The sequence below is a fragment of the Streptomyces sp. NPDC001904 genome, from assembly GCF_040297005.1.
Lineage (GTDB): Bacteria > Actinomycetota > Actinomycetes > Streptomycetales > Streptomycetaceae > Streptomyces.
Genome location: NZ_JBEOYI010000028.1, coordinates 16866 through 73540, shown reverse-complemented (window position 1 = coordinate 73540; position 56675 = coordinate 16866). Strand labels below are relative to the sequence as shown.

General features: G+C 73.5%; 48 protein-coding genes and 1 pseudogene (1 of these 49 only partly in view). 20 read left to right on the top strand and 29 right to left on the bottom strand.

The window, feature by feature from the left end; translation table 11 throughout:
* The 4 genes in view from ABT127_RS32720 to ABT127_RS32705 are tightly spaced (at most 49 nt apart) and all read left to right on the top strand, a layout consistent with a single transcriptional unit that may run on beyond the window.
* Positions 1-1489, top strand: the 3' portion of a protein-coding gene (locus tag ABT127_RS32720) for a glutamine synthetase family protein (protein WP_351458051.1). It extends 17 nt beyond the left edge of the window; 1489 of the gene's 1506 nt are visible here — the last part of the coding sequence; the start codon falls outside the window, past its left edge; its stop codon occupies positions 1487-1489.
* A 49-nt stretch (positions 1490-1538) separates the two neighbouring features.
* Positions 1539-2333, top strand: a complete 795-nt coding sequence (locus ABT127_RS32715) for a DUF3050 domain-containing protein (protein WP_351458048.1) — start codon at positions 1539-1541, stop codon at positions 2331-2333.
* Positions 2334-2366: 33 nt separating this feature from the next.
* Positions 2367-2702, top strand: a complete 336-nt coding sequence (locus tag ABT127_RS32710) for a 4Fe-4S dicluster-binding protein (protein ID WP_351458045.1) — start codon at positions 2367-2369, stop codon at positions 2700-2702.
* Positions 2699-4597 carry a hypothetical protein gene (locus ABT127_RS32705; RefSeq protein WP_351458043.1) on the top strand — a complete coding sequence of 633 codons (1899 nt, stop codon included), beginning with the start codon at positions 2699-2701 and terminating at the stop codon, positions 4595-4597. The genes ABT127_RS32710 and ABT127_RS32705 overlap by 4 nt, the downstream gene beginning before the upstream one ends.
* Positions 4598-4670: 73 nt before the next feature.
* Here ABT127_RS32705 and ABT127_RS32700 read toward each other — a convergent pair whose 3' ends face one another.
* The 6 genes from ABT127_RS32700 to ABT127_RS32675 are packed head-to-tail and all read right to left on the bottom strand — an operon-like array spanning position 4671 to position 11689.
* Positions 4671-5414 (bottom strand): antibiotic biosynthesis monooxygenase family protein, encoded by a 744-nt coding sequence (locus ABT127_RS32700; RefSeq protein ID WP_351458041.1) that lies wholly within the window; start codon positions 5412-5414, stop codon positions 4671-4673.
* A 55-nt stretch (positions 5415-5469) separates the two neighbouring features.
* Positions 5470-6909 carry an FAD-dependent monooxygenase gene (locus tag ABT127_RS32695; protein ID WP_351458111.1) on the bottom strand — a complete coding sequence of 480 codons (1440 nt, stop codon included), beginning with the start codon at positions 6907-6909 and terminating at the stop codon, positions 5470-5472.
* Between the two features lie 34 nt (positions 6910-6943).
* Entirely contained in the window at positions 6944-8140 is a 1197-nt protein-coding gene (locus ABT127_RS32690; RefSeq protein ID WP_351458039.1) for an FAD-dependent monooxygenase, read from the bottom strand.
* Positions 8137-9096: an aromatase/cyclase gene (locus ABT127_RS32685; protein ID WP_351458036.1), complete on the bottom strand. Its 960-nt coding sequence runs from the start codon at positions 9094-9096 to the stop codon at positions 8137-8139. The genes ABT127_RS32690 and ABT127_RS32685 overlap by 4 nt, the downstream gene beginning before the upstream one ends.
* A gap of 17 nt (positions 9097-9113) precedes the next feature.
* Positions 9114-10601: an FAD-dependent monooxygenase gene (locus ABT127_RS32680; protein WP_351458033.1), complete on the bottom strand. Its 1488-nt coding sequence runs from the start codon at positions 10599-10601 to the stop codon at positions 9114-9116.
* Positions 10602-10660: 59 nt separating this feature from the next.
* Positions 10661-11689 carry a methyltransferase gene (locus ABT127_RS32675; RefSeq protein ID WP_351458031.1) on the bottom strand — a complete coding sequence of 343 codons (1029 nt, stop codon included), beginning with the start codon at positions 11687-11689 and terminating at the stop codon, positions 10661-10663.
* A gap of 234 nt (positions 11690-11923) precedes the next feature.
* On the opposite strand from ABT127_RS32675, the gene ABT127_RS32670 reads away from it, so the two are divergent.
* A complete protein-coding gene (locus ABT127_RS32670; RefSeq protein ID WP_351458028.1) occupies positions 11924-12541 on the top strand; it encodes a mycothiol-dependent nitroreductase Rv2466c family protein in 618 nt (205 codons plus the stop codon).
* 10 nt (positions 12542-12551) lie between these two features.
* Here ABT127_RS32670 and ABT127_RS32665 read toward each other — a convergent pair whose 3' ends face one another.
* The 3 genes from ABT127_RS32665 to ABT127_RS32655 all read right to left on the bottom strand — a co-directional run bounded on the left by ABT127_RS32665 (position 12552) and on the right by ABT127_RS32655 (position 14519).
* Positions 12552-13427, bottom strand: a complete 876-nt coding sequence (locus ABT127_RS32665; protein ID WP_351458025.1) for an NmrA/HSCARG family protein — start codon at positions 13425-13427, stop codon at positions 12552-12554.
* Positions 13428-13491: 64 nt separating this feature from the next.
* On the bottom strand, positions 13492-13755 hold the full coding sequence (locus ABT127_RS32660; protein WP_351458023.1) for an acyl carrier protein: 264 nt from the start codon (positions 13753-13755) through the stop codon (positions 13492-13494).
* Positions 13756-13790: 35 nt separating this feature from the next.
* Positions 13791-14519 (bottom strand): SDR family oxidoreductase, encoded by a 729-nt coding sequence (locus ABT127_RS32655; RefSeq protein ID WP_351458020.1) that lies wholly within the window; start codon positions 14517-14519, stop codon positions 13791-13793.
* On the opposite strand from ABT127_RS32655, the gene ABT127_RS32650 reads away from it, so the two are divergent.
* The 4 genes from ABT127_RS32650 (at position 14494) to hemG (ending at position 19383) form a co-directional block, all read left to right on the top strand.
* Positions 14494-14757, top strand: coding sequence for a hypothetical protein (locus ABT127_RS32650; RefSeq protein WP_351458018.1), 264 nt, complete (start codon positions 14494-14496; stop codon positions 14755-14757). The genes ABT127_RS32655 and ABT127_RS32650 overlap by 26 nt on opposite strands.
* A 45-nt stretch (positions 14758-14802) precedes the next feature.
* Positions 14803-16305, top strand: a complete 1503-nt coding sequence (locus ABT127_RS32645; RefSeq protein WP_351458016.1) for an FAD-dependent monooxygenase — start codon at positions 14803-14805, stop codon at positions 16303-16305.
* A gap of 8 nt (positions 16306-16313) precedes the next feature.
* A complete protein-coding gene (locus tag ABT127_RS32640; protein ID WP_502971818.1) occupies positions 16314-17792 on the top strand; it encodes an FAD-dependent monooxygenase in 1479 nt (492 codons plus the stop codon).
* A 112-nt stretch (positions 17793-17904) separates the two neighbouring features.
* Complete coding sequence (hemG, locus tag ABT127_RS32635; protein ID WP_351458012.1) at positions 17905-19383, top strand: protoporphyrinogen oxidase; 1479 nt, start codon at positions 17905-17907, stop codon at positions 19381-19383.
* Positions 19384-19474: 91 nt separating this feature from the next.
* Here the strand turns inward: hemG and ABT127_RS32630 are convergent, their stop codons facing one another.
* The 8 genes from ABT127_RS32630 to ABT127_RS32595 all read right to left on the bottom strand — a co-directional run bounded on the left by ABT127_RS32630 (position 19475) and on the right by ABT127_RS32595 (position 29522).
* Positions 19475-21223, bottom strand: coding sequence for an FAD-dependent monooxygenase (locus tag ABT127_RS32630; protein WP_351458009.1), 1749 nt, complete (start codon positions 21221-21223; stop codon positions 19475-19477).
* Positions 21224-21316: 93 nt separating this feature from the next.
* Positions 21317-21775: a pyridoxamine 5'-phosphate oxidase family protein gene (locus ABT127_RS32625; protein ID WP_351458007.1), complete on the bottom strand. Its 459-nt coding sequence runs from the start codon at positions 21773-21775 to the stop codon at positions 21317-21319.
* Positions 21772-22866, bottom strand: coding sequence for a threonine aldolase family protein (locus tag ABT127_RS32620; protein WP_351458004.1), 1095 nt, complete (start codon positions 22864-22866; stop codon positions 21772-21774). Before ABT127_RS32620 ends, ABT127_RS32625 begins: the two co-directional genes overlap by 4 nt.
* A 31-nt stretch (positions 22867-22897) precedes the next feature.
* Entirely contained in the window at positions 22898-23998 is a 1101-nt protein-coding gene (locus ABT127_RS32615) for a hypothetical protein (protein WP_351458002.1), read from the bottom strand.
* The gene (locus tag ABT127_RS32610) at positions 23937-25781 is read right to left on the bottom strand and encodes an asparagine synthetase B family protein (RefSeq protein ID WP_351457999.1); all 1845 of its coding nucleotides are present in this window, start codon (positions 25779-25781) and stop codon (positions 23937-23939) included. Before ABT127_RS32610 ends, ABT127_RS32615 begins: the two co-directional genes overlap by 62 nt.
* Positions 25769-26770, bottom strand: coding sequence for an alpha/beta hydrolase-fold protein (locus ABT127_RS32605; RefSeq protein ID WP_351457997.1), 1002 nt, complete (start codon positions 26768-26770; stop codon positions 25769-25771). Before ABT127_RS32605 ends, ABT127_RS32610 begins: the two co-directional genes overlap by 13 nt.
* Positions 26767-28170: an MBL fold metallo-hydrolase gene (locus tag ABT127_RS32600; protein ID WP_351457994.1), complete on the bottom strand. Its 1404-nt coding sequence runs from the start codon at positions 28168-28170 to the stop codon at positions 26767-26769. Before ABT127_RS32600 ends, ABT127_RS32605 begins: the two co-directional genes overlap by 4 nt.
* A complete protein-coding gene (locus ABT127_RS32595; RefSeq protein WP_351457991.1) occupies positions 28170-29522 on the bottom strand; it encodes a formylglycine-generating enzyme family protein in 1353 nt (450 codons plus the stop codon). The genes ABT127_RS32600 and ABT127_RS32595 overlap by 1 nt, the downstream gene beginning before the upstream one ends.
* A 335-nt stretch (positions 29523-29857) precedes the next feature.
* Here ABT127_RS32595 and ABT127_RS32590 point away from each other — a divergent pair, with 335 nt between their 5' ends.
* Positions 29858-30649: a phytanoyl-CoA dioxygenase family protein gene (locus ABT127_RS32590; protein WP_351457988.1), complete on the top strand. Its 792-nt coding sequence runs from the start codon at positions 29858-29860 to the stop codon at positions 30647-30649.
* Positions 30650-30686: 37 nt separating this feature from the next.
* Here the strand turns inward: ABT127_RS32590 and ABT127_RS32585 are convergent, their stop codons facing one another.
* The gene (locus ABT127_RS32585; protein WP_351457985.1) at positions 30687-31955 is read right to left on the bottom strand and encodes an ATP-grasp domain-containing protein; all 1269 of its coding nucleotides are present in this window, start codon (positions 31953-31955) and stop codon (positions 30687-30689) included.
* A 124-nt stretch (positions 31956-32079) separates the two neighbouring features.
* On the opposite strand from ABT127_RS32585, the gene ABT127_RS32580 reads away from it, so the two are divergent.
* Both ABT127_RS32580 and ABT127_RS32575 read left to right on the top strand, forming a co-directional pair.
* Positions 32080-33225, top strand: coding sequence for an MFS transporter (locus ABT127_RS32580; protein ID WP_351457983.1), 1146 nt, complete (start codon positions 32080-32082; stop codon positions 33223-33225).
* 127 nt (positions 33226-33352) lie between these two features.
* Positions 33353-34522: pseudogene (locus ABT127_RS32575) on the top strand (nucleotide disphospho-sugar-binding domain-containing protein); the annotation flags it as partial.
* Here the strand turns inward: ABT127_RS32575 and ABT127_RS32570 are convergent.
* Positions 34437-36182 (bottom strand): alpha/beta fold hydrolase, encoded by a 1746-nt coding sequence (locus tag ABT127_RS32570; RefSeq protein ID WP_351457980.1) that lies wholly within the window; start codon positions 36180-36182, stop codon positions 34437-34439. The pseudogene ABT127_RS32575 and the gene ABT127_RS32570 overlap by 86 nt on opposite strands.
* Positions 36183-36349: 167 nt before the next feature.
* On the opposite strand from ABT127_RS32570, the gene ABT127_RS32565 reads away from it, so the two are divergent.
* From ABT127_RS32565 to ABT127_RS32555, 3 genes are all read left to right on the top strand, one after another.
* A complete protein-coding gene (locus ABT127_RS32565; protein WP_351457977.1) occupies positions 36350-36703 on the top strand; it encodes a VOC family protein in 354 nt (117 codons plus the stop codon).
* 164 nt (positions 36704-36867) lie between these two features.
* Positions 36868-37848 carry a dTDP-glucose 4,6-dehydratase gene (rfbB, locus tag ABT127_RS32560; protein ID WP_351457975.1) on the top strand — a complete coding sequence of 327 codons (981 nt, stop codon included), beginning with the start codon at positions 36868-36870 and terminating at the stop codon, positions 37846-37848.
* Positions 37845-39230 (top strand): NDP-hexose 2,3-dehydratase family protein, encoded by a 1386-nt coding sequence (locus ABT127_RS32555; RefSeq protein WP_351457972.1) that lies wholly within the window; start codon positions 37845-37847, stop codon positions 39228-39230. Before rfbB ends, ABT127_RS32555 begins: the two co-directional genes overlap by 4 nt.
* 90 nt (positions 39231-39320) lie before the next feature.
* On the opposite strand, the gene ABT127_RS32550 is transcribed toward ABT127_RS32555, so the two are convergent.
* Entirely contained in the window at positions 39321-39827 is a 507-nt protein-coding gene (locus ABT127_RS32550; RefSeq protein ID WP_351457970.1) for a carboxymuconolactone decarboxylase family protein, read from the bottom strand.
* A gap of 100 nt (positions 39828-39927) precedes the next feature.
* Positions 39928-40671, bottom strand: a complete 744-nt coding sequence (locus ABT127_RS32545; RefSeq protein ID WP_351457967.1) for a gamma-glutamyl-gamma-aminobutyrate hydrolase family protein — start codon at positions 40669-40671, stop codon at positions 39928-39930.
* Positions 40672-40898: 227 nt separating this feature from the next.
* Between ABT127_RS32545 and ABT127_RS32540 the strand changes: the two genes are divergently transcribed.
* From ABT127_RS32540 to ABT127_RS32530, 3 genes are all read left to right on the top strand, one after another.
* The gene (locus ABT127_RS32540; RefSeq protein ID WP_351458108.1) at positions 40899-41825 is read left to right on the top strand and encodes an ABC transporter ATP-binding protein; all 927 of its coding nucleotides are present in this window, start codon (positions 40899-40901) and stop codon (positions 41823-41825) included.
* Positions 41822-42649, top strand: a complete 828-nt coding sequence (locus ABT127_RS32535) for an ABC transporter permease (protein ID WP_351457965.1) — start codon at positions 41822-41824, stop codon at positions 42647-42649. Before ABT127_RS32540 ends, ABT127_RS32535 begins: the two co-directional genes overlap by 4 nt.
* 144 nt (positions 42650-42793) lie before the next feature.
* A complete protein-coding gene (locus tag ABT127_RS32530) occupies positions 42794-43984 on the top strand; it encodes a ParB/RepB/Spo0J family partition protein (protein ID WP_351457962.1) in 1191 nt (396 codons plus the stop codon).
* On the opposite strand, the gene ABT127_RS32525 is transcribed toward ABT127_RS32530, so the two are convergent.
* Positions 43973-44794 (bottom strand): helix-turn-helix domain-containing protein, encoded by an 822-nt coding sequence (locus tag ABT127_RS32525; RefSeq protein ID WP_351457959.1) that lies wholly within the window; start codon positions 44792-44794, stop codon positions 43973-43975. The genes ABT127_RS32530 and ABT127_RS32525 overlap by 12 nt on opposite strands.
* A 161-nt stretch (positions 44795-44955) precedes the next feature.
* Here ABT127_RS32525 and ABT127_RS32520 point away from each other — a divergent pair, with 161 nt between their 5' ends.
* Both ABT127_RS32520 and ABT127_RS32515 read left to right on the top strand, forming a co-directional pair.
* Positions 44956-45573: a glyoxalase gene (locus ABT127_RS32520; protein ID WP_351457958.1), complete on the top strand. Its 618-nt coding sequence runs from the start codon at positions 44956-44958 to the stop codon at positions 45571-45573.
* A gap of 79 nt (positions 45574-45652) precedes the next feature.
* Entirely contained in the window at positions 45653-46096 is a 444-nt protein-coding gene (locus ABT127_RS32515) for an iron chaperone (protein WP_351457955.1), read from the top strand.
* A 10-nt stretch (positions 46097-46106) separates the two neighbouring features.
* Here ABT127_RS32515 and ABT127_RS32510 read toward each other — a convergent pair whose 3' ends face one another.
* The 7 genes from ABT127_RS32510 to ABT127_RS32480 all read right to left on the bottom strand — a co-directional run bounded on the left by ABT127_RS32510 (position 46107) and on the right by ABT127_RS32480 (position 56395).
* A complete protein-coding gene (locus ABT127_RS32510) occupies positions 46107-48347 on the bottom strand; it encodes a condensation domain-containing protein (protein WP_351457952.1) in 2241 nt (746 codons plus the stop codon).
* Positions 48348-48521: 174 nt separating this feature from the next.
* The gene (locus ABT127_RS32505) at positions 48522-49337 is read right to left on the bottom strand and encodes a 4'-phosphopantetheinyl transferase family protein (protein WP_351457949.1); all 816 of its coding nucleotides are present in this window, start codon (positions 49335-49337) and stop codon (positions 48522-48524) included.
* 17 nt (positions 49338-49354) lie between these two features.
* Positions 49355-51109: an acyl-CoA dehydrogenase family protein gene (locus tag ABT127_RS32500; protein ID WP_351457947.1), complete on the bottom strand. Its 1755-nt coding sequence runs from the start codon at positions 51107-51109 to the stop codon at positions 49355-49357.
* Positions 51106-52062, bottom strand: a complete 957-nt coding sequence (locus ABT127_RS32495; protein ID WP_351457945.1) for an aromatase/cyclase — start codon at positions 52060-52062, stop codon at positions 51106-51108. The genes ABT127_RS32500 and ABT127_RS32495 overlap by 4 nt, the downstream gene beginning before the upstream one ends.
* 54 nt (positions 52063-52116) lie before the next feature.
* Positions 52117-52920 carry a 3-oxoacyl-ACP reductase FabG gene (gene fabG / locus ABT127_RS32490; protein ID WP_351457942.1) on the bottom strand — a complete coding sequence of 268 codons (804 nt, stop codon included), beginning with the start codon at positions 52918-52920 and terminating at the stop codon, positions 52117-52119.
* On the bottom strand, positions 52917-54752 hold the full coding sequence (locus tag ABT127_RS32485; protein ID WP_351457939.1) for an FAD-dependent oxidoreductase: 1836 nt from the start codon (positions 54750-54752) through the stop codon (positions 52917-52919). The genes fabG and ABT127_RS32485 overlap by 4 nt, the downstream gene beginning before the upstream one ends.
* Positions 54752-56395, bottom strand: coding sequence for a class I adenylate-forming enzyme family protein (locus tag ABT127_RS32480; RefSeq protein ID WP_351457936.1), 1644 nt, complete (start codon positions 56393-56395; stop codon positions 54752-54754). The genes ABT127_RS32485 and ABT127_RS32480 overlap by 1 nt, the downstream gene beginning before the upstream one ends.
* Between the last annotated feature and the right edge of the window lie 280 nt (positions 56396-56675).

Genomic DNA, 56675 nt, shown 5'->3' with positions numbered 1-56675 from the left:
GTCCCTGCACGGCGGCGACAGCGGCGTCGGCCGCCCCTCCTTCGTCGCCGAGTTCGGTCTGTGGGACGACCGCCAGAGCGAGGCGGCCGAGCAGGTCGAGCTCCATCTCGACGAGGTCGATCTCGTGCGGGTCGTCTTCTGCGACCCGCACGGGCTCGCCCGCTCCAAGACGGTGCCCGCGCACGTGTTCCGCACCGTGCTGCGCAACGGCATGGACTTCAGTGCCGGGCCGTTCCTGTTCGACACCGGGCACGCGGTCGCCGTCGACTTCCTGGAGGACGCCGGTCTCGGGATCGGCGAACTGCGCGGCGCCGGCGACTTCGTGCTCGTCCCCGACCCGCGCACCTTCCAGATCCTGCCGCGCTCCGAGCCACGCACCGCGTGGGTACTGGGCAACGAGTACCTGCGCGACGGCACCGCGCACCCGCTGTCCTCCCGCGGCGTGCTGCGCCGGGTGTGCGAGAGCTACGCGCGGGCGGACCTGGCGCCCGTGATCGGCCTGGAGGTCGAGTGGTACCTCACCCGGCTGACCGACGGCCCGGTGGGCAACGAGGGCAACGGCTTCGGCCGGCAGGGGCCCGCCCCGTCGGTGCAGGCCGTCGATCCCGGCTACCAGTTCAACCTCGACAGCCACTACGACGCGGTGTCCCACATCGCCGACCCGCTGGCCGCCATGCTGATGCAACTGGGGCTGCCGCTGCGCTCGTTCGAGCACGAGTCGGGGCCCGGGCAGCTGGAGACGACCTTCGACCCGATGCTGGCCCTGGACGCCGCCGACGCCATGCTGCTGCTGCGCACCCAGCTCAAGCAGGAGTGCCGGCGCCGCGGCCACCACGCCTCGTTCATGACGCTGCCGCGGCTGCCCGGCTTCGACCCCAGTGGCTGGCACGTGCACCAGTCGGTGACCAGCACCAAGGACGGGAGCAACCTCTTCGTCGGCGAGAGCGCGGTGCTGGACAGCATCTCCCCCGCCGGCACGGACTACATCGACGGCCTGCTGTCCCGCGCCCGCGAGCTGTGCCTGCTGTCGGTGCCCACGGTCAACGGCTACCGCCGCCTGTCCCCCGAGTTCACGCTCGCGCCGACGAGCGTGGACTGGCGCTTCGAGGACCGCAGCGCGCTGGTCCGGGTGCTCAGCGGCGGCAGTTCCACCCACGTCGAGAACCGTCTCGGCGAGCCGTGCGCCAACCCCTACTTCGCCATCGCCTCCCAGCTGCACGCCGGCCTCGAAGGCCTGCAGACGGCCGCGGGCGCCCGCACCGCCCGTCCGCCGCTGCCGACGTCGCTGCACGAGGCCATCGACGCCTTCCGCGCCAGCGACAGCGCCGAACGGCTGCTCGGCAGCCCGCTGAAGAACTGCCTGATCAAGCTGAAGGAGAGCGAGGCCGCCCGCTTCGACGCGTGGCGCTCCTCGCGCCCGGACACCGACGAGGACATCGCGGGCGCCGTCACGCCCTGGGAGCACCGCGAGTACTTCGCCGCCTACTGACCCGACCCGCCCCTGCCCCGCACCTCATCCAGTTAGGGAGAACCCCGCCATGTCTCGGTACGAATGGGATCAGACCAACCCGGCGATCGACACCCTCAAGCAGGACATCGAGCCGTCCCGGCAGAAGGTGCTCAGCCACCCGATCTACCACCAGCTGACCTCGGTGCAGGCCGTCGTCACGTTCATGGAGCACCACGTGTTCGCGGTGTGGGACTTCATGTCGCTGCTCAAGAGCCTGCAGCGGCAGCTGACCTGCGTCGAGGTGCCGTGGCTGCCGTCCGCGGCCACCGGCAGCCGCCGGCTCATCAACGACATCGTGCTGGTCGAGGAGAGCGACGAGCTCGGGGAGGGCTTCATCAGCCACTTCGAGCTGTACGTCGACGGCATGCGGCAGGCCGGTGCCGACACCTCCCGCATCGACGCCTTCATCGCCCTGCTGCGCGAGGGCCGGCCGGTGCCGGCCGCGCTGGCGGAGGCGGGCGTGTCCGCGTCGGTCGCCGAATTCGTCGGCACCACCTGGCAGTTCATCGAGACCGCCCCCGTGCACTGCCAGGCCGCGGCCTTCGCCTTCGGCCGCGAGGACCTCATCCCGGACATGTTCGACCAGGTCGCCGCGCTCAACGCGGGACACGGTTCGCTGTCCACCTTCGTCGACTACCTGCGCCGTCACATCCAGGTCGACGCCGAGGAGCACACCCCGATGGCCATGCAGATGCTCGCCGACCTGTGCGGCGACGACGCGGCCAAGTGGGCCCAGTGCCGCGAGACCGTCGAGCGTGCGCTGGCGGCCAGGACCGGCCTGTGGAACGGCATCTCGGACGCGATCACCAACGGCGCCCGCTGACGGCCGTCCTTATCCAGTGAGGGTGAGCACAGCATGCATCAGACCCAGGACACATCCGCCGTGGCCGCCTCGGCCCGCACGGAGCGCATCGCCCGCAAGTCCCGCGCGGAGAACTGGAGAAAGCCTCCGCGGCGCATCGACACCACGGAGTGCATCACCTGCGACACCTGCCTGCGCAGCTGCCCGGCCGAGTTCGGCGCGATCTTCGACGACGGGCTGAACGTCAGGATCATCCCCGAGCTGTGCTCCGGCTGCCCCGCGTGCGTGATGGTCTGTCCCGTCGACTGCATCTATGTGGACGAGGACTGGTCGGCCACCGAGGCCCGCATGTGGGACCACGTCACGCTCAGCGCCGGAGGGACGGCATGACGCTGCCCACCGAGCGGGACCGCACGCTCAGCCGCAAGGCGGCTCTGGCCAAGGCCCGCCAGAGCCGCCGGCCCAGCCGGCTGGGCCGCCCGGCCGGCGCCGCCGGCGGACCCGACCACCGCGCCGGGCAGGACGCCGGATTCCCGGCGCTGCTGGCGAACGTCTGGCAGCGGGCCGCCGCGGCGCCCGATGCCGCCGCGGCCGTGGACGTCCTGCTCACGCTCGACGGACACGTCCCGGCCGACATCCAGCTGCGCGCGCTGGACCTCGCGGCCGAGGCCGTCCTGAAGGTCGTCACGGGCCGCAGCTGGCGCACGGACGGCCCGCCCGCAGCGGCCGTCCGGCCGGGCGGGGGCCCGCCCGGCGAGCCGGCGTTCGTCGGCGAGATCGGGCTGGACACGGACGGCAGGATCGTCGTCCGCGGGCCCTCGCGGGCCCCGCTCAGCCACGACACCGAGCTGGTCGGCGGCGTCCTGCGCATCGCGTGGAGCGCCGCCGACCTCGCCGCGTACGAGCGGGAACTCGCCGCGGCCGGCGAGCGGGCGCGCGCGTCGCTGGAGGACTGCCGGCAGTGGCTGGCCGACGCCGGTGACGAGGGCCGCGAACGGATGCTCGCGGAGCTGACCGAGGCGGCCCTGCGCACGGCGCCCTTCGTGCTGTACGCCGGACAGCGCAAGTACACCAATTTCCGCGGGCCGAACAACCTGACGGGCAAGACGCTGCACCCCGGCCACCCCGACTGTGCGCTGAGCAGCCTGAAGGGCGTCCCGCTCGCCTTGTGGTCGGACGGCGACGTGCTGCTGGTCGTCTGCCTGACGCTGCTGGTGCGTTCGGCCGGGTACGCCCGGATCGAGGAGGCCAACGGCACCCAGCTGACACCGGACCATGTCGCGCTGCTCCTGGAGCGCACCCGCGCCGCCTACAACGCGGCGCGGGACGACCTGCCGCCGGTGCCGGCCGCGGCCGCGCCGACGGTGCGGGCGCTCGACACGCTCGCCGGGCAGCTCGCCGCGCGCCGCCGCGACGTGGGCGCGGCACGGCAGCTGTACCGCGAGATCCACGGCCCGCTCATGCACAAGATCGAGCGGATCGCCGGGCCGGTGAAGGACGAAGCGCGCGCTCTGGAGGGCGAGTTGTGCGCCCGGCTGGGATCACGCCTGCCGCTGGCCGGCGAGACGTTCGCGGCTCTGGGCGAGCAGGTGCGGGCCGCGCCGGGCTGGCTGGCCGCCCCGCACGCCGACTTCTCGACCGGTCTGGAGTCGCTCGTCCACGAGAGTGTGCGGGCGGCCGTGGAGGTCTTCGACGCCGACTTCGCGATGAGCCGGGGCATGCGGTCGCTGCCCGCGCTGATCGCGGCGCTGCGCGCCGAGGACTATGCGGAGATCGCCGGCTGGGAGATACCGCACTTCTTCTGCTGCGTGGTCCCCTCGCCGGACGCCGTGCGGCTGTTCGGCGGGTCCGCGCAGCGGCTGGCCGACACGGCGTGGGCGATCTCCTCGCGCATGCAGTACAACTCGTGGCACTTCCTGGCGGGCAACCTGCCCAAGGTGCCGCAGGTCGTGGCGCGCGACCACTTCGTGCCGCCCGCGATCCCCGATCTCGCCTACTACTCCGACCAGCATCACAACGGCCACGTCGCGGCCCGGGTGCGGTTCACCGTGCGCAGTCCGCAGCCGGTGGCGGTGCTGGGGCGGGATCTGGGCGGGTTCATGGACCTGCGGCTGCTGCGCTGCGAGGGGCTGCCCTTCGACGAGCAGGACCTGCTGGCCGCGCACCGGGCGTCCGCGTTCGTCGCGCGGGCCACGAGCGCGGCGGCCTCGCTGGTGGCCGCGGGCGCGGGCCTGGAGGTCACCGCCTTCGACTCGCAGTGGCACTGGAACACCATCGCCGGCTAGGCGCCGCGGCGCATGTGAAAGGGGCCCCACCGAAACGGTGGGGCCCCTTTCACATGCGCCGCGCGTGGAGTGGTCAGGCGGCGACGGGCTGCTCGGCGGAGCGGGTGTGCACGGCGCGGTAGCCGTTCCAGTCCGTGCTGCGGGTCAGTGCGCCCAGCGCGTCCTGGAAGGTGTCGCGCGCCGGCGTCCACGCGGCGCGGTCCAGGGTGCGGTGGGTGTCGTAGGACTCCTTGCTGTCCCACTGGGAGTACACGACGACGAAGTCGTGGTCGGTGCCGACGGTGGCGAGGGTGCCCTCGCCTCCTTCGAGGTTGCGTGAGCGGATGCCGCGCAGCACGCTCTGCGACCGGTAGCCGGGCACGTCCACGAGCCAGGAGTGGGCGGTGCCCAGCGTCTTGACGGTGGTGGCCTGGTCGGCGGGGTCGACGTTGAGGATCTCGATGACGGTGTAGTCGTCGCGGTCCGGGGAGACTTCGGTGAGCGGTCCCTGGCCGGGGTGGCGGTGGCTGAGCTCGACCTCGGTCTGCATGAGGCGGACGAAGGTGGTGATCTCCCGGAAGACCGGCACCGTGTGGTGCTTGAACTCGGTGTCGTTGTAGCGGGATTCGAGGTCCTGCATGCCGCGCCACTGGATGAAGTTGGCGGTGCCGGGGGTGTGCTCCCCGCGGTGCACGGTGCTGGAGATCCAGCCGGGGAAGGCGGCCGTGTCGACGATCTTCTTCATCTCCGTGACGAGCGTGTCGACGCGGGAGCGGCTGTCGGTCTTGAACAGGTTGAGGACGGTCAGGTGCCCGGCCTCGGGGTTGATGAACGGCATGGTCTCTCCTTGGTGACGGGTGTGCGCCCGCCCGCGTCGGCGGGGCGTGGGGTTTTCAGCTGGGGCGGTTCTCGCGGGGTGCGCCGAACCAGCGGCCGAGGGCCTCGGTGAGGCCGTCCGGTCCCGCGCCCTCGGCGGCGGCCCAGGCGATGTAGCCGTCGGGGCGCACCAGGAGGGCGCCGGTGCCGGCCGGTGCGTGCTGCGGCCGGGTCGCGGGGCGGACCACGTCGATGCGGTCCGTCCACGGCGCGGCGGCCGACGCCAGGGCCTGGTCGCCGTCGAGGTCCAGTACGAAGCCGCGTCCGCCGTGCAGCAGGGCGTAGGCGGTGACGGTCCCCGTGTCGTGGCCGGTGAGGTCGAAGTCGGGCAGGCGGTGGCCTTGCAGCGGGTGGGCGCCGTCCGTCTCGCCGTAGGTGATGTCGAGGCCGGTGACCATTCCGACCAGCAGCTTCTGTGCGTCCTCGTAGGCGAGGAGTTCGGCGAAGACCGCGCGCATCGGTTCCATTTCGGGGCCGCCGAGGTAGAGGCTGCGCTGGGTGAGGGTGTTGGCCAGGATGCGGGCGCCGACCGGGTGGCGCTCGTCGTGGTAGGTGTCGAGCAGGCCGTCGGGGGCGGTGCCGTTGAGGGTGGCGGCCAGTTTCCAGCCGAGGTTGACGGCGTCGCCCACGCCGGCGCTGATGCCCTGGGCGCCGATCGGCATGTGGATGTGGGCGGCGTCGCCGGCGAGGAAGACGCGGCCCGCGCGGTACTGGGCGGCCTGGCGGCTGGAGTCGGTGAAGTAGCTCAGCCAGCGCGGGGTGCCGGAGTGGATGTCGTCGCCGGTGACCCGTTTGAAGGCGTCGGCGACCTCCTGGAAGGTGGGCGGCTGCGTGGTGGGGCGGACGCCGGCGCCGCGTTCGAAGACGACGACGCGGGTGGTGTCCGGTCCGACGGGCAGGACCACGACCATGCCGGCCTCGCCCAGTTCGCCGGTGGGGCGCAGGCGCACCTGGACGTCGCTGACGTCGGCCATCAGCATCTCGATGGTGGCCTCGTAGCCGGGGAAGTCGATGCCGGCCAGGGTGCGCACCGCGCTGCGGGCGCCGTCGCAGCCCACGATGTAGCGGGCGCGCAGGGTGCGTTCGCCGTCGGGGGTGGTGGCGCGTGCCTCGACGCCGTCGTCGTCGGTGCTCAGTGCGGTGAGCTGCCAGCCGCGGCGGATCTCGGCGCCGTGGCCGGTGGCCCAGGTGTGCAGGATGGACTCGGTGCGGGCCTGCGGGACTCCGCGCACGCCGAAGTTGCCGCCGGGCACGATGGTGTAGTCGAGCGGCATGCCGCCGAAGTGGCCGATGGGTATGACGCCCAGGTCGCCGAAGTGCTCGAGCAGGCCGCGCTGGCCGAACTCCTCCATGGTGCGGGCGGAGAACCCCAGCGCCCGTGACTGGCGCATGGGCTCGGTGAGCCGTTCCAGGACGACGGCCTCGATGCCGGCCAGGCGCAGCTCGCCCGCGAGCATCAGTCCGGTGGGTCCTGCTCCCACGATGATGACGTCAGTGTCGAAGTGTTGCACTGTCTTCCCTGCCTCCCCTGCGTACCTGCAGAAACTGGTGGTCGAGGTTGCTCGCCACCGCCGTGAGATGGGTGCGGACCTGGTCCAGGGCGGTCAGTTCGGACAGGACCGCCCGCAGTGGTTCCGCGGGCGGGCCGCCGAACATGAGCTGTTCCTGGGCCGCGACGTGGTGGAGCACGCGGGCCGCGACGGGGTGCCGCCGGTCGTGGTAGGTGTCCAGGAGGCTGTCGTCGGCCCGGCCCTGCGCCGTGGCGGCGAGTTTGCCTGCGAGGTCGACGGCGTCCTGCAGCCCGAGGTTGAGGGCCTGGCCGCCGACGGGGGGATGCCAGTGCGCGGCGTCGCCGGCGAGCAGGATCCGTCCGCGGCGGTAGTGGTCCGCCTGGCCCTTGGCGTCGTCGAACGCGTCGAGCCACAGGGGGTGGCCGGCGGAGATGTCCTCGCCGGTGACCTGCTGCCAGGTGCGGGTGACGTCGTCGAAGGTGGGCGGTGTGCCGGGCGGGCGGGGGCCGGTGCCGAGGGCGTGGACCATCACCCGGGTGACGCCGGCCCGGGTCGAGGCGACCGCGAAGCCGCCGGGCAGCCGCTCGAAGCGGCGGTCGCGGATGTGCAGCCGGCCGATGTCGGCGCGCAGCAGTGTCCGGGTGGCCGGGGTGCGGGTGGTGGGGAAGGCCGCCAGGCGGCGCACGGTGCTGTTGGCGCCGTCGCAGCCCACCAGGTAGGCGGCGCGCAGGGTGACGGGTCCGGCGGGTCCGTTGAGTGTGCACACGAGGGTGTCCGGCTCCTGGTGGATGCCGGTCAGCTCGTGGGCGCGCAGCAGGGTCACTCCTTGCTGCGCGGCGCGTTGGCCGAGGTGGTGCTCGGTGCGGTACTGGGGCACTTTCCAGTGGCCCTGGTAGGCGCCGGCGCCGGGCAGGTCGGCCAGGGCGAAGCCCAGGCCGCCGAAGTGGGCGCGGGGTTCGTGGACGGCCTCGGCGAGCAGGGCGTCGAAGCCCCGCTCGTGCAGCAGCTGCGCGGTGAGGGTGGTGAGTTGGCTGGCCCGGGACTCGGTCGTCGCGGCGGGCAGCCGTTCGACGACGACGACGTCGACCCGGGCCTGTCGCAGTTCGCAGGCCAGGAGCAGTCCGACGGGGCCGGCGCCGACGATGACGACCGGCGCGGTGGCCCGGGCCCGGCTCACGGTCGCTTGCGCCCGGCGGCCAGGTCCTCGGCGTGGGTCTTGGCGAGGTGGAGGGTGGCCAGGCTGTTGCCGCTCAGGGCGGTGCGTACGAAGGTGCGGGCGGTCTCGACGGTGGCGTCCGCGCCGAGGACCGCGGCGATGTTGTCGGTGTTGATGCGCACGGTGTGGCGGGAGGTGACCGCGATGCGGCCGTCGTCGAGGTCCTCGATGCTCCAGCGTCCGGTGTGCAGGGTCATCAGGGCGGGCAGGACGATCTGCTTGTACACGATGGATGTGGCGGCGGCGCAGACCCGCACCGAGCGGGTGGTGTGGCGGCTGCCGTCCTTGGTGAGGGTGTCCATCTCCAGGATCTGCAGGCCGGGTTCGTCCTCGTCGAGCGTCACCCGGGCCACGTGGGGCAGGCGCTCCTTCCACAGCTGTGCCTCGTTGAGGAAGTCGTAGACGTCCTTGCCGCTGCCCTCGACGGTGACCGTGTCGTCGAAGGTGAGCAGTTCGTCGGTGCCGGCGGCCTCGGCGGCGGAGGTGAGCGCGGCGAGTTCGGAGGCGCTGTTGCGGTCGACCGCCTGCTGGATCCAGTCGAGGTCGGCGGGGTCGTCGGTGGCGGCGGTGAAGTCGTGGAGCAGGCGCACCCGGCACGTGTGTGCGGAGAGGGGTTCCACGATCCAGGCGCCGCCCATGGTGCCGACCGGGTGCTGGGAGCGTTCCTGACGGAACGTCACCGTGCGGTGTGCCGGGTCGTGGGCGCGGCGGGAGGTCCAGGTCTTGGCCGTTGCGTTCGCGGTGGCCCACAGCCGGATCAGTTCGGAGTCGCCGTCGCGTTCGAGGACCTCGGCGTGGACGGTGGGGGGGAACGTCTGCGGCCAGGTGGTGACGTCGGCGATCAGGGCGTAGACGGTGTCGGCCGGGGCCCGGACGACGGTTTCGTGCTCGGTCTCGGTGCGGGGATTGTCAGTCATGTCTTTTCTCCTGTGGGTCACGCGGTGCGGGCGGGCTCGCCGAACCAGCGGCGCAGGGCCGCCGTCAGGTCGCCGCCGTCGGGTGCGGCCCAGGCGATGTAGCCGTCGGGGCGGACGAGGACCGACTCGGTTGCGGCGCTCTCGTCCGGTGCGGCGGGGACGTTCTCGACGCCGACGACGTCGACGCGGTCGGCCCACGGGGCCGCGGTGCGGGCGGTGGCGCCGGTGGTGTCGGCGGTGATCAGGACGCCGCGGGCGGTGTGCAGCAGCCGGGCCGCACGCTCCGGTGTGCCGTCGGTGCGCGTGAGTTCACGGTCGGCCAGGCGCCGTCCGAGCAGCGGGTGGCCGGCGGGCTCGGTGCCGGGGCCGTGCAGGTCGTAGCGGATGTCGAGGCCGCTGACGAGGCCGGACAGGTGGCGGGCCACGGCCGGCAGGGCGATCAGTTCCGCCATCACGGTGCGCAGGGGGGCCACCGCGCGGCCGGTGAGGTTGAGGGTGCCCTGGGCGAGGGTGGTGCGCAGGACGCGGGCCGCGACGGGGTGGCGCTCGGCGTGGTAGGTGTCGAGCAGGTGCTCGGGGGCGGTGCCGCGGACGGTGGCCGCCAGCTTCCAGCCGAGGTTGAAGGCGTCCTGCACGCCGATGCTCAGTCCCTGTCCGCCGGCCGGCAGGTGGATGTGGGCGGCGTCGCCGGCCAGCAGCACCCGGCCCTGCCGGTAGGCGGTGGCCTGGCGGGTGGCGTCGGTGAAGCTGGACACCCAGCGCGCCCGGCCGTGGTGGATGGAGTCGCCGGTGAGCCGCTGCCAGGCGTCCGCGACCTGGGTGAAGGTCACCTCGCGGCCGCGGTCGGGGCGGGTGCCGTTCTCGCAGACGATGATGCGGGTGTAGCCCTCCTCCAGCGGCGCGGACATCACCATGCCGCCGGGGAGCAGTTCGCCGATCATGCGCGGTTTGATGTCGCAGCCCTTGACGTCGGCGAGGTACATCTCCCGCGTCGCGTCCGAGCCGGCGAACTCGAAGCCGGCCAGGCGGCGGACGGTGCTGCGTCCGCCGTCGCAGCCCACCAGGTAGCGGGCGGTGCACTCCTCGGTTCCCTGCGGGCCGCGCACGGTGGCCGTGACGGTGTCGCCGGTATCGGTGAGGGCGGTCAGTTCGCTGCCGCGGCGCAGGTGCACGCCGAGTTCGAGGGCCCGCTTCTCGAGCATTTCCTCGATCTTGTACTGGGGGGCGCCGCGTACTCCGAAGTGCGAGCCCTCCAGCACCCCGTAGTCGATGGGGATGCCGCCGAAGTGGCCCTGGCGGGTGATCTCGATGTTCTCCAGGCGCTCCAGCAGGCCGCGCTGGTGGAAGGCTTCGGTGGCGCGGGCGGTGAAGCCGATGCCGCGCGACTCCCAGCTGCGTTCGGCGCGCTGCTCGAAGACGGTGACCTCGGCGCCGCCGAGCCGCAGTTCGGCGGCGAGCGTCAGCCCGGCGGGACCTGCCCCGATAACGATGACGTCGGTATCCATGTTCCTGTCCTGAGGCTCGTCTTCGGCGGTGGGCGAGTGGGGCGCGCACCCGGGAGGGGTCAGACCGGGATGGCTTCGATGACGGAGATGGGCGCGCGCGTGGGCACGGCGCGGGTGACCTTGAAGCCGGCCTTGGCGAACAGGTCGGTGTACTCGGCCAGGGTGCGGTCCTGGGCGCCGAGCATGAGCATCAGCCACAGGTCGATGGTGTGTCCGAGGTGCTTGTCGTTGCGCTCGGGCAGCACGTACTCGATGACCAGCAGCTTGCCGCCGTCGGCGATCGCCTCGCGGGCGTTGCGCAGCGCGGTGAGCGCGTCCTCCTCGGAGAAGTCGTGGAGGATGTGCTTGTAGACGTAGGCGTCCGCGCCGGCCGGGGGCTTGTCGAGGTAGCCGCCGTGCTCGATGGTGTAGCGGTCCGCGACGCCCTTCTCCTCGAAGAGGGACGGGGTGTCGACGGTGGCGATCTCGGAGTCGAACAGGATGCCCTTGGTCTGCGGGGCCTGCTGGAGGATGCCCGCGAGCAGTCCGCCGCGGCCGGCGATGACGTCGACGACCGTGCCGAACTGGGAGAAGTCGTAGGCGGCCAGGATCGGGTCGGTCTCGGAGGCGGACAGGTCGCCGAAGGCCTTGAAGAAGACGGCCGCGAACTCGGGCGTGGCGTGGAAGAAGTCGAGCGCGCCCATGCCGCGCAGCTTGGGCAGGTTGGGCTCGCCGGTCTCGGCGGTGGTCAGCAGGTGGCCCCACTCCTCCCACAGCAGCGGGTGGTTCATCAGCAGGGCGAAGCCGCGCATGGAGTCCTCGGCGTCCTCGCGCAGCTTGTCGGAGAGCGGGGTCTGCTCGTAGCGGCCGTCGGGGCGGACGCTGAAGACACCGTGGCCGGCCAGCGCGCGCAGGATCCGGTGGGTCGCCTTGGGGTCCGCGCCGGTCCGGGCGGCGATGTCGTCGGCCGTCAGGGGTCCGTCGGCGAGGACGTCGGCGACGCCGAGCTTGGCGACGACGGCGATGGCCTGGGTGATCACCGCGCCCTGGATGAGATCGAGCAGCGCGTACGAGTCGGACTGATCACGAACCTCGGGCAGTGCAGACATGATTTCCCTTTCGGAGCGCCCTTTTCGCGGAATCCAGACGATAGGTCTGTGCTTCTCGGGCTGGCAACTGTGGAATTACCGGAATTTTGCTTTTGCTGTTCAACCGGAGAAATTGAGCAGTCGAACGGGAATTTTCGAGCCGCGCTCCACTCAAATTCCGGGCGGGCTTGTCACGTTGGTCGGCGGCTGGGGCCGGCTTTCTGCCGTGCCCGCGGTTGCGACAAGGAGGCTCCGTTGCGCGACGACACCCCGACCCCTGTGGACTTCTGGTTCGACCCGACCTGTCCGTGGGCGTGGCTGACCTCGCGCTGGATCCTCGAGGTCGCCGAGCACCGCCCGCTGAAGCTGCGCTGGCACCTGATGAGCCTGACGGTCCTGAACGAGGGGCGCAGCGATCTGCCCCCGCGCTGGCACCGGGACCTGGCGGTGCGTCTGGAGCCGGTGCGGGTGTGCGCGGCGGCTGCGCACCGGTACGGGCCCGAGGTGCTGGGCCGGCTCTACACCGAGCTGGGAACCCGCTTCCACCTGCACAAGGCCGCCAAGGAGCGGGCCACGTACGCGGCGGCGCTCGCCGCCGCGGGTCTCGATCCCGCGCTCGCCGACGCCGCGGGCTCGTCGGTGTTCGACGCGGCCGTGCGGGCCTCGCACCACGACGGCATCGGCCGCGTGGGCACCGATGTCGGCACCCCGGTCGTGGCGGTGGGCGACGTGGCGTTCTTCGGTCCGGTGGTGACGCCGGCCCCGCACGGCGAGGCGGCCGTCCGGCTGTGGGACGGCGTCCTGGCCGTGGCGGGCACCGACGGGTTCTTCGAGCTCAAGCGGACCCGGACCCGGGATCCGATCTTCGCCTGAGGGGCGCGGTTCAGGGCGCGGCCGGCACCGGCGCGGTCCAGTTCTCCCGCAGCCAGCTCTGCAGGGACACCAGGCCGGGCCGGGTGGCGCGCAGGGCGGGCAGATCGGCGTGGTAGCCGTCGCGCTCGAACCAGTCGAACATGTTGGCCAGGTCGGGGCGGGCCGCGCGCAGCGGCTCGATGGGCAGCTGGTGGAAGCGGGTCGGGATGCCGCAGGCCGCCTCGAACGCGGCCGCCATCTGCGGTCCGGTGAGGCTGTCGCCGGCGATCTCGACGACCCGGCCCAGCCAGTGGGCGGGGTCGCCGAAGGCGTCCGCGGCGAAGACGCCGATGTCGCTGGTGGCGATCAGCTGGACCGGGGTGGCCGGGTCGAGCCACAGGGCGAGCACCAGCCGGCCGTCGGCGGGGCGGGGCGCGATGTCGAGCAGGATGTCGTGGAACATCACCGGCCGCAGCACGGTGGTGGGCAACTCCAGCGTGCGCAGGTACTGCTCGATGCGGTTCTTGCTCTCGAAGTGCGGCACCCGGGTGTCGCGGTCCGCGCCGCCCACGGAGCTGTACACGAAGTGCTTCACCCCGGCGCGGACGGCGGCGTCGGCGACCGCGCGGCCCTGGCGTTCCTCGGCCTCGACGCCGCCCGGGCCGCGGAAGGTCTGCACGCTGAAGACACCGTGCACGCCGGTCATCGCCGCGTCCAGGGAGGCCTCGTCGTCCAGGTCGCCGCGGACCAGGACGGCGCCGGCCTGCTGCAGGGCGCGGGCCGCCTCCTTGTCCGGGTCGCGGACCAGGGCGTGCACCGTGCGGCCGCGGCGCAGCAGTTCGCGGGCCACCGCCCCGCCCTGCCGGCCGGTGGCGCCCAGCACCAGGATCGTTCCTTCAGTCGTCACTGTGTGTCTCCATGTCCGGTAACCCGCCGGGCTGTGCCCGGCCTTGGCGGTCAGAGGTGCGGGGTCAGGCGGCGGGCGTCGCCTCGGTGGGCAGCAACGAGTTGACGAGGTCGACGAGTTCGCGGGGGGTGGTGAGGTCGACGGCCTCGTCGTCGCAGAGCGCGACACCGAAGTCGCGTTCGATGTGGCCGTGCGCCTCCAGCAGGGCGACGGAGTCGTAGCCGAGGTGCTCGAAGGTGACGTCCGGGGCCCGGTCGAAGGGCTGTGTCGGTTCGCCCGCGCACCGGCGCAGGATCTCCTGGAGGTCTTGGACGGTGAACTGTCGCACGGTCGTGCCTTTCTGGTCGGTCGGAACGGGGCGCGCTACCACGGGACGGGGCCCTCGTCGGCCACGCTCAGGCCCGAGGGTCCGTCCTCGTCCAGCAGGGCGAGGCGGACGACGATCGCGGCGCCCTGTGCGGGGGTGCGCGGGCCGCGGTGGTGGTTGATGTCCGTGGCGACCACGCCGGGCAGGGCGGCGTTGACCTTGACCGGGGTGGCGCGCAGGGCCTTGGCGTAGGCGACGGTGAGGGCGTTGAGGGCCGTCTTCGAGGACTGGTAGGCGATCATGTCGAGGTGCGCCAGCGGGGAGCCGGGATCGGTGTTGAGGGCGAGCGATCCCACATGGCTGGAGACGTTGACGACGCGGCCGGCCGGGGCGCGGCGCAGCAGCGGCAGCAGGGCGCGGGTCACGGTGGCCACGCCGAAGACGTTGGTCTCGTAGACCTCGCGCAGGTCGTCGGCGCCGGCCTGGTCGGCGGTGCCGGTGAACGAGCCCGCGGTGCCGGCGTTGTTCACCAGGATGTCGAGGCGGCCGTAGCGGCGTTCGACGAAGCGTGCCGCCTCGGCGACGCTCGTCTCGTCGCGCACGTCCAGGCGCACCGGCACCGCGGTGATGCCGTCGGCGCTCAGCGCGTCGGCGGCCGCTTTGCCGAGGACCTCGTCGCGCGCGCCGACCACGACGGTGATCCCCCGCTCCCCCAGCTGACGGGCCACGGCGAACCCGATGCCCTTGTTGGCACCCGTGATGAGCGCGATCTTCTCGACCGTCACGCCTGATTCCTTTCCGGTGGGCCTGGCGCGCGAGCTGCGGCACTTCCCTTTTCCGGCCCGTGCCCGCGTGAATTCGCTGCCGGGAGAAGGAATCCCGGAGCGCGCCTTCGATGGTGTGGGGTGCATCGTGCGCGCTCAAGTATTCAGCGGCACGTTCAAGCACGGTCGCTCCGCGGTCGAACGCTCCACCGGCGCTCGAGAATTGCGGTTCTTTGCGGCCCGGGATTGTGCTGAGTAGCTTCGCCCTGGCCAACTATTGCCGCAGCGCAGAGGGCCTGAAGAAATGAAGAGAACTGACGTCATAGTGGTGGGCGCGGGACCGGCCGGGCTGATGCTGGCCGGTGAGCTGCGCCTGGGCGGCGCCGAGGTCGTCGTCTGCGACCGGGCGCCCGGGCCGAGCGGTCAGTCCCGCGCCCTGGGCTTCAACCGGCGGGCGGCGGAGTGTCTGGACCAGCGCGGACTGCTGGACCGGCTGGGCGAGTTCCGGTGGGGCCCGATGGGGCACTTCGGCGGCGTCCGGTTCGACCTCGGCATGCTCGATGAGGATCACAGCGGCGTGCTGGGGCTCTCCCAGGCCAGGACCGAGGAGGCGCTCGCCGGCTGGCTGGCGGATCTGGGCGTGCCCGTGCACCGCGGCCGGGAGGTCACCGCGCTGCACCAGGACGACGACGGGGTGCTCCTCACCCTCGAGGGGCCCGGCGGCGGCGCGCAGTGGCGGGCCGGGTACGTGGTGGGCTGTGACGGGGCGGGCAGCACGGTCCGGGCGCTGGCCGGGATCCCGGTGCGCGACTGGGAGCCGACCCGGGGGATGTACACCGCCGAGATCGAGGGCATCGCCCTGCGTCCGCGTCCGATCGGTGAGCGGCTGCCCGGCGGCCGCATGGTGGTCTGCACGCCGGTCGGCCCCGGCCGCTACCGCGTCGTCGTCCACGATCCGGCCCTGCCCGCCCGCCCCGACCTCGCCTCGCTCACGTTCGCGCAGGTGGCCGAGGCGTGGCAGCAGCTGACGGGTGAGTCCCTCGACGGGGCGAAGCCGCTGTGGTGGTGGGCCTGCGGCAATGCGGCGGCGCTGGCGGAGGAGTACCGGCGCGGCCGGGTGTTCCTCGCGGGCGACGCGGCGCACGAAATCCCGCCGCTGGCGGCCTGGGGGCTCAGCGCCGGGCTGCAGGACGCGGTGAACCTGGGCTGGAAGCTGGCCGCGGTGGTCACCGGCCGCGCCGGCGAGGAGCTGCTCGACACCTACCACGCCGAACGCCACCCCGTCGGCGTAGACCTGGTCAAGAACGCCCGTGCGGCGCAGAAGATCTACCTCGGTGACGACGCGCTGGATCCGGTGCGCGAGGTGATGGGTGAACTGCTGGCCCACAAGGACGCCGCCGGGCAGGTGGCCGGGATCGTGAGCGGACTCGGTATCCGCTACGACCTCGCCAAGGGCGACCACCCCCTCCTCGGCTGCCGCCTGTCCCCCGACACCGCACTCACCACCGCCGACGGCACCCGCACCCGTCTCGCCGACCACCAGCGCACCGGACACGCGCTCCTCATCACCCCGCCCGACACCCCTCTCCCCCGCCCACTGCCCGACCGCCTCGACCACCTCACCGCCACCCTCCACACCACCGGCGCCGAGGTGCTGGACGCCGTCCTCGTACGCCCCGACGGCCACATCGCCTGGACCTCCCCCGGCACCACCGACGACCTCACCCACGCACTCGAGCGCTGGTTCCCCGCCCCCGCACGATCCGCCGGCCGCGGGCCGGTGGCCGCGTGCGGCCTCGACCGATGACCGCACCGATGAGGAGAACCCACGTGAACTGCGATGTGATCGTCGTCGGCGCCGGGCCGGTCGGCCTGATGCTCGCCGGTGAACTGGCGCTCGGCGGCGCGGACGTCGTCGTCCTGGAACGCCTCGGGCAACCGGCCCGCGAGTCGCGGGGCGCGAGCTTCACCCGGCGCACCGCCGAGTGCTTCGACATGCGCGGGCTGCTGGACCGGCTGGGGGGCACCGAGCCCGCCGACAGCCACTTCGGCGGGGTGCCGATCGACCTGAGCGCCCTCGCCGAGGACCACCGCGGCCACCGCGGCATCTCCCAGTTCCGCACCGAGCGGATGCTGGAGGAGCGGGCGGGCGAGCTCGGGGTGCCGGTGCTGCGCGGGCACGAGGTCACCGCCCTGGAGGAGACGGCCGCGGGCATCGCGGTCGAGGTGTCCGGCCCCCGTGGGCCGATGCGCCTGGAGGCCGCCTATCTGGCCGGCTGCGACGGCGGCCGCAGCACGGTCCGCAAACTGGCCGGCATCGACTTCCCCGGCACGCAGGGCAGCCGCGGCTTCCTGACCGCCGACGTCACCGGCGTCGAGACCCGCAAGCGGCGGATCGGGGAGGACCTGCCCGGCGGCAGCATGGTGATGGCGATGGACCTGGAGAACGGCGTGACCCGGGTCGTGGTGCACGAGGCCGGCACGCCGCCCCGCGACCGCGACACCCTCACCTACGACGATCTCGCCGACGCCTGGCAGCGGCTCACCGGCGAGTCCATCCACCACGGCCGGTGCCGCTGGATCAGCTGCTTCACCGATGCCTCCCGCGCCGCGGCCGCCTACCGCAGCGGCCGGGTGTTCCTGGCCGGCGACTCCGCCCACGTGCAGCCCCCGGCCATGGCACAGGGGCTGAGCGTGGGCGTGCAGGACGCGGTGAACCTGGGCTGGAAGCTGGCCGCGGTGGTCACCGGCCGCGCCGGCGAGGAGCTGCTCGACACCTACCACGCCGAACGTCACCCCGTCGGCGAGCAGTTGGCGCGCAACGCACGGGCCGCGATCGAACTGCGCCTGACCGGTGCGGACATGGACCCGGTGCGCGAGGTGATGGGCGAGCTGCTGGCCCACCCGGGCGCCGCGGGACATCTGGCGGGCATGCTCAGCAATCTCGGCGTCCGCTACGACCTCGCCAAGGGCGACCACCCCCTCCTCGGCTACCGCCTGTCCCCCGACACCGCACTCACCACCGCCGACGGCACCCGCACCCGCCTCGCCGACCACCAGCGCACCGGACACGCACTCCTCATCACCCCACCCGACACCCCCCTCCCCCACCAACTGCCCGACCGCCTCGACCACCTCACCGCCACCCTCCACACCACCGACACCACCGGCGCCGAGGCGCTGGACGCCGTCCTCGTGCGCCCCGACGGCCACATCGCCTGGACCTCCCCCGGCACCACCGACGACCTCACCCACGCACTCGAGCGCTGGTTCCCCGCCCCCGCACGGCCCTAGGCACTCTCGACCGGGGGTCCACGCCCGCCGGTCACACTGCCAACACCTGTCGTGGCGCCGTGCGTCGGCGCCGGACGGCCTCTTCGTCTCTAACCATGAAGGATCTGGTGGAATGGCTGGCACCGAACGGGATCAGGCGAGTGAAAAGCCCCATGTGGTCGTCATCGGGGGTGGCATCGCGGGACTGGCGGCGGCGTTCTGTCTGCGCAACGAGCCGGTACGGGTGACGGTCCTGGAGGGATCGTCGCGCATCGGCGGCAAGCTGGCGGTCTCCGACGTGGCGGGCGTGCCCGTCGACGAGGGCGCCGAGTCGCTGTACGCGAACCGCCGCAAGACCACCGACCTGATCAAGGACGCCGGGCTCGGCGAGCGGATCAGGCCGGCGGGGCTGACGACGGCGGCGATCTGGACGCGCGGCGCGATCCGGCCGCAGCCGGCCCGTCAGTTCATGGGTGTGCCCTGCACCATCGACGACCTGGCGGCGTCCGGGGTGCTGTCCGAGGAGGGCCTCGAGCGGGCGCGGCAGGACCTCGTCCTGCCCGCGTCCGAGCGCGACGGTGACGTCTCGGTCGCGGACTACGTCGGCGGCCGGTTCGGCCAGGAGGTCGTGGACCGTCTCGTCGAGCCGTTCCTGGCGGGTGTGTTCTCGGGCCGCGCCGCGGACCTGTCGTTCGAGGCCACGCTGACCCCGCTGGCCCGGGGCGCCGCCCGGCACGCCTCGCTGGCCGACGCGGCCGACGCGCTGGTGCCGCGGCTGGCCGAGGGCGAGGCGCCCGCGTCGGTGAGCGTGGCGACCCTGGAGGGCGGCTTCGGCTCGCTGCCGCCCGTCCTGGTCGCCGAGGTGCTGGCCGCGGCCCCGGACGCCGCGATCCGCACCGACGCCCCGGTCAGCCGGCTCACGCGCGCCGGCGACGGCTGGCGGGTCACGGTCGGCTCGGGCACCGCGGCCGAGGAACTCGCCGCGGACGCCGTGGTGATGGCCGCGCCCGCGACCGCCGCCGCGCGGCTGCTCGCCGACGTCCCGCACGCCTCGGCGGCGGCCTCCGCCCTGGCCGAGGTCCCCTACTCGAGCGTCACGACGGTCACGCTCGCCTACCCGCGCACCGCGTTCCCCGGCGGCCTGACCGGCCGCGGCTACTCCGCCTACCGGGTACCGGCGGTGGAGGGCCGGGCCGTCAAGGAGGTCACCTTCACCACCGTCAAGTGGCCGCACCTGGCCGGTGACGTGGAGATCGTGCGCTGCTCGCTGGGACGGCTGGGCGAGGAGGCGCTGCTGCAGCGCGACGACGCGGACCTGGTGGCCCTGGCCACGGCGGAACTGGCTGAGGCGACCGGGGTGAGCGGACCGCCGGTGGCCGCCCGGGTCAGCCGCTGGGCGGAGGCCCTGCCGCAGTACACCGTCGGACACACCGCCCGGGTCCAGCGGATCCGCGCGGCGGTCGCGGACCAGCCCGGTCTGGCCGTGTGCGGGGCGCTGTACGACGGTGTCGGCGTCGGCGTCTGCATGGCCACCGCGCGCAAGGCCGCCGACCAGGTGCTGGGCTGGCTCGCCTCCGCGCGGGCCGCGCAGGGTGTGACCGCCGGCGTCTGAACGCTTCGCGCGGGCCTCGCACGCCCCGCACAGAACAGTGGCCGTGCCCCTGGGGGGCGCGGCCACTGTTCTGTGCGGGGCTGCCGTGCGTTCAGCGGTCCAGGAGGGCGGTGAAGACGTCCGTCAGCTCCCTGACCGCGTCGCCGCCGGCGGCGGCGCCGGTGCTGCGCCAGGCCACGTGCTGGTCGGGGCGGACCAGCAGGGCGCCGGCGTCCGTGATCTGCCGGACGGCCGCCCAGCCGCCCTCGTCGTCGCCGTACTCGGCGTCCGCGCCGACGACGACGGTGCGCAGGGGCACGGAGAACTTCTCCGCGACCCGGGCCGCCGCCTCGCTCCAGGCGGCGCCCCCGGCCCCGGTGATGAGGGTGAAGCCGGTCCGGCCGGTGAGGTCCTGGGTGGACAGCCGCTCGCCGTCGCGGGTGAGCCAGGCGTGCGGCAGCCGGTGTCCGGGACGGGTCGTCGGCTGGTGCTCGTTGCGCATCGGGACCCGCTCGGGGCGCGGTGTGCCGTCGCCGATGACGGCGCCCGCCTCGTAGGCGAAGCCGACCTCCATGTCGAGGGCCTGACAGCCGCCGCGGTGGGTGTGGAACATCTCCTGGGCGCGGGCGCGCACGGTGTCCCCCATCGGCGAGGTCTCGAAGAGGGTCTCCATGCGCGGGCGGCGGCGGCCGGCGGGGATGTTGTGGCCGACGCCGATGGCGTCCATCACCGCCTGGTGGTGGCCGGCCGCGGAGGTCGCCCAGTCGACGTTCTCCCGTCCGACGGGCCGGCGTTCGGCCTCGTAGGTGTCGATCAGCGAGTCGGGGGCGAGGCCGGAGACGACCGCGCCGAGCTTCCAGGCGAGGTTGTGGGCGTCCTGGATGCCCGTGTTCAGGCCCAGGCCCACGGCGGGCGGCTGCTTGTGCGCGGCGTCGCCGGCGATCAGTACGCGCCCCACCCGGTAGCGGTCGGCGAGGTGGGCGTGGACGACCCAGTCGGTGACCTTGTGCACGGTCACCTCCAGATCGGGCAGGCCCAGCAGTTCACGGATGCGGGGTATGACGCTCTCGGCGTCCCAGCGTCCGGGCGGGCCGGGGGCGAAGTGCAGGCCCCACTGCTCGCAGGCCTTGCCCCAGCTGGGCCCCATCTCGATCAGGTTGCTGGACAGGTCGGGGTCGTCCGGGCTCAGGTAGTGCGTGATGAGGGTGCCTTCCTCCCACCACTGCGACAGGTCGGCCGAGAAGTACGCGGTGGTCGTGTTGACCAGTCCGGGCGGCCCCTGCATCTGGATGCCGACCGCGGGGCCGACCATGCGGCCCGCGTCGGCCCCGATGAGGTACTGGGTGCGCACCGTGGTCAGTTCACCGCTGTCGAGGTCGCGCAGCGTCACGCGGACGTGGTCGCCCTCGTCGGAGAACTCCGTGACCTCCGTGTGGAAGAGGATCCGGCCGGGATTGCGCTCCTCGGCGTGGCGCCGCAGGATCGGCTCCAGCCACATCTGCGGCAGCTTGGCGGGCAGCACGGGTGAGACGGCCTGGTAGCTGTCGCGCAGCGAGCCGCCGCCGAAGGCGTCCATCTCGTGGATCAGCCGCCGGTCCAGGGGGCCGTCGCCGTTGAGGGTGGTCTGCCAGCGCACCTTGCCGAAGAGCTCCAGGGGCGCCGCCTCGGCGAAGATGTCGTCGGCGATGCCGTGCTGGCGGAAGATCTCCATCGAGCGCTGGTTGAGATAGTGCGCCTTCGGGATCCTCGATGTGTCCGGGTGCCGCTCCACCAGCAGGTGGTCGACACCCTGGTCGGACAGGAAGACGGAGGCGGACAGACCGCATCCGCCACCGCCCACGATCAGGACCGGAACCTCCATGGCTCCCATATTCGCCCCTCCAGAGTTGACAGACGCCGTGGCATGGGCAGCCTGTCAAAGCGCTCTTCAGCTCCGGTCAAGAACGACTGGACCTCAGGCGAGCCAGGCGCCGTCGCGCATGAGGGTGCGCCCGGCCAGCTCGTTGGACTCCCGCCACGCCTGGATGCGGCGCGGCACGATGCGGAAGTACTGGTAGGGCGCGTCGGTCTCCAGGCGCGGGTCGAAGCCCGTCTTGGCGGCGAAGGCGTCGGCGGTCTTCTCCCCCAGTTCGGCCACCTCGGCCGGTGCCGCGTCGCCGTCGATGAGGACGACGTCGCGGGTGGGCCCCAGGCCGATACGCACCCGGGGTTCGGCGAGCAGGTTGCGGCCGGTGACGGAGGTCTGCGGGGTGGAGACGATCAGCGCGGCGCCGTCCCACAGGTAGGACAGCGGGATCAGGTGGACCTGCCCCTGCTCGCCGGCGCTGGCAACCCACAGGTCGACGTCGTTCTCCAGCCGGGCCCGGGTGTCGCGCAGCCGCTGCGCGAGCTCGCGCGGGGGCGTCTTCGTCATGTCTCCTCCAAAACGGTCGAGTTCGCTCCGTGGGGCGCGCGGTGGTGCTGCGCCGCGACGGCGGCCAGGGCCTCCACGGCCCGGGCCACGTCGATCATGTCGTGTTCACGGTGCACGGCGAAGCGGACGTGTCCGTCGGGCAGGGCGAGCACTCGCACGCCCCGCCGGGCCAGACGGTCCGCGCACGTCGGTGCGTCCAGTGCGGCCACGCGCGCCATGACCATGTTGGTCGGGCGCGGCGCGTGCAGCACCCGCACCCCCGCCACCCCGGCCGCGCCCGCGGCGAGCGCGGCGGCGTGGCGGTGGTCGCGGGCCAGGTCGGTGCGGCGCTCCAGGGCGATGAGGGCGGGCGCGGCGACGATGCCGGCCTGGTGCAGGGAGCCGCCCAGCCAGGTGCGCAGCCGCCGGGCGGCGGCGATGGTGGCACCGCTCGCGCCCAGGACGGCGCCGATGGGCGCGCCGAGCCCTTTCGACAGGGAGAACGCCACGCTGTCGGCGGGGGCGGCGAGCGCCGCGCACGTCGTGTCCCAGGCGGTGGCCGCGTTGGCCAGGCGTGCGCCGTCCAGGTGGAGGCGGGCCCCGTGGCGGTGGGCGAGGTCGGCGACGGCGCGGGTCGCGTCGGCGTCCAGGGCGTTGCCCGCGCGCATCATGCAGGTGTTCTCCACGCACACGACGGTGGGTGCGGGGCAGGGCCGGGCGAGCAGGGCGTCGAGGCGGTCGAGGTCGGGCAGTCCGTCGGCGCGCTGGGCGACGGGCACCAGGTCGACGGCGCCGAAGCGGCGCAGCCCGTCGCCCTCGAGGAACGCCATGTGGGTGTCGGTGCCGACGACGACCCGTGGCGGGGGCGAGCCGGGCGGTGCGGCCACGGCGAGCGGGCCGAGCAGGTTCGCCATCGTGGTGGTCGGGGTCAGCAGTGCGGCCTCGACGCCCAGCAGGCGGGCGGCGCGTTCCTCGAGCAGGGCGACCGTGGGGTCGTCGCCGTAGACGTCGTCGCCGACCTCGGCCTGTGCCAGGGCCGCGCGCATGTGCGCGTCGGGCAGGGTGCGGGTGTCGCTGCGGAAGTCGCAGCGGCCGTCGGGGCGGGGCGTCACGGCCTGTCCCGGGGGCCGGTGGGCGGCCCGTTCATTGCGGTGTCCCGGCGTCGTGGGGCGGGCGCAGGGCGGCGTCCAGTGCGGTGAGCAGGCGCACGAAGGCGTCGCGTCCCAGGTCCGGGCCGGCGCTGGACAGCAGGCGCAGGACGCCCTGGCCGGGGTGGTGCCACCAGGCGTCGCAGGCGCCGAACCCGGCGTGGACGTAGCCGAGATGGACCGGGCGGCCGTCGAGGTCGTGGACCTCGTGCAGGGCCGGGTGCTTGTCGCGTACGGGGGGCAGGGTGAGGCGGCCGGCGCCCTCGGCCTGGGCGGTCAGGCGCAGTTCGGCGCCGTCGGGTGCGCTGTAGACGACGTCGAGTTCGGCGGCGGGGCGGCGGTCGCCGAACAGGGCGGCGCTGTCGGCGCGGAAGGCGCCGACGGTCACCGGCAGGCCCCGGCCGGTCAGGAAGGCGTCGAGCTCGTCGCTGTCGATCCACGTGTCCTCGGGGGTGCGGCCGCGGCGCTGGAAGGCGAAGACTCCGGTGGGCACCGCGACCGGGGCGGGGCGGTGGCGCGCCCAGTAGCTGAGGTCGGCGAAGGGAGTGGCCAGGACGCGGGGCACGGCGGCGGGCACGGCGGGCCGCAGTGCCGCGTACAGGCCGACCAGCTCGTCGTCGGTGAACTCGCCCTCGAGCACGGACAGTTCGACGGTGGTGCGGGCCATGCGGGCGCTGGCGGCCCGGTGTCCGAGGTAGTCGGTGCCCAGCCAGACCACGCGGTGGGCGCCGAACGGTACGGGCCGGGTGGCGCTGCCCCACAGGCAGGGCTGGTCCACCGCGGGGAACGCCCAGTCGTAGAGGAACTGTTTGAGGCGCAGCCGGCGGCCGGCGCCGCTGATCTCCGTGCGGTAGCAGGCGGGGTTGGCGTCGCTCCAGGGGGTGCGGCCGGCGGCCTCGACCCGGCCGGGGGGTGCTTCGCGGCGCAGGGTGCCGGTGCTGGTGTCGCAGCCGGCCGGCAGCCGGGTGGGCCGCCACACGACGAAGTTGCAGCCGTCCTGGGCGCGGTGCTCGGCGAGCGGGGGCGGGACGGGGTCAAGCCGGTCCGCGCTGTCCAGGGCGTGCCAGTGCCACTTGGGGACGAGAGAGGTGCTCACCGTGACTCCTGGGGTGGGTTGTGAGGTCCGTCAGGTGCGCGAGCCAGGCGGAGGAGGACGCGAGGAACATCCATTCGCCGACGCCGAGTTCGGCGCGCAGGGCGGGGGGCGGCGGCGGCCCGCCGAAGGGGGTGCCGAGGCCGTCGGCGAGTGCGGCCAGCTGTTTGAGGTAGTCGGGGTCGGTGGGGGCGGGGAAGCCCTGCTTGCGGCGCTCGCGCACCGAGGCGGGCAGCAGGTCGGCCAGGGCGCTCTTGAGCAGGGCCTTGTGGCTGCCGCCTTCGCCGGTGTCCTTGATGTGTTCGGGGCAGCGGAAGGCGAGTTCGGCCAGGGCCACGTCCTGGAAGACGGGCCGGTCCTCCAGCGTGAAGGTGGCGGAGGTGGCGTCGACCATGTCGTTGACGTAGACGAGGAAGCGGCGCAGGAGGTGGTGCCGGCCGCGTTTGAGCGGCGAGGCGGTCTTGAGGTTGCGGTACTCGTCCATGGTGCGTTCCCACACCAGGTCCGTCACGGCGCCCATGTCGACGTCGAGGTGGCCGGCCAGCCAGGTCGTCAGCCTGGCCCACACGGGGCGTTCGTCGGCGTGCAGGCGGTGGGTGAGGTAGTGGCGGCCGTGGATGTAGGTGGGGGCGTAGGGGTCCACGACGGGGAAGTAGCGGCCTGCCTGGTAGCCCCACAGTTCGTCGGCGCCGTGCCCGGAGTAGACGACCACGTTGCCGTCGGCGGCGATGGCCCGGTACAGGTGGTGCATGGCCAGCTCCGCGCCGTGCAGCAGGGGGCGCATGAGGCGGGTGGGCAGGACGGGGACGAGGTCGGCCGCGGTGTGGCTGCCGAGGTCGCAGACGGTCAGGGGGATGCCGAGGCGCTGGGCGACCTCCGTCGCGTGGGTGACGTCGTCGCCCGATCCCCCGATGCCGTCCTGGTAGCGCAGGACGTAGCCGCTCAGGGGGACGCCGCGGGCGGTGAGGCCGGCCACGGCGGCGGTGCTGTCGACGCCGCCGCTGAGCACGGCGGCGCGCGGGACGTCGGAGACGGCCCGTTCGGCGATCGCGTGGTCGAAGGCGGCCCTGATCTCCTCGGGTTCGACGGGGTCGTCGACGGCTCCGGGCTGCCAGTAGCGGCTGAGGCGGGTGCGGGGCGCGTCGACGACGAGGTATTCGGCGGGCTGCAGGGAGCGGATGCCGCGCAGCCAGGTGTGGTCGTCGGCGGCGTCCATGCGGATGAAGGAGCGCAGGATGAACTCCTGCGGGTCGACCTCGGGGGTGATCAGGCCGGTGGCCAGCAGCACCCCGGCCTCCGAGGCGAAGAGCAGGCCGCCGTCGACGCGGGCGTACAGGAGGGGTTTGACGCCGAAGTGGTCGCGGGCGAGCACCACCTGGCCGGTGGCGGTGTCGTGCCAGGCGAGGGCGAACATGCCGGACAGGGGGCGCAGGGCGGCGCCGGGGTCGCTCGTGCGGCAGACCTCCTGGAGCACGAACTCGGTGTCGCAGGTGGTGCGGCGCGGCCACAGCGGCGGCCGGGGTGAACGGGAGCCGTAGACCTCGCCGTTGTGCACGAGCACCACGCGGCCGGAGGGGTCCTTCATGGGCTGGTCGCCCGCGGGGGTGCGGTCGCGCACGGCCAGGCGGGTGGCGCAGAGCATGACGGTGCCGCACGGCGACACGTAGGGGGTGCAGGCGCTCTCGCCGCGGTGGGACATGGCCGCGGTCATGGTGCGGCCCAGCGCGTCGAGCCACTGCGGGTCGCGTCGTCCGTCGAAGCTGATGAAGCCCGCTATCCCGCACATGCGGCACGCTCCGATCCCCACACCTGCCGCAGCCGGGACAGGGCGTCGGTGAAGACGTGCTCGATGCCGTGGTGTCCGCCCTCGTGCTCGCGGTAGGTGTGGGGGACGGCGGCCGCGTCGAGGGTGGCGTGCAGGGCGCGGGCGCCCCAGTGCATGCCGTAGTCGTCGCGTTCGCCGACGGTCAGGTGCAGCAGGCTCAGTGCGCGCAGCGGGCCGGTGTGGGCGGCGGCGGTGCGGACCGGGTCGTGGGTGAGCCAGCGCTGCCAGACGTCGTCGCGGAAGCGGCCGGTGACCGGGTCGCACGGCAGGGCGTCGGCCGGGGTGATGCCGGGGGTGTCGGCGTAGCACATGCCCATCGCGATGATGCTCATGGCGACCATGAAGGGGACGTCGTGGGGGCCGCTGTCGCGGCGGGCGAGGAGGGCGTCGATGCCGCCGGCGGCCCGGACGGTGTCGAGGGTGCCGGGCAGCAGGGGCAGGTAGCAGTGTTCGAAGCCGGCGTCGGGCGAGCAGGCGACGACGGCGGAGAACAGCGGGGAGGTCATGCCGGCCACGAGGGCGCCGTAGCCGCCGCTGGACTTGCCGCCGACGGCCCGCCAGGCGGGGTCGGGCAGGGTGCGCAGGCGGCGGTCGACCTCGGTGACGACCTCGGTGAGGTGCTCGGCGTAGCGGCCGCTGGCGGCGGAGTCGATGTACTGCGAGCCGCCGTAGGCGGTGGTGGCGTCGGGGACCACGAGCAGGGCGGGCGGGATGCGGCCCTGGCTCATCGCCCGGTGCAGGCGGTCGGCGACGGACGCGCCGAAGGCGAGCGGGCGGTGGGTGAGGCTGGGGTGGGCGCCGAAGCCGGGCAGCCAGTAGACGGTGGGGAAGCGGCGCACGCCGTCGTAGCCGGGCGGCAGGTGCACCTCGATGCGGCGGCGGTGGGGGTCGCCGAGGGGGTTGTCGCGCAGGCAGCGGCTGGTGTGGTCGAGCACGAGCGGTTCGCTCACGGGGTGTTCGCCTCCTTCAGGGCGCGTTCCACGTGGCGGGTGTAGAAGGACGGGTGGTGGAAGACCGCCGACAGCAGCAGGCCGTTGCTGGCCCACAGGCCGAAGGAGCTGCCGAACAGCAGCTCGCCGGTGAGCAGGGCCTCCAGGGTGCTCGCGGCGATCTCGGTCCAGCTCTCCGCGCCGGTGAGGTGGCTGCGGGCGGGTCCGGGGCCCAGGGGGGTGACGCGGCCGGTGACGGGGTCGAGGAGGTGGGAGTGCTCGCCGGTGCCGGGCTCGGCGAGGGAGATGACGTGGCGTCCGGCGCCGTCGTCCAGCGCCCGGTACCAGTAGTCGGTGGCGACCAGGCGCTCCAGCAGGTCGCCCAGGAGTTCCGGGGCGGTGCGGGTCTGCTCGCCGAAGCGGTCGGCGGTGGCGTCGAAGGGCGGGACGGGGGTGGCGGGGTCGAGGGTCACCTGGGCGTAGACCTCGTCGAAGTCGTAGGCGTCGGGGGTGGCCGGCCCGTCGACGAGGGCCGTCCTGCCGTCGGCGATCTCCAGGACCTGGCCGGGGCCCCACAGCAGGGCGTCGCGGCCCCGTTCGGCCAGGCGGCGGGCGGCCTGGACGGGGGTGAGGGGGAACATGGTGCGGTTGCACCAGGAGTAGTCGCGCTCGCCGTCGCCGCGCACCCGCCAGCCGAAGGAGGACGGGATCGTCACGGCCGCGGGGATCGCCTCGACGTAGGCGTCGAAGGTGGCCGTGGCGCGGGCGAGGACGGCGGCCGGGTCGCCCAGCGGGCGGCGTTCGGTCAGGACGCCGGGCGGGGAGACGCTGTGTGCGGGGACGAGGGCGGCGTCCGGGCGCAGGGCGTCGTCGCGGAAGGCGGCCGCCGTCGTCTCGTGCAGCAGGGCGTCCCCGCACAGCATGACCGAGGCGTCGTCGGTCTCGACGAGGACGCTCATCTCGGGGAAGGGGACGGCGGAGGGGAAGGTGCGCAGGCGGGCGCCGCCCAGGGTGAGGGTGTCGCCGGGGGTGACGGGGTGCAGCCGCTCGAAGCCGAGGCGGCGCAGGGTCCAGGCGATGGCCTGGTGTCCCAGGCCCGAGGCGGTCAGCCGGGGCGGGACCGGTCCGGCGGGGTAGATGCAGGTGACGCCGGTGCTCTGGCGGGGGCTGTCGTCGAAGTCGACGTCCGCGCCGTCCACGAGGCGCTGCAGCGAGGGGAAGTGGTGGTGGTCGAAGTGGTGGTGGCTGAGGACCACGTAGTCCACGCCGTCGTCCAGGACGGCGCGCACCAGGTCGTCGGTGAGCGGCGGGTGGTGTTCCCAGAACCGGTCGAGGCGCTGGGTGAGCCAGGGGTCGAACAGGATGCGTTCGCGGCCGGTCTCGACGAGGACGGCGGCGTGGCCCAGCGAGGTCAGGCGCATCACAGGCTCGTCTCGTACACGCAGCGGAAGCCGATCTCGTTGTGCCGGTCGGTGATGAGGTCCTTGCCCCGGTAGTAGGTGGTGAGGCAGGTGGGCGGCGAGGTCCAGGTGCCGCCGCGCAGCACGTGGAAGGCGTCCTTGCGGTTCATGAAGTCCAGCGGGTGGCGGCCCTTGAAGAAGGGGTCCATGTCCTGGCCGGTGTAGAAGTTGGTGCGGGTCAGCTCCCAGACGTTGCCCGACATCTGCAGGGCTCCGTAGGGGCTGGCGCCCTGCGGCAGTGCGTCGGCGGGCAGCACCGGGTGCGGCGGGTGCTGTCCGGGGGAGATCGTGACGAGCAGTTCCTCCAGGGAGTGCAGGTCGCTGACTTCGCCGGCGAAGGACCGCTCGACGTAGTTGACGCGGTCGGGGTCCCAGGTCTCGCCCCAGGGGTAGCGGCGGCCGTCGGTGCCGCGGGCGGCCTTCTCCCACTGGACCTCGCTGGGCAGCGCGCCGCCGGCCCACTTGGCGAAGGCGTAGGCGTCGTACCAGTCGAGGCCGACGACGGGGTGGTCGGGTGCGTTGAAGCGGGCGTCGTGGCCGTGCGAGGGGCGGTGCGAGCGCTCCTCGGGCTGGTCGGGGTGGTCGAACTCGCCGCTGTCGCCGACCTCTTCGAGGAATTCGCGGTAGCGGGCGTTGGTCACGGTGGTGCGGTCGATGAGGAAGGCGGGCACGTCCACGGCGCGCAGCGTGCTGTCGTCCTGGGCCATGCGGAAGGCGTCGGGCGCGGCGTTCGCGCCGATGATGGCCGGGCCGGCGGGGACCAGGACCACGTCGGCGGTGCGGCGGGGGCGCTTGCGGGCGGCCTCGACGCGGGCGCGCATGTCGCAGAAGTACTCGTCCTCCAGGCGGCGCAGTTCGGCGGGGTCGCGGGAGCCGAACACGGCGAGCAGGGCGCGCTTGGTGAGGGCGGCGCCGCAGCCGACGGGCTTGCGGGCCCAGTCGGGGCGGGTGAAGTTGCTGGGCCAGCCCGAGATGCGGATGAGGTCGGGGACGGCCGCGGCGATGCGGTGCTCGGTGATCACCTTGAGTGCGGTGAAGGCGACCCAGTCGACCGTGTCGTGGGTCGCGGCGGCGACGGCCGTGTCGGCCGCCGGGTTCCCGGCGTGGTGCGCGGCCAGCAGCCGGACGGCGCCCGCGCGCACGGGCCACTCGGGATGGGCGGTGCTCAGGGACGCGAGCAGCGGCACGCCGCCGTCCGTGCGTCCGGTGTCTTCGGCCAGGGTCAGGACACGTTCCACGGACGCCCAGTAGCGGTCGTCGGTGGAGTCGTCGATCACCAGCATGTCCGCCGGCATGTCGATGACCTGTGCCACGCGGTTTCCTACCATCTCAACCCCTCTCGGGACGACGTGCCGCCCGTACGGAAAGGAATTCCGTACGGGCGGCGGATTCACTGTCGGAGGATTACCACTTGCTGGTCTCCTCGTCGGCGTCACGGGTCTCCATGAAAGTGCCGTCGCTCATTTTCGCCTCCTTTCTGCGCATCCCTCGGGGCAGCCTTCGGGCCGCATGCCCCGGAACGATACGCAGCAGCCGAATGAACGGGCAACGGCTGTTTTCCGGCGTGTGCTGAACACCGGGATCAGGTGATAGAGGCGGATAGATTCACGGCGGGTCCGCCGTCGCACCACACATTCTTGGAGGAGAAATGCTTGACCTCGATCTCGACTGCGCCGCACGGGACATGGAGCGGGAGGGGTTCCTGCGGCTGCCGGGCCTGGCGGCGGGCGGGACGCTGGCGGGCCTGCGGCAGGGGGTGGACCGGCTGCGGCAGCTGGCGGCCGCGCGCACCGCCTCCGACGACGACTTCGTGCTGGAGGCCGCCGGGACCGGCGGCTGGGCGGCCTGGCAGCAGGGCGACGCGCCGCTGGCGGGGGTGCTGCGCTCGGCCAACCGCATCCACCGGCACGTCCCCGCGTTCGAGACGCTGCAGCACTCCATGGGGCTGGCCCGGGGGGCGGTCGCCGCGGCGGCGGGCGCCGAGGGCACCTTCGTCAACGCCTTCTTGTGGGCGAAGCCGCCCGTGGTGGGCTCGGCCAAGCCCTGGCACCAGGACATGGCGTTCGCGCCGTCCGGTTTCGAGCCGGCCCGGCACAACATCGTGACCGTGTGGATCGCCCTGGAGCGGGCCACCGCCCGCAACGGGTGCCTGGAGTTCCTGCCCGGCTCGCACCGCCTGGGCCTGCTGGCGCACGCCGGTGACCGCGAGCGGGCGGCGGGGCAGGCGCCGCTGCGCGACGCGGTGGAGCCGCATGTCGCCGACGCGGACCTGCCCCGCGCGCACCCGCCGGTCGCCGTGCCGCTGGAGGCGGGATCGGCCGTGCTGTTCGACGGGCTGGTGCTGCACCGTTCGGCGCCCAACACCAGTGACGAGCCGCGCACGGCGGTCAGTTTCGTCTACCGGGTGCCCCGCACGGTCCCGCTGCCGGCGGCGCGCTGATGTTCAACCGCGCCGGGACCGCGGTCGAACGGCGCGGTCAGGCGGGCTCGAGGGCGTAGAACGCGGCGCCGTCGAGGTGCCGGATGGTGTTGAGATCACGCTGCACGACCTCCTCCAGGTCGTGCAGCAGGGTCACCAGCACGGGGTAGGTGAGGTCGTCGACGGTCGGCACGATCTCCTGCCCGGGCCGGACCGGGGTGGCCAGCGTGTGGAACGCCTCGAGGCGTTCGATCTCCTCGATGCCCCGGTAGGCGCCGAGCACCCCGCGCACGGGCGAGACCATGCCGGCGATCGCGCAGAACCGGCGGACCGTGTAGGGCGTGCCGGCCCGGGCGTGGAAGCGGTCCGGGTCGAGGTAGGCGTCGACCGTCCACTCCAGCTGGGACTCGCCGATGGCGGTGGAGGCGGCCGCGGGGATGCCGCCGCCGGCGATCCGGGCGCCGATCTCGACCAGGCTCGGCCCGGCGGGGGTGAGCCGGATCTCCACGTGCGCGGGGCCGTGGACGATGCCGAGCGCGTCCAGGACGCGGAAGGCGTAGTCCCGCAGGGCGGCCGTCTCCCGGCTCGCGGAGTCGATCAGGCACAGGGCGTCGCACAGGTCGACGATCCCGTTGGCGCTGACCCGGCCGGTGCGCCAGATGTCGCACAGGTGGTGCCGGCCGTCCCGGCTGACGGTGTTGACCATGTACTCGGTGCCGGGGAGGTACTCCTGGGCCACGGCTCCCCGGTTGGCCTGCGAGAAGACGTCGAGGTCCTGGTTGAGCGCGTGGTAGGCGGCGGCGGACTGCTCGGGGGTGTCGCAGAAGTGGACGCCCTGGCTGCCCGCGCTGCGCAGGGGTTTGACGACGATGCGGCCGGCGAGGCCGCGGTGCCAGTCGGCGAGCTCGCCGGCGTCGGACACCCGCAGCTGGCGGGCGGCGCGCAGGCCGGCCGCCCGCACCGTCTCGATCATGAGGTGCTTGTCGCGGCGGGCCGCGCTCAGGGCCGTGGGGTTGCCCGGCAGGTGCAGCCGTTCGGCGAGCAGGTCGGCGAACTCCACGCCCACCTCGCCGCCGGCGACGACGGCCACGGGCGCGTGGGCGGCCACCGCGGCCACGGTCGCGTCCAGGTCGCCGTCGTGCACGATGTCGTCGATGAAGTCGTCGGGTGCGTATGCCGACGAGCGATACACGAACGGTATGTCTCGGGTACTTTGTACCCGCACCACCGAACATCCTTGTTCACGGAATTTCCGGACGAGCTCTCCCACGGCGGCATAGGCATCGACCATGACGATGCACCGCTTTTCCCCAGTATTTTCTGTCATGTGTTCACGATAGACTCCGAGGCTGTTCGCTGAAATCCATTCACGCCTGCGACCCTCTCTTTTCCGGAGGAGGTCGTACATGAATTCTTTTGCAGTGGGACGCCGGTCCGCGCATTACACTCCCGTGCTGCTTTTCATCAATGCGGGCGGGAGTTTTCTGCTGCTGGTGAGCCTGTCCACCCGGGTCGGGGAGGCCACCGGTTCGGGGCTGCTGGCCGGTGCGGTGCTCAGCGCCCCGTGGCTGCCGGCGCTGTTCCTGGCGGCCCCGCTGAACAGGCTGCTGGCCCGGCGGGCGCCCGAGCGTCTGGTGCGGGCCGCGGAGGCGGCGAGCCTGGTGCTGACCGCGTCGGCGCTGGCTGTTCCGGGCGCCGCCCTGACCGCGGTCGCCGCCTGCCTGGTCGTCCTGCGCGGTTTCGGTGAGGCGCTCACCCGCTCCGCCACGTCGGTGGTGCTGCGCAAGAGCGTCGCGCCCGCCCGTCTGGAGCGCGCCAACACCCTGGCCGAGATCGGCAAGCTGACCGGGCTGAGCCTGGGCGCGGCGCTCGCCGGGCCCGCCGCGGCGGCGCTCGGGCTGCGCGGGCTGATCGCCGTGAGCGCCGCCGCCCTGGCGCTGTCCGCGCTGCTGGCGTGGGCGCTGCCCGCCTCGCCCGCCGATCCGCGGGAGGCCGGCGCCGGCGCGCCGGCCGCGGCCCGGCTGCACGTCGACGACCCGGTGCTGCGCCGGCTGTTCGCGCGTTTCCTCCTGGTCGCCTTCTGGCAGGGGTTCCACACCGTCGCGGTGACCGTGATCCCGCTGACGGTGCTGCACGGGGGCGCCCGGCTGGTCGGGCTGTTCGTGGCGGTGTCCTCGGTGGCCGTCTTCGCCGGCTCGCTCGCCGCGCTGCCCGCCCAGCGCCATCTGGCGCGGGTTCCCTCCGCCGCGTGGTCGCTGCTGCCCATGCCGCCGCTGCTGGCCGCGCTGCTGGCCGGGCGCACGGCGGCGACCCTGGCGTCGTACGCGCTGTTCCTGGTCCTGTTCGAGCTGGCCTTCGTGCACTTCAACAACCGGCTGCTGGCGCGTGCCTCGGCCGCCGAGCTGCCCTCGGTGGTGACGCTGCGGGCCACCCTCATGCCGTCGGGGGTGGCGGTGTCGATCCTGGTGCTCGGCGCGCTGTGCGATCTGGCCGGGGCGACGGCGACGGCGCTGGTGGTCGCGGTGGTCACGTGTGCGGTGACGGCCGCGACGGGATCAACGCGGCACGTCTGGAGAAGATCCGTCACCGGCGGGTGATCAGGATGGGAAGGGCCGGGACACCCGCTGGGGCGCACCGGTGCGACACCCCCCACTGATCAACCGAAGGAGATCCGTCGTGCGGGTTCTCATCGTGCCGTTTCCGTTTAAGACCCACCTGTTCAACATGGTGCCGCTCGCCTGGTCGCTGCAGACCGCCGGCCACCAGGTGCGCGTGGCGGCCTGGCCGGACCTGATGGACGCCGTCACCGGGGCGGGCCTGACGGGGCTGCCCGTGGGCCCGGGCGAGAGCCCGCAGGTGCGCCGGGAACGCGACCGCAGCAAGCCCGCCCCGCGCGGCGGGAGTTCACCGCAGGACGGGCTCGATCCGCTGTTCCAGATCGGGCCCGACCGCGAGCGGCTGAGCTGGGAGCAGGTCAACCGGGTCTTCGACGATCTCGTCCTGCCCCAGGCCAGGCGGTCCAACGACTCGATGATGGAGGACCTGGTCGCCTTCGCCCGCCAGTGGCAACCCGATCTGGTGCTGTGGGGGGCGAAGGCGTTCGCCGGGGCGGTCGCCGCCGAGGCCGTGGGGGCCGCCCACGCCCGCGTGCTGTACTCCGTCGACGTCTACTCCCGGATGCGGGAGGACTTCCTGCACGCGCAGGCCGCCCAGCCGCCGCACGAGCGCACCGACCGGCTGCGCGACTGGCTCGAGGGGTGGACCGACCGGTTCGGCCTGGAGTTCTCCGAGGACCTCGTCAACGGCCAGTTCACCATCGACCCGCTGCCCGAGGCGTTCCGCCCCGATGCGCGTCCCACCACGCTGCCCATGCAGTTCGTGCCCTACAACGGGCCGGCGCAGGTCCCGCAGTGGATCTCCGAGCCGCCCCGCGCCCCCCGGGTGCTGATGACCTTCGGCGACTCGGTGAACGACGGGCCCGTGCGGCAACTGCTACCCGTGGAGCGGCTCCAGGAGATCCTCGACTCGGTGGCCGACCTCGACATCGAGCTGGTGCTGGCGCTGCCGCCGCAGTCCCAGCGGGACCTGCGCGCGGTGCCGGCCAACACCCGCCTGGTCGACACGGTGCCGTTGTCGGAGGTGCTGCCGACGTGCGCGGCCATGGTGCACCACGGCGGGACCTGGTCGTTCGGCTGCGCGCTGCGGCACGGTGTGCCCCAGCTGCTGGTCAGCCGCGCCTTCGACGTGCCGCTGAAGCTGCGCTGCCTGGAGCGGTCGGGGGCGGGGCTGTCGATGAAGCCGCAGGAGGTCACCGGGCAGGCGGTGCGTGCCGCGCTGGTGCGGCTGCTGGAGGACGGCGAGGTGCGCCACCGGGCGCAGCGGCTGCGCCGGCAGGTGCTCGCCATGCCCTCGCCCAACGACCTGGTGGGGCAGCTGTCGCAGCTGGCCGGTGCCCGCAGCGAGCGGGCGGTGCCGGCCCTGGTCTGACCCCGCGGCAAAAAAAAAGGGGGGTGGGCGGCACCGGGTCGGCGGCCGCCTGGCAGGTGGCGTCGACGCCCTTGGTCCGGGCCGGGCGGGTGCCGTCGCGCAGGTAGTCACCGACGTAGGTGTTCAGGCAGGTGTTGTTGTTGGCGGACAGCGCCGCGCCGACGTTGTGGCCGCCCTGCTCCAGCACCAGCCGGGAGTTGGGGAACAGGCGGTGCGTCTCGACGGCGCCCGCGGTGCCGTGGGCGGTGTCGAACTCCGGCTGCACCAGCAGCACGTTCACCGAGGAGTCGCCGACGGCCGGCCGCTTCTTCGCCTTGACCGGCCAGAACGCGCACGGCGCGTTGTACCAGGCGTTGGTCCAGGTCAAAAAGCGGTCACCGGCGGCGTACTGGCGGGAGTAGTCGGTGTGCCAGCGCTTCCAGTTGGTCGGCTGTGCGGCGTCCGTGCACTGCACGGCGTTGGTCATCGCGTGCCGGTTCTGGTGCGGGAAGGCGGGGTCGGAGTAGTTGGCGCGCAGCGAGGCGGGATTGTTGCGGACCACGAAGTCGGACAGGATCTGGGCCCGGGAGAGCCAGGTCCAGCTGCGGTAGACCACGGGCTCGAAGACGTCGGCCCACTCGGCGGGTCCGATCTTGCCGTCGAGCGGGGCCGCGGCGAGCGCGTCCTGGCCCTGGTAGTAGCGCGCCTCGACGGCGGCGGCGGTGGTGCCCAGGTGGTAGACGGAGTCGTACTTGGCCACCCAGGCGAAGAAGATCTTCGCGTTCTGCTCCGAGGTGGCGTTCTTGTCGAGGTTGTTCTGGTACCAGGTGCCGCTGGGCTTGACCACGCTGTCGAGGATCATCCGCTGGACCCGGTTGGGGTACATCGAGGCGTAGACGGACCCCAGGTAGGTGCCCCAGTCGGTGCCGAAGTAGGTGATCTTCTTCTGGCCGAGCGCGATCCGCATGCGGTCCAGGTCGCGGGCCGCGTCCTTCGTGGTCAGGTGGTTGAGCGTGTCGCCGTAGGCGTCCCCGCAGCTCTGGGCGTAGGCGCGGGCGCGGTCCACCCACTCCTGCTCGGCGGCCGCGTCGGCGGGCACCGGGGAGGGCTGGGCGTGCCCGGGGTAGACGTAGGAGCTGTCGCAGACGACGGCCGGCTCGCTGGCGCCGACGCCGCGCGGGTCGAAGCCGATCCAGTCGTAGGCGGCGCCGACGTCCTTGGCGAGGCCGGTGGTGCCCTGGGCGTAGCGGGTGGGCAGGTCGCGGCCGATACCGCCGGGCCACTGGCCGCGGTTGAGAATCACGACGCCCTGGTAGGCGCTGTCGGCCACGGTGTGCCTGGCCCGGGTGAGCGCGAGGCTGATCTTGGTGCCGTCGGGCTCGGAGTAGTCGAGCGGCACCTGCACCGAGCCGCAGTCCAGGCCCTTGAGCATGGCGCCGAGGATCGGGTCGGTGTCCGGACACGGGGTCCAGGCCACGCTTGCGGTGAGCGGCTTCTTGGCCGTCTGCTGGGCCACGGCGGCCGGAGCCAGCGCCGTGGCCATGAGACCGGCCACCGCCACCGCGGTGGTCCATACGAGCTTCTTCACGTGATTCCCCTCCTGAATTCAGCCACTCGCAGACTGGCAATCGGCTCTCCAGCCCTGGTCAAGAGTGGCTGGAAACCCACTGGAGCCGGAGGGTGCGGAGATGCTTCGCGGCCCGCGCATTCCCTAGCATCCGGAAAGGAAAACCGACCCCCCTTCAGGAGCTGAAAATGGCCGACACCGCCATTCAGGGAATCAAGACCGTGCTGCATCCCGTCGCGGACGTGGCCGCGTCCAGGAAGGTCTATGCCGCGCTGCTCGGTATCGAGCCGCAGACGGATTCGGAGTACTACGTCGGCTTCGACCTGGCCGGCCAGCACATCGGCCTGGTGCCGGCGGGCGCCCAGGACTTCACCTCGCCGGTGGCCTATCTGCACGTGCCCGACATCGAGGCGAAGCTGGCGGAGCTGACGGCGGCGGGCGCGACGGTCAAGAGCCCCGCCACCGAGGTGGGCGGCGGCCGCCGGGTGGCCACGGTCACCGACCTCGACGACAACGTCCTGGGGCTGATCCAGGACGCCTGAGCGGCGCCGCGCCCCCGGCGCGATTCCTCGCAGCCTCCTCGAGCACACATCGAGGAGGCTTCGAGCGTGTCGCAGCACTCTCGCGGTGTACCTGCCCTGTCCGCCCTCATGGAAATGGGAACGAGCATGCTGCGAGCGTGGAATTCGGTCCGGGACGTGGCCGCATGAGAATCCTTGTCACCGGAGGAGCCGGATTCATCGGCTCCCACTACGTACGGACCCTGCTCGACGGCGGATACGCGGGGGCCCAGGACGCGCAGGTGACGGTCCTGGACGCGCTGACCTACGCGGGCAACCGGGACAACCTGCCCGCGGCCCATCCCCGGCTCGGCTTCGTGCACGGCGACATCCTCGACCGCCCGCTGCTGGCCGAGGTCCTGGCGGGCCAGGACGCGGTGGTGCACTTCGCCGCGGAGAGCCACGTCGACCGGTCCATCGCCAGCGGCGCGGCCTTCGTGCGCACCAACGTGGAGGGCACGCAGGCGCTGCTGGAGGGCTGCCTGGCCGCACGGGTGGGCCGCGTGGTCCACATCTCCACCGACGAGGTGTACGGCTCGATCGAGGAAGGGGTGTGGACCGAGCAGTCGCCGCTGCTGCCCAACTCCCCCTACGCCGCCGCCAAGGCCGCCTCCGACCTGATCGCGCTGGCCTACGTGCGCACCCACGGCCTCGATGTGTCGGTGACCCGCTGCTCCAACAACTACGGCCCCTACCAGCACCCGGAGAAGTTCATCCCGCTGGCCGTCACCCACCTCCTGGAGGGCCGGCCCGTCCCGGTCTACGGGGACGGCGGGCAGGTGCGCGAGTGGCTGCACGTGGACGACCACTGCCGGGCCGTGCACCAGGTGCTGACCCGGGGCCGGGCCGGCGAGGTCTACAACATCGGCGCGGGCACGGCCGTGCCCAACCTGGCCCTCGCCCACCGGATCGCCGCCCTGTGCGGCGCCGGACCGGAGATGATCCGGCACGTCAGCGACCGCAAGGGCCACGACCGGCGCTACGCGCTGGACCAGGGCCGCATCGAGCGCGAGCTGGGCCACCGGCCGCTGACCGGCTTCGAGGACGGGCTGGCCGCCACCGTGGCCTGGTACCGCGACAACCCGCAGTGGTGGAAGCCCGTCAAGGACGGCGGTGAGCGCCCGTGAGCGCCCCGGCCGTGCTCGTCGCGCGCACCGCGCCGGCCGTCGCCGACCGGCTGGCCCGCTCGGCCGCCGCGCCCGAGGGCTCGCACACCGCCACCGCCGCCGTGCCCGGCTGGCTGGCGGCGCACCGCCGCGCCGGCGGGGCGGTGGTGCGCCGGATCCCGTTCGCCGAGCTGGAGCACTGGTCGTTCGCGCCGCGCACCGGCAACCTCCACCACAGCAGCGGCAGGTTCTTCACCATCGAGGGCCTGCACGCCGACGGCCCGGACGGCACCTGGCAGCAGCCGATCATCGTGCAGCCGGAGATCGGCATCCTGGGCATCCTCGCCAAGGAGTTCGACGGCGTCCTGCACTTTTTGATGCAGGCCAAGATGGAGCCCGGCAACCCGAACCTGGTCCAGCTCTCACCCACCGTGCAGGCCACCCGCAGCAACTACACGCAGGCGCACGGCGGTTCGGCGGTGAAGTACCTGGAGCACTTCCTGTCGCCGCCGCCCGGGCAGGTCCTCACCGACGTGCTGCAGTCCGAGCACGGGGCGTGGTTCTACCGCAAACGCAACCGCAACATGATCGTCGAGGTGGGCGCGGACGTGGACGTCGCCGTCGACGACGCGTTCTGCTGGCTGACCCTGGGCCAGCTGGCCCGGCTGCTGCGCCTGGACAACGTGGTGAACATGGACGCCCGTACGGTGCTGGCGAGCGCGCCGTTCCCCTCGTCCGCGCCGCGGGCCCTGTCCAGCGACGCGGAGCTGCTGGCCTGGTTCACCGGGGAGCGGGCCCGCCAGGAGGTGCGCACCCGCCGGATGCCGCTGCGCGAGATCGCCGGATGGCACACGGGCGAGCACACGATCTCGCGGGCCGACGGCCGGTTTTTCGACGTGGCGGCCGTCCGCGTCGAGGGCGCGGGGCGGGAGGTGGCCGGCTGGAGCCAGCCGATCATCGAGCCGGTGGGCACCGGCGTCGTCGGCTTCGCCCACCGCGTCTTCGACGGCGTCGGGCACGTGCTGGTGCACGCCCGCATCGAGGGCGGCTTCCTCGACACCGCCGAGCTCGCGCCGACCGTGCAGTGCGTCCCGCAGAACTACCCGCCGGGCAGCGCCCGGCCGCGGTTCCTGGACGCGCTGCTCGGCGCGCCGGCCGGGCGCGTGCGCTACGCCAGCGTCCACTCCGAGGAGGGCGGGCGGTTCCTCAACGCCGAGAGCCGGTACCTGATCGTCGAGACCGACGAGGCGAGCACGCCGGCGAAGGCGCCGCCCGGCTACCACTGGGTCACCCCGGGCCAGCTGAACTGGCTGGCCGGGCACAGCCGTTACGTCAACGTGCAGGCCCGCACCCTGCTCGCCGTCCTCAACACCGACCCGGCCTTCACCGCCGCGCGGGCCTGAGCGGCGCAGGACACGGCAAAAAGAGGGGGGGTTCCACCCGGCGGTGCGCCGGGTGGCCCCCCCCTCTTTTTGCCGTGTGCGGGGCAAGGGTCAGGGAGCGGGGGTGAGCCGGGTGGTCATCGGCTTCCACGTCTTGGGGTTGACGCGCCAGTCCACCGGCTCCTGCTTGGTGGCGACGTTGACCCGGTTCCAGAGGTTGACCAGGCCGATGTGCATCACGACGGCGCCCAGCTGCTCGACGCTGAAGTGCCGGGCCGCCTCATTCCACACCTCGTCGGAGACCGGGTCCTGGACGCCGTCGATGCGGGTGGCGGCCTCGGCCAGGGCCAGCACGGAGCGCTCCGCGTCGGTGAAGCAGGTCTGCTCGCGCCAGGTCTCGACGACCGGCAGCCGCAGGTCCTCCTCCCCCGCCGCCTCGAACTCCGCCTGCTTCTTGGGCAGTTGTACGGTGCGGCCGTTGATCTGGCTCACCCGCAGGTGGACCAGGACCAGGGTCTTCAGCGGTACGCCCACGCTGTTGACGGCCTTCACCACGGCCCGCATCGGCGGCAGGACATCGGGAACCACGAGCGAGGGGTTGGGCATCCGAGGCGACATCTTGTGTTTCTCCTTCGCGTGGGTTCGAGAAGAGCACGCCCCGTCGAGGAATCAGGAGGGGGCGGCTTTTCCCGCATGGATGTGTCGGGGCAACCGGTGGTCAGGGTGTGCGGTGCCCGGCGGCGCGGGCGAGCGCGTGATGGAGCCGTCCGTCGGGCGTCTGGCCCGCCTCCCACTGCACGCCGACGGCGAACGGGTGGCCCTCGACCTCGACGGCCTCGACGGTGTCGTCGTCGGCCCAGCCGGTGGCGCTCAGCCCGGCGCCGAGCTTGTCGACGGCCTGGTGGTGGTGGCAGGCCGTCTCGGGCGCGGCCTCGGTCAGGATCGCCGCGAGGTGGCTGCCGGGCCGCACCCTGAGCGGGCGGCGGCCGAGCGTGAAGGTGCCCTCGGGCGGCCGGTGGCCGTCGTGGCCGGTGACCTCCGCCAGATGCTGGTGCAGCGTGCCCCCGTGCAGCACGTTGAGCAACTGCATGCCGCGGCAGACGGCCAGGACGGGCCTGCCCGCCTCGAGCACCGCGCCGAGCAGCGCGAGTTCGGCCCGGTCCGCGTCGGGGGTGACCGCCCTCGTCGCCGGGTGCGGCGTCTGCGCGTACAGCGCCGGGTCCACGTCCGGGCCGCCGGGGACCAGCAGTCCGTCGAGCCGGCCGGCCAGTTCCTCGACGCCGGGCAGCAGCGGGAGCAGCAGCGGGGTGCAGCCCGCGTCCGCCAGGTAGGACAGGTGCGCCTGCAGGGCGAGGCTGACCGTCAGCCGGCTGCCCTGGAGCGTCACCGGCGCGGTCCTGGCGCAGACCCCGATCACCGGCCGGGCCGGGCGCCGCGTCTCGCCGAAAGCGACTGAATTCATGTCCACCCTCACGGGATTCGGGTTCAACCGAGGAAATTGAGCAGATGAACCGGCGGGTCCGCCGGCAGCCGACGCGGCCAAAAATATCCGTGCGCCGAAGGCACGGCCATCGTTCAGATCGGGCGCGGCCGCAAAACTACTGAACGGAATAACTCCCCTGCTATCACAGGCGGACGGGGAGTTTTTGTCCCCGGAAAAGCTCTCGCAGGCATTCAACCGAGGTGACCATGATCGAGGCCAAGAACCTCACGAAACGCTACGGCGACAAGACCGCCGTGAACGACCTGTCGTTCACGGTCGAGCCCGGCCGTGTCACCGGGTTCCTGGGCCCGAACGGAGCGGGCAAGTCCACCACGATGCGCCTGTTGCTCGGCCTGGACCGGCCCGACTCCGGCACGGCCACCATCGACGGCGTGCCCTACCGCGCGCTGCCCCGGCCGCTGCGGTCGGTGGGCGCGCTGCTGGAGGCGCGCGCCGTGCACACCGGGCGCAGCGCCCACGACCACCTGCTGTGCCTGGCCCAGACGCAAGGGCTCGGCAAGCGCCGGGTGGACGAGGTCATCGAGCAGGTCGGCCTGGGCGCGGTGGCCCGCAAGCGCGCCGGGGGCTTCTCCCTGGGCATGGGCCAGCGGCTCGGCATCGCCGCCGCGCTGCTGGGCGACCCGGCCGCGCTGGTGCTGGACGAGCCGGTCAACGGGCTGGATCCCGAAGGCATCGTGTGGATCCGGAATCTGATGAAGTCGCTCGCCGCCGAGGGCCGGGCCGTCCTCGTCTCCAGCCATCTGATGAACGAGATGGCCGTGACCGCCGACCACCTGATCGTGATCGGGCGCGGCCGGCTGGTCGCCGACTGCTCCACCCAGGAGTTCATCGAGCGCAGCACCGAGCAGACGGTGCTGGTCAGGACGGCGGACGGCCCGCAGCTGGCCGAGCTGCTCAAGGCGGCGGGCGCCACCGTGACGGTCACCGGCGACGGTGACCTGGACGTCACGGGCCTGGAGGCGCCGCGGATCGCCGAACTCGCCTCCGCCGGCGGCCTGGTGCTGCACGAACTGGCGACCCGGCGCGGCTCGCTGGAGGAGGCCTTCATGGAACTGACCAAGGACGCCGTCGAGTACGACGCCGTCTCCCCCACCGCCGGAGGCGTGAAGTGAGCGCAGTGACCGCTCCCGTGGCCGTGACCGACGCCCGCGGGCCGAGCTTCGCGCACCTGATGCGCTCAGAGTGGACGAAGATCCGCTCCGTGCGCTCCACGATCTGGTCGCTGGGCATCCTGATCGTCCTCACCCTGATCTTCACGGTGCTGTTCATGGAGATGGGGGTGGCCAACTGGGACAAGAGCGACGCCTCGCAGCAGGCCGCCATGCGGCTCGACCCGACGGGGACCATCCTGGGCAGCGGCATCCTGCTGAGCCAGCTGGCGATCTGCGTGCTCGGCACGATGGTCATCGCCTCCGAGTACTCCACCGGCATGATCCGCTCCAGTCTGCTGGCGGTGCCCACGCGCACCCCGGTCCTGGCGGCCAAGGGCGCCGTGTTCGGGCTGCTGGTGCTGGTGGTGGGCGAAGTGACGTCCTTCGCCTCGTTCTTCATCGGCGCGCCCATCCTGCACGACAAGGCGCCGGTCTCGATCGGGGACGCGGGCGTGCTGCGCGCCGTCATCGGCTGCGGCGTCTACCTGGCGCTGCTGGGGCTGTTCGCGCTCGCGGCCGGGGCGATCATCCGGCACACGGCGGCGAGCATCACCGGCGTCATCGGTTTCGTCCTGGTGCTGGCCCCGATGGCCAAGCTGCTGCCGGGCAGCGTGGGCAAGCACATCCACGCGTATCTGCCCACGGAGGCCGGTTATCTGATCACCCAGCAGCACGCCCGCTCCGGTGACGTGCTGGGGCCCTGGCAGGGGCTCGGGGTGCTCGCGCTGTGGACGGCCGTGCTGCTGGTGGTGGCCGGCGTGCTGCTCAACCGGCGCGACGCCTGAGCGAGATGCTGTGCGAGGGACCCGTGCCGGCCTGCGGCGCGGGTCCCTCGGCGGTCTCGAGAGAACATCGACCTGTGCTCCACTGCAGCTGGAGACCCTCCTGCCACGCTCGACGGCAGCGGCAGCAGAGAGGGAGTAACGAGAATGGCTCAGAGCAACGCGCACGCCGTCTTGATCACGAGTGCATTCAACCCGGCCCGCGCAGAAGGTCCCGACGCCGGCGAGCGCGGCGAGTTCGACCTGAAGAACTTCGAGCGCCTGCCGGCGCGCGACGTCCCGCTCAGCGCGCTGTCCCCCGGTGTCTCCCTGCGTCAGGGCGGCACGGACGCCGCCCACATCCAGCTGCTCGCCGACGCCGCGGGCGCCGCCGACCTCCCGCCGATCCTGGTCCAGGTCGACGGCTGTCGCATCATCGACGGACTGCACCGCACGGAGGCGGCCCGGCTGCGCGGCGACGCGAGCATCCGGGCGCGCTTCGTGGACTGTTCCAACGCCGAGGCCCTGGTCATCGCCATGAAGGCGAACGGGTCGCACGGGCTGCCGCTGTGCCGGGCCGACCGTCTGGCGGGCGCCCAGCGGGTGCTGGGCTCGCACCCCGACTGGTCCGACCGGGCGATCGCCGGCATCACCGGGCTGAGCGCGAAGACCGTCGCCGCGCTGCGGGAGCGCTCGGGCCTGGCGGCGCCGGGCGACGGCAAGCGCATCGGCCAGGACGGCAGACGCCGGCCGGTGGACGCCGGCGAGGGCCGGCGGCGCGCCGCCGAGTACATCACGGCGCATCCCGGCGCCCCGCTGCGCCAGGTCGCCCGCGAGACGGACGTGTCCCTGGGCACGGTGCACGACGTGAGCGCCCGCCTGCGCCGCGGCGAGGCGCCCGAGCGCGAGGGCCGGCACACCGCCGCGCTGCGCTCGGCGCACATCCGCGCGGTGGAGGCCGTGGCCGTCGAGGCGGCCGCACCGCAGGCCGCCGGGCAGGGGCCGCAGGGCGGCGAGGGCGAGCGGGCGCCGCTGCGCATCGCGCCCGCCGAGCCCGCGCCGCCCACCCGCAGGAACCACACCGACACGCCGCCCACCTGGGCGATGGTGGCCTCCAAGATGGCCGCGGACCCGGCGGTCCGCTACACCGCGGGCGGGCGGGAGTTCCTGCGCTGGATGCAGCTGCACGCGGGCGAGCCGGGCGAGGACTGGCGTGCGCTGGTCGACGCGGTGCCGCTGCACTGGCTCGGGGTCATCGCGCCGATCGCCGAGCACATCGGCCGGGAGTGGGAGCTGCTCGCCGAGCGGCTGCGCAGCAAGCAGGACCCGGGCCGCACGCCCCCCGCCTCACGTCCGTGACAGCACCGGCCCGGCACCGGGCAGCCGCCGCAGGGCGGCCTCCGGGGCGGCCGAGGCGCACCCCGGGTGGGTGCGCACCGTGCGGGGCGGCTCGAGTGCGGGCAGCGCGAGCAGGACTGGCGGGTCGGTGGACAGCGCGGGGCGCAGCCGTACCGCGGCGCTGGTGACGTGGTGCGCGCAGACCGTCACGGGGGCCCGGCCGAATCCCGCCAGCAGGGTGGTGCGCGCCGGCTCGTCGCCGTCCGCGCCCGCCGCGACCGCCACCGCGCGCAGGTGCCACTGCCCCTCGGGGATGTCCTTGACGGAGTAGCAGGACGGCCGTCCGGCGGGCACGTCGATGACCGACCAGGCGGCGCAGGGGTGCTGGATCACCGGTGTGGCGAAGGCCCCCACGAAGACCCGGGCGTTGCCGAATCCCGGCGGCAGGGCGACGGTGCCGGCGACGGTGGCGCGAGCGCCCGGCGCCTGGCGGCCGGGCCGGGGCACCGCGTCCCACGCCCCGCGGCGCAGCCGGCCGGGTGAGACGCCGACGCCGGCGGTGAAGGCGTTGGTGAAGGAGCCCAGGCTGTTGTAGCCGACGGCGAGGGAGATGTCGGTGACGCTCATCGAGGTGGTCTCGATCAGGTGCCGGGCCCGGCCGATGCGGATCGCGGCGAGGAACTTCCCCGGGCTGATGCCGGTCTCGTCCTTGAACATCCGGGTGAAGTAGAAGCGGCTGAGCAGCACCCGGGAGGCGATCTGCGCGATGGACAGCGGTTCGTCGTAGCGCTCGCGCATGTACTCGATGGCCCGTTCCACCGCGTTGTCCATCACGCACCTCACAGGAGTCGTGGTCCGCTCAGCAGGCTGCCTCGGCGCCGTCGCGGGCCGCTCGAGGACCGCTCGAAGACGGCCGCAGGCCGGCTCGAGGAAGTGCTGCTGAGCAGGATCGGAGAAGCCGGGACGCGGGCGGCGGATCTAGCGTGGACACCATGACTTCCATCGCTTCCGTCACTCTCGAGGTCGCCGACCCCACGGCGGCCGCCCAGTTCTACCAGGACGCGTTCGGCCTGGACTCCTCGACGCTGCGGCTGCGGGCCGGCGAGACGCCGACGGACGGCTTTCGCGGGTTCACCCTGGCGCTGACCGTCTCCCAGCCGGCCGACGTGGACGGCTTCTTCGCCTCCGCGCTGGCCGCCGGTGCCACGCAGCTCAAGCCCGCCGCGAAGTCGCTGTGGGGTTACGGCGGTGTGCTGCGGGCCCCGGACGGGACCATCTGGAAGATCGCGACGTCGTCGAAGAAGGACAGCGGGCCGGCCACCCGCACCATCGACGAGACGGTCCTGCTGCTCGGCGTCGAGGACGTCAAGGCGAGCAAGCAGTTCTACGTCGAGCAGGGCCTGAGCACGGGCAAGAGCTTCGGCGGCAAGTACGCCGAGTTCAAGGCCGACGACTCCAGCCCGGTCAAGCTGGCGCTGTACAAGCGCCGGGGCCTGGCCAAGGACCTCGGGGTCGACGCGGAGGGCTCGGGATCGCACCGCATCGTGCTGGGCAGCACCGGCGCCGCCTTCACCGACCCCGACGGCTTCGCCTGGGAGGCGGCGGCCTGAGCGGGCCGGCCCCACGGTTTTCGACCTCCGGTGCGCGGATTCGGGCACCGGCTCCATCCCCCACGAGAGGCATTTCGACATGGCGAGCGCAGCGAAGGCAGCCGGCAAGCACGAGGGTTTCACCGCCGAGGAGCGCGCGGCGATGAAGGACCGCGCCAAGGAGACCAAGCGCGGCGCGCGCACCTCCAAGGCGGACACCGAGCAGGAGGTGCTGGCGAAGATCGCCGAGATGGCGGACGACGACCGGGTGCTCGCCGAGCGCATCCACAAGATCGTCACCAGTGCCGCCGCCGAGCTCACCCCCAAGCTCTGGTACGGGATGCCGGCCTATGCCAAGGACGGCAAGGTGGTGTGCCACTTCCAGAGCGCGGCCAAGTTCAAGTCGCGCTACGCCACGCTCGGTTTCAGCGACCAGGCCGCGCTCGACGACGGCCGGGTGTGGGCCACCTCGTTCGCCCTGACGAAGCTGACGGCGGCCGACGAGAAGCGCATCGCGGCCCTGGTGGAGCAGGCGGTGAGCTGACCGCCGCGGATCACGCCGGTGACCGCCGCACGTGCTCGTTGAGGAGCCGTGCGAGGTCACCGGCGTGCGGCCGTGCCAGCAGTTCCTCCAGCCGTACCCCGGTGTGCGCGCGCCGGTTGAGTTCGCGCAGCAGGTGCACGGCCACCAGCGGGTGCGCGCCGGACTCGACGGCGTGCGCGGCGGGATGGGGGGCGGGCCCGCCGAGGACGTCCTGCCATGCCTCGCGTACGAGCCGGCTCTCGGGCACCTCGGGCCAGGTCACCTCCCGGCTCTCGCGGGCCGCGGCGGCCGCGTCGGCCACCCGGGGCAGGTCGGCGCCGGTGATGGTGGCGAGCACGTCGCCGGCGGTGGTGGAGCGGCCGGCGGTGTGCGGGAGTTCGCGCAGCAGCCGGGCGCACAGCTGCACCAGGCGCCGGGCGTCGGTGTCGGTGACGCGGGCGCGGTCGTGGACGGCGGTCAGCAGCAGGGAGCCGTCCGGCTCGGCCGTGGCCAGCAGGGTGAGCGGGAAGGGCTGGGGGGCGCCCGTGCGGTGGGGGGCGTCGAGGTGGATGTCCTGGGCGGCGAGGGCGGCGGCGAGTGTGCCGGGCAGCTGGGGGCGGTGTTCGAAGGCGACCAGGCTGTCGAAGAGTTTCTCCCCTGCCGGGCGGCCGCTCCAGTGGTGCACCAGGTCCACGGACACCCATTCGTAGCAGGCCATGTCCAGGGCGCGGTCGCGCAGGTCGGCCAGCAGCCGCAGCAGCGGGCGGCGGGGGTCGACCCGCACCACCATGGGCAGCGCGTTCATCAGCAGGCCGGGCAGGCGCTCCACGCTGTCCAGGGCGATCCCGCGGCCGGACACCACGACGCCGAAGCCGACCGGTGCGGGGGTGCCGGCGCCGGCGGCCCGGTACAGCAGCAGTGCCCAGACGGCCTGCAGGGCCACCGACTCGGTGGCGGCGTGTGCGGTCGCCCAGGTCCGCAGCCGGCCGGCGGCGTCGGGGCCGAGGAGTTCGCGGGCCCGGCCCCAGCCGGGCAGGCCGGTGGCCGGTGCCGGCAGTCCCGGCCGCAGTGCGGGTTTCCCGGCGGGCAGGGCCGTCGTCCAAAAGGCGCGGGCCGCGGCGGTGTCCTGGCCGGCCAGCCAGCGTGCGTGGTCGCGGAAGTCGGGGCGGCGTTCGCGGCCCGCGAGCACTCCGTCGGCGAGGTAGGCGCGGTAGAACTCCTGCAGCAGCACGGACACGCTCCAGCTGTCCAGCAGGACGTGGTGGAAGGTGAGCAGGACCCGGGTCGAGGGCGGCGCGGGGGTGCCGGTGGCGGTGCGGCCGGGCTCGTCGAGGAGTGTGGCGCGCAGCAGGCCGGGCTCGCGCAGGTCGAAGCCGCGCAGCCGGTCGCGCTCGAGGAGGGCGTCCCAGTCGACCGTGTCGTGCGGGTGGCGGGCGACCTCGACGCGGACGTGGTCGTGCACGACGATGCGGGGGCTGTGCTCGAGCTCGTCGAGGTCGAAGGCGGCCCGCAGGACCGTCTCGCAGGCGGCGACGGACTGCCAGGCCGCGGTGAACCGGTCGGTGTCGAGCGGCCCGTGCCACTGCCAGTACAGCTGCTCGACGTAGCGGCCGGTGCCGCGGTGGGCGAGTGCGTCCAGCAGCAGCAGCTGCTGGTGCGGCGGGAGGGCGACGCTGTCCGCATGCGGCTCGGCGGGGCCGGGGGCGGGGGGTGGTTCGGCCGGCGGGGCCGCCACCGCGCGTGGTGCGGGGGGCTGGCCGTAGGCGTCCAGGAGGTCAGCCAGCAGCAGGCCGGCGGACTCGCCGTCGACGACGGCCCGGTGCACGACGAGCAGCAGGGTGTGGTGTTCGGGGCGGTGGGTGATCAGGACGGCGCGCAGCATTCCGGTGCGTGCGGGGTCGAGGTCGCGGCGGGCCTCGGCCAGCATCGCCGCGGACGGTGCGTGGCCGGACGGCGCGGACGTCGCGTGTTCGAGGACCGGGGCGCGGGCGGGGTCGACGTCGAGGCAGGGCCGTCCGTCGGTGCCGCGGGCCAGCCGGGCGGTGAGGCGGGGGTGGCGGGCGGTGAGCCGGGCGAGGGCGTCGTGCAGGGCGCGTTCGTCCAGCGGGCCGCGCAGGTCGATGGCGAAGGGCACGGTGGCGGGCGCACGGTGGGCTGCGGCGGGGTGCAGCAGGGCGATCTGGTGCTCGCTCAGGGGCACGGTGCCCGCGGTGGGGGTGCCGGGGGCTGCGGCCTGGGCGGGTGGCACGCCGTGCGGCTGGTGCTCGGTCATCGGCCATCTCCTGGGTCGGCATCCAGGGCGTGCGTCCTCCCGGCACGTCCCGGCTCGGTATCAACACCGTCCGGACACGAGTGTGCGGCGCGCCGCTGACACCGTGCTGACGTGCGGGCTCGGTTCCGAGCGATCGTCAAGGACGTCCCGAAGCCGTCTTGAGCGGCGGCGGGTTCACGGGTCGCAGAACTGTGCCATGGCGGCCGCGAAGCCCGGGTCGAGCGTGGTGTGGGCGGAGACGTCGTGGCCGGCGTCGAGTCCCTCGTCGTGGCAGGCGGTGCTGAGCAGGTAGCGGTCGAGGACGTGATGGGTGGCGAAGGCCCAGGCGGTGTCGTGGAGTGCGGATCCGTCGGGGGCGAGGAGACGGTCGCCGCAGGCGGTGAAGCCGAACTCGGTGAAGCGCAGGCGCTGTCCCTGGCCGAGTGCCTTGGTGTAGGCCTCTTTCAAAGTCCACAGGCGCAGGGTGCGGGCGGTCTTCTCGTGCGGCGGCAGGGGGGCCAGGGCGGCGGCTTCCGCGGGGGTGCACATCTGGGTGTGCAGCACCTCGACGTTCATGGGGCGGTCGGCGGGTTCGGCGTCGATGCCGATGCGGCCGTCCCGGCTCAGTGCGACCGCCATGAACTCGCCGGTGTGGGTCAGGCTGAGGTCGATCTGGTCGAAGCCGCGCAGGAAGGGCCGGCCGCCCAGCCGGTAGGCGATGTCGAGGAGTTCGGGGCGGGTGCCCAGGGCGGCGGCGGCCGTGCATTTCATCAGCAGCCGGGAGGCGGCGAAGCGGTGGCGCACCGTGGGGTCGGGGATGCGCCGCCAGCGCAGCCAGTCGCGGCGGCCCAGGATCCGGCGCAGGCGGGGTTCGGTGACGGCCGCGGGCAGCCAGGCGCCCCAGGTGGTGTGCACGACGGCGGTGCCGTGCCGGTGGAGTTCGGCGTGGACCTGGGGCCAGGGGCCGCGGGGCAGGACGTGGATGGGGGTGCCGATCACCGGCTGGGGCATGGGGGCGGCCTCCCTGTCTAGCCGGCGAGGTGGCTGGCGTACAGGTCGAGGCTGCGGTGCGCCGCGCAGCGGTCGAGGAGCTCGGCCAGGACCTCGCCGACGACGCCGTCGGGTACGGCCGGGCCGGTCGCGCCGAGTCTGCGCAGCAGGCGGGCCAGGGCCAGGACCGGCCAGGCGGGGCGGGCCTGGAAGGAGTCGGTGTCCGCTTCGTTCTCCCAGGCGGCCAGGCAGGCGGCGGCCGAGGCGATCAGGGCGTAGCGGTCCACGAGGGCGCAGGCGCGGGGGTCGGCCAGGGTCTGCCGGACGGAGGCGGGCAGGGTGGCGCATTCGGCGCGCAGGATGCGGGACTCGGTGAGGAAGGCCTGGGCGAGGCCGGCGAGCGCCGCCCATTGGGGGCCTTGTGCGCTGCGGGCGGCGAGCCGGTCGGTGGTGGTGACGAGGGCGGCGTGCAGGACGTCGTCGCCGCCGGTCAGCGACAGGGTGCGGTAGTCGAGGTCGGGCAGTGGCGCGGTGCGGGCGAAGAGGTGGCGGGGAGGGTGGGGTGCGGTGAACCAGGAGGTGCGGGCCAGGGCGCGCAGCCGGGGGGCGAGGACGGACTGGCAGGCGGCGCGGCCGGCGTGGCCGAGGCCGGCGACGGGCAGGTCGCGGCCGAGTTTGTCGAAGGCGCCGTAGTGGGTGTCGCGGGCGTAGCCGTGGGCGCCGAGCACGGTGGCGATCTCTTCGAGGTTCTCGCGCAGGATGTCCTGGGTGGTCAGTTTGACGGCCGCGGCGGCGAGATGGGCGCTGTCGGGCACCAGGCACAGGGCGCGCAGTCCGGTGTGGGCCATGCTGTCGCAGGCCAGCAGGTCGGCGAAGACGCCGGCCAGCGCGGTGTGGTGGCGGCGGGCGGGCTGCCCGCCCGGCCGTGCGGCGGTGGCGGCCTGGACGGCCAGGCGCAGGGCGCTGTCGACGCCGGCGACGAGGACGGCGGGGATCAGGCAGCGGTTGACCATGAAGGTGCGCAGGGCCAGGGACACGCCGTCGCCCTCCTGGCCGACCAGGGCGTGTGCGGGCACGGGGCAGGCGCGCAGTTCCAGGCCGGAGAAGTGGTTGCCGCGCATGCCGGGGGTGGGCCGCCGCGGCAGCGCGTGCAGGGCCCGGGCGGGCAGTGCGTCGCGTTCCAGGAGCAGCACGGAGTGGCTGCGGGCTCCGGGTTCGGGGGCGGTGCGGGCGTAGGTGACGAACATCGCGGCCCGTTCGGCGTTGATGATGACGTCCTTGCGGCCCTGTACGCGGTAGCCGTCCGTGGTGGGCCGGGCGGTGAACTCGTCGCGCAGGATGGCGTTGGCCTGGGTCAGTTCGTGGTGCAGGTGGGTGATGCGGCCGCCGTGGCCTGCGGTGAGCAGGTGGGCCGCGGTGCGTTCGCGCTGGGTGCGGCTGCCTGCCGCCCAGACGGCGGAGGCGCCGAACAGGGCGATGAGGCCGTAGCCGAAGCCGAGGGCGACGTCGCGGCGGAAGACGGGGCGCAGGACGCGGGCGAGCGCGTCGGGCCGGCCGAGCCGGCCGCCCAGGGTGCGGGGGACGAACTCGGCGGACAGGCCGCTGTGGGTGAGGAGGTGTTCGGTGGCCTCGGGGGTGGCCCGGCGGTCGTCGGCGTCCAGGAGGGCGCGCCGGCCGTGCGGGTTGCCGGGGTCGGCCGGGTCGCCCAGGAGGTGTTCCAGGCGGCGGGCGCGGGCGGCGGGGCCGGGCGGTGGGGCGGCGGGCCGCGGTCGGGTCTGCGCGGGGCTGGTCACAGGACGGTGACCGCGTTCTGTGCGTAGGACTTGGCGCGCTGGAGGGTGGTGGTGCTGTGGCCGCCCAGGACGCGGCGCACGTGCCGGCGGGCGGCGGCCAGGTCGGCGTGCGGGCCCAGTTCCGCGGCGATGGCCTCCTCGTGCAGCAGGACCTGGTGGTGGGCGGTGACGGTGACGCCCCGTTCGTCGGGGACCACGCTCCATTCGCCGGTGTGGGCGGCGATCAGCGGGTCGGTGGAGGACTGCTGGTAGACGATGCGGCCGGCGTGGGGGAAGCAGATCCGTACGGATTCGGCGGTGTGGCGGGTGCCGTCGGCGGTGCGGGTGTCCATCGTCGTCTCCTGGATGCCCGGGGTGCGTTCGGTGTGGGTCAGCCGGGTCACGTGCGGGAGCTGTTGGGGCCAGTCGCCGATCCGGTAGAGGAAGTCGTAGAGGAGTTCGGCGGGTCCGTTGACCCGTACGGAGTCCTCGAAGGCGAGGACCAGGGCGTCGAGGCGGTCCCAGCGGCGGGCCAGCCGGCCGATCCTGTCCAGCTGGGTGCGGCTGTTGGTGTCGACGGCCGCCTCGAGCCAGGCCGCCTGGCGGGGGTCGTCGCCGGTGAGGGTGTAGTGGTGGCTCAGGGTCAGCCGGGAGCGGTCCGCTGCCAGCGCCTGGACCTGCCAGGTGCCGGCCAAGGAGCGGGCCGGGGCGGCGGGCAGTTCGTGGTGGAAGTCGATGCGGCGGCGGGCGGGGTCCAGGGTGCGGCGCGAGGTCCACGAGGTGATCTCGCCGCTGGCCCGTACCCACATGCGCAGCCGTTCGCTGCGGCCGTCGAACTCGAGCTGTTCGACGTGGATGCTCGGCGGGAGGAACAGCGGCCAGGTGACGGCGTCGCCGATCAGCCCGTAGACCACGCCCGCCGGCGCGTCCACGCTCACCTCGTGGGTCGTACGGTGCACTCGCTCAGCGGACATGTCCACACCTCGCCTGTTGCTGGGATCGTCTCGACAAATTGAGGGCCCGGGGGGTCAGAAGTTGCCCAGGCCGCCGCACACGTTGAGGGCCTGGGCCGTGATCGAGGCGGCGTGCCGGGTGGTCAGGTAGCCGACCAGGCCGGCGACCTCCTCGGGGGTGGAGTAGCGGCCCAGCGGGATCTTGGCCTGGAAGGCCTGCAGGACCTCGTCCTCGGAGGTGTTCCAGGCGTCGGCGTAGCCCTGGCGGACCCGCTGGGCCATCGCGGTCTCCACATAGCCCGGGCAGACGGCGTTGACGGTCACGCCGGTGGGGGCGAGTTCCTTGCCCAGGGCCTTGGTGAAGCCGACGACGCCGTGCTTGGAGGCGGAGTAGGGGGCGCCGAGCACGACGCCCTGCTTGCCGGCGGTGGAGGCGATGTTGATGATCCGTCCTGCGGCGGCGCCCGCGAGGCCGCCGTTCTTCAGCGCTTCGCGGGTGACGAAGAAGACGCTGTGCAGGTTGGTGGCGATGACGTCGAACCACAGGTCGTCGGCGATGTCGGCGGTGGGGCCGCCGCCGCTGCGTCCGGCGTTGTTGACCAGGACGGTGATCGGGCCGAAGGTGTCGACGGCGGCCTTGACCAGCGCGGCGACGGACTCGGGCGAGCGGACGTCCGCGGCGGTGCCCTCGACCTCCAGGCCCTGTGCCCGCAGGTCCTCGACGGTCTGCTTGACCTGCTCGGGGTTGCGGGCGCACAGGAAGACGCGGTGGCCGCGGGCGGCCAGGTCCCGGGCGACGGCCAGGCCGATGCCGCTGGTGGCGCCGGTGACCAGAGCGACCGGCGGGGCGGCGGAGGGGGATGCGGGAGCTGACGTCATCGGGTGGACTCCAATTCCTTTTGGCCTGTTGGACTCGTCGTCTCGACCGTGTCCTGGATTGCTCGACGTGCGGCGGAGTGCGGCTCGAGCCCGGCTGCACGGCCGGCGGCCGGCGGCTGGAGCGGGGCGAGCGCGCGGGTCAGGTGACGCGGGGTCAGGCGGGTGCCGCGCGCGGCGAGGTAGCCGTCGGGCCGGATCAGGGCCCAGGCGCCGGGGGTCAGGCCGAGCGCGGTGCGGGTGGCGCCGTCGGGGTCGGCGAGGGGGCCGGGGTCGGTGCCGGTGCCGCCGACGGTGCGTACCGACAGCCACGCGCCGTGCGTGCGGGCCGCCCGGTGCGCGGTCCGCGCTGCGGTGCCGCCCGTGCTGTCCGCGGTGTCGGGGGCGACGAGCAGGGACCAGCGCACGTCGCGCAGTTCGCGGGCCAGGGCGCCGCCGGCCGTGGCGGCGGTGGCCGCGCGCCGGCCGGGCCGGGGGCCGCGCACCCGGCCCCGGCGGGGTCCCAGGGGGTGCGGGGTGGTCAGCGGGGAGCGGGCGTAGTGCAGGCGCAGCCCCGACATGCCGCCCAGGACCTTGCGCTGCAGGGCGCGGCGCAGCGCGGGCACGGCGCGTACGACGGTGAAGACCAGGGGCAGGGCGACGGCGGCCATCGTGTTCTTGAACTGGACCAGCCAGGTGGCGGTGCGGGTGGAGTCCAGCAGGGCGCGGCCGATGGGGACGCGTTCGTGGGAGTAGGTCTCCAGCAGGGTGCGGCCGGCGTGGCCGCGGTGGACCATGGCGAGTTTCCAGGCGAGGTTGTAGGCCTCCTGGATGCCGGTGTTCATGCCCTGGCCGGAGGCCGGGCTGTGGACGTGCGCGGCGTCGCCGGCCACGAAGACGCGGTGGTCGTGCATGCGCGGGACCATGCGCTGCTGGAAGGTGAACACCGAGGTCCACTCGGGCTCTTCGACGTGCACCGGGGTGCCCAGGCCGTGTGAGAGGAGGGCGGAGAGCCGGGCGGCGCAGTGCTGGGTGTCGTGGCCGGCGGGTGCGGTGTCCAGCAGCCGCCAGTGGCCGTCGCGGGCGTAGGGCACCATCATCAGGGCCTGTCTGCCGGTGTGCACCCAGTAGATGGTGTCGGGCGGCAGGTCGGTGGTGACGGCGGCGTCGGCGAGCATCCAGGTGTCGCGGCTCTCGCCGAGCAGCGGCAGGCCGAGTTCCTTGCGCACGGTGCTGTGGCCGCCGTCGCAGCCCACCAGCCAGGGCACCGTGCACTGCTCCTCCCACCCGCCGCCGTCAGCGGCGGTGGCGGTGCCGTCGGCGGTGGTGGTGCCGTCGGCGGTGGTGGTGCCGTCGGCGGCGGTGTGGTGCAGCCATACCCGTACGGCGTCGTCGTGCTGTTCCAGGCGCTGCAGGCGCACGCCCCATTCGATGTGCACGCCCAGCCGGCTCAGCGCGGCCCGCAGGACGGCCTCGGTGCGGGTCTGCTCGATGATGACGGTGTAGGGGTAGCGGGTGGGCATGGAGGCGTAGTCGGCCTGGAGGCGGACCAGGCGCCGGCCGCCCGCGTACATGGTGAAGGCGGCGTTGCGCCGGCCGTGCCACAGGATGTTCTCGGCCAGGCCCATCTGGTCGAAGGTCTCCAGGGTCCGCGGGTGCACGGCCACGGCCCGGCTGGTGCGTGCCGGTGCGGGGGCGGCGTCCACGACGCGCACCCGCAGTCCCCTGCGGGCGAGTTCGTGCGCGGCGGTGAGGCCGACCGGTCCGGCGCCGGCCACCAGCACGTCGTAGCCGGAGCCCTCGCCGGGGCCGGGGTGGGGGGCGGGGTGGGGTCGGGTGTCGGCCGGTGCGCTCATCACGGTCTCCCGGTGCCGGGGGTGGCGGGGGCGGTGGCTGCCATGGCGGGGTGTCCCTTCGGTGGGCTCGGGCGGTCCGCCGCCGCGCGGGCCAGGGCCCGCAGGGTGCGGCGGTCCGGCTTGCCGGTGGGGGTGCGCGGCAGGGCGTCGAGGACGTCGATGCGGCGGATCTGCTCGAAGCCGGCGAGCCGGCGGTTGGCCCGGGCGGCGATCGAGGCGAGCACGGCGCGGGGGGCGGGTGTGCCGTCCCCCGTGCCGGTGTGCAGGACGACCGCGGCCCAGGTGAGGTGTCCGTGCACGGGGTGGGGGCTGCCGGCGGCGGCGCACTCGGCGACGCGCGGGTCGGCGGCCAGGACGTGTTCGATGCGGCTGGGGGCGACGAGTTCGTTGTCGTGCTTGAAGACGTCGTCGAGGCGGTCGACGACGTGCAGCCGGCCCTCGTCGTCGAGCCAGCCGGCGTCCCCGGTGGACAGCCAGCCCTCCGCGTCGACGGCCGGGGCGGCGTGGGGGTCGAGGTAGCCGGCCATCACCTGCGGTCCGCGCACCTGGATCTCGCCGCTGGTCCACACCTCGACGCCGCGGCGGGTGGCGAGGTCCACGATCCGGCACTCGGTGCGGGCGACGGCGCGGCCGACGGCGCCGTGCTCCACGGGGTCGTCGGGGTGCTGCATGTGGGACAGCGGGGACAGTTCGGCCAGCCCGTAGCCCTGCAGGACGGGCACGCCCAGGGCGGTGCGCAGCCGGCGGGCGGCCTGCGGGGCCAGCGCGCTGCCGCCGGACATGACCGCGCGCAGCCGCGGCATGCGGCGGGGGGTCAGGCGTGCGTCGGCCGCGAGGCGGTGCAGGCGGGCGGGCAGGGAGTAGTAGTGGCTGGCGCCGTGCGCCGCGGCGGTGTCGAGCGCGGCGAGGGGGTCGGGGTCGGGGCACAGGATCTGCCGGGCGCCCGCCCAGAGCGCGGAGTTGAGGTGCATCGGGTGGAACAGCGGCAGGTGGTTGAGGGTGATCGCGTCGGCGTCGAGCCGGTGGGCCAGGGCGGTCTGTTCGGCGTTGGCGAGCAGGTTGCGGTGGGTCAGGCGCACGCCCTTGGCCGGCCCCGTGGTGCCGGTGGTGAACTGCACGCACGCCGGCGCCGCGGGATCGGCGGCGGCCGCCACAGGCGCCGCCGGTGGTGCGCTGCGCAGGGCGTCGTCCAGGGCGAGCGTCGCAGGGGGCAACGGCCCGGTGCCGGCGTCGGTGACGACGATGGTGCGCAGCAGGGGCAGCCGGGGGCGCAGGGCGACGAGCCGTTGCGCGACGGCCCCGGGCACCAGGGCGGTTGCGATGTGCGCCGCGGCGCACATGTGGAGCAGGGTGTCGTCGCCGGCCAGCGGGTTGAGCAGCACGACGGGGCGGCCGGCCCGGGCGGCGCCGTAGTAGGCGGCCGGGAAGACGGTGTCGAGGGTGTTGGCGACGCCGACGGGGGCGGCGGTGCCGGTGGGGGCGGGGTGGTGCAGGAAGCGGGCGACGCGGTCGGTGAGGGCGTCGAGTGCGGCGAAGGTGACGGTGGTCGTCCCGCTGGTCAGCGCGGGGGCGTCGGGGGTGCGGGCGGCGGCGCGGCGCAGGAGGCCGTCCAGGGTCGTGTCCGGGTGGGCGGGGTGCGGCACGGTCTGCGCCTCCTTGAGCGGGAGCGGCGTGGTGCTCGATCACGTTCGGCGCATCGGCTCGAGGAATGTTCGAAAGACGCTCGATCGCCGGCTGGGCAGACTGCGGTCATCACCGGAGCCTGGATGCGGTGTGTCGATCAGGAGGCAGCCATGACCGCAGCACCCGCCGAAGCCGCCGAAGCCACCGAAGCCACCGAAGCCACCGAAGCCACCGAAGCCACCGTGGACGCGGCCGCGTTCGCCGTGCTGTATGCGCAGGTCCAGCAGTTCTATGCGCGGC

Coding starts and splice junctions, on each gene's coding strand:
- ABT127_RS32715 (WP_351458048.1), top strand. CDS start 1,539: ATGTCTCGGTACGAATGGGATCAGACCAACCCGGCGATCGACACCCTC.
- ABT127_RS32710 (WP_351458045.1), top strand. CDS start 2,367: ATGCATCAGACCCAGGACACATCCGCCGTGGCCGCCTCGGCCCGCACG.
- ABT127_RS32705 (WP_351458043.1), top strand. CDS start 2,699: ATGACGCTGCCCACCGAGCGGGACCGCACGCTCAGCCGCAAGGCGGCT.
- ABT127_RS32700 (WP_351458041.1), bottom strand. CDS start 5,414: ATGCCGTTCATCAACCCCGAGGCCGGGCACCTGACCGTCCTCAACCTG.
- ABT127_RS32695 (WP_351458111.1), bottom strand. CDS start 6,909: ATGCTCGCGGGCGAGCTGCGCCTGGCCGGCATCGAGGCCGTCGTCCTG.
- ABT127_RS32685 (WP_351458036.1), bottom strand. CDS start 9,096: ATGACTGACAATCCCCGCACCGAGACCGAGCACGAAACCGTCGTCCGG.
- ABT127_RS32680 (WP_351458033.1), bottom strand. CDS start 10,601: ATGGATACCGACGTCATCGTTATCGGGGCAGGTCCCGCCGGGCTGACG.
- ABT127_RS32675 (WP_351458031.1), bottom strand. CDS start 11,689: ATGTCTGCACTGCCCGAGGTTCGTGATCAGTCCGACTCGTACGCGCTG.
- ABT127_RS32650 (WP_351458018.1), top strand. CDS start 14,494: ATGAGCGCGATCTTCTCGACCGTCACGCCTGATTCCTTTCCGGTGGGC.
- ABT127_RS32645 (WP_351458016.1), top strand. CDS start 14,803: ATGAAGAGAACTGACGTCATAGTGGTGGGCGCGGGACCGGCCGGGCTG.
- ABT127_RS32640 (WP_502971818.1), top strand. CDS start 16,314: ATGAGGAGAACCCACGTGAACTGCGATGTGATCGTCGTCGGCGCCGGG.
- hemG (WP_351458012.1), top strand. CDS start 17,905: ATGGCTGGCACCGAACGGGATCAGGCGAGTGAAAAGCCCCATGTGGTC.
- ABT127_RS32630 (WP_351458009.1), bottom strand. CDS start 21,223: ATGGAGGTTCCGGTCCTGATCGTGGGCGGTGGCGGATGCGGTCTGTCC.
- ABT127_RS32625 (WP_351458007.1), bottom strand. CDS start 21,775: ATGACGAAGACGCCCCCGCGCGAGCTCGCGCAGCGGCTGCGCGACACC.
- ABT127_RS32610 (WP_351457999.1), bottom strand. CDS start 25,781: ATGTGCGGGATAGCGGGCTTCATCAGCTTCGACGGACGACGCGACCCG.
- ABT127_RS32600 (WP_351457994.1), bottom strand. CDS start 28,170: ATGCGCCTGACCTCGCTGGGCCACGCCGCCGTCCTCGTCGAGACCGGC.
- ABT127_RS32590 (WP_351457988.1), top strand. CDS start 29,858: ATGCTTGACCTCGATCTCGACTGCGCCGCACGGGACATGGAGCGGGAG.
- ABT127_RS32585 (WP_351457985.1), bottom strand. CDS start 31,955: ATGACAGAAAATACTGGGGAAAAGCGGTGCATCGTCATGGTCGATGCC.
- ABT127_RS32565 (WP_351457977.1), top strand. CDS start 36,350: ATGGCCGACACCGCCATTCAGGGAATCAAGACCGTGCTGCATCCCGTC.
- rfbB (WP_351457975.1), top strand. CDS start 36,868: ATGAGAATCCTTGTCACCGGAGGAGCCGGATTCATCGGCTCCCACTAC.
- ABT127_RS32550 (WP_351457970.1), bottom strand. CDS start 39,827: ATGTCGCCTCGGATGCCCAACCCCTCGCTCGTGGTTCCCGATGTCCTG.
- ABT127_RS32545 (WP_351457967.1), bottom strand. CDS start 40,671: ATGAATTCAGTCGCTTTCGGCGAGACGCGGCGCCCGGCCCGGCCGGTG.
- ABT127_RS32540 (WP_351458108.1), top strand. CDS start 40,899: ATGATCGAGGCCAAGAACCTCACGAAACGCTACGGCGACAAGACCGCC.
- ABT127_RS32530 (WP_351457962.1), top strand. CDS start 42,794: ATGGCTCAGAGCAACGCGCACGCCGTCTTGATCACGAGTGCATTCAAC.
- ABT127_RS32525 (WP_351457959.1), bottom strand. CDS start 44,794: ATGGACAACGCGGTGGAACGGGCCATCGAGTACATGCGCGAGCGCTAC.
- ABT127_RS32520 (WP_351457958.1), top strand. CDS start 44,956: ATGACTTCCATCGCTTCCGTCACTCTCGAGGTCGCCGACCCCACGGCG.
- ABT127_RS32515 (WP_351457955.1), top strand. CDS start 45,653: ATGGCGAGCGCAGCGAAGGCAGCCGGCAAGCACGAGGGTTTCACCGCC.
- ABT127_RS32510 (WP_351457952.1), bottom strand. CDS start 48,347: ATGACCGAGCACCAGCCGCACGGCGTGCCACCCGCCCAGGCCGCAGCC.
- ABT127_RS32505 (WP_351457949.1), bottom strand. CDS start 49,337: ATGCCCCAGCCGGTGATCGGCACCCCCATCCACGTCCTGCCCCGCGGC.
- ABT127_RS32495 (WP_351457945.1), bottom strand. CDS start 52,062: ATGTCCGCTGAGCGAGTGCACCGTACGACCCACGAGGTGAGCGTGGAC.
- fabG (WP_351457942.1), bottom strand. CDS start 52,920: ATGACGTCAGCTCCCGCATCCCCCTCCGCCGCCCCGCCGGTCGCTCTG.
- ABT127_RS32485 (WP_351457939.1), bottom strand. CDS start 54,752: ATGAGCGCACCGGCCGACACCCGACCCCACCCCGCCCCCCACCCCGGC.